The organism is Rhizorhabdus histidinilytica (assembly GCF_900167915.1).
GTDB classification, from domain to species: Bacteria; Pseudomonadota; Alphaproteobacteria; order Sphingomonadales; family Sphingomonadaceae; genus Rhizorhabdus; species Rhizorhabdus histidinilytica.
Genome location: NZ_FUYM01000007.1, coordinates 169,245 through 226,282, shown reverse-complemented (window position 1 = coordinate 226,282; position 57,038 = coordinate 169,245). Strand labels below are relative to the sequence as shown.

The following is a 57,038-nucleotide window of genomic DNA, read 5'->3' as shown; positions in this document are numbered from 1 at the left end:
GCCGCCGATCAGCAGGTGCGGCGCACCGGCCCCGCCGCCGAGCCGCTCGATCGTCATCAGCGCCAGCGCCTCCTCCGATCCGCTCATCCGGCTGCTCATCAACTCGTTGCGGTCGAGCACGATCATGAAATCGTCGCCGCGCCGGAACAGCCGCAGCGGCTCGCCCCCCGGCACCTGGGCCGTTCCGATCAGTTCACGTGCCTTCATCGCATCTGCTCCCGAGTCCCGTCGCCGATAGGGCTTTCGGCCCGCCCTGGCGAGCACGCGGATTGAAGCCTTGGCGAAAAGCGCGCTAACGAATGTCGATGGACGACCTGTTTTCAGATCGCACGATCCGCGACCAGCCCCTCACCCGCACCGATGTGGAGCGGTTGCGGGCGGCATCGCCGCGCCAGCACCTGGCCGACTGCGACCTGGAAGAAGCCGATCTTTCCGGGCTCGACCTGTCGGGCTGGACGTTCGAGCGTTGCACCCTGCGCCGGACCGACCTCTCCGGCGCGAAGCTGGAGGAGACCCGGTGGCTTTCCTGCCGCGGCGCCTTCGCGCAGTTCACCGGCGCCCAGCTCGGTGAGGCGCGCTTCACCGCCAGCGACTTCAACAATTGCGTGTTGCGGCGTGCGGTCCTGACCGCCGCCTCGTTCGAGCGATGCAAGCTGACCGGGGCCGACCTGTCCGATGCACGGACCATCGACATCCGCTTCGAGGAGACGCTGCTGGTCAACGCACGGCTGCCCGGAATCTCCTTTCGCAAGCAGCGGCTGGTCAAGGTCGACCTCAGCCAGGCCGACCTGCGCGAAGGCGATTTCCGCGCGACCCAGTTCGAGGATTGCAGCCTGCGCGACGCGAACATGGCGGGGTCGCGCTTCGACGACGCCGACCTGCGCGGCGCCGACCTGGGCGGCCTGCGGCTGTTCGACGCCACGCTGTTCCGCGGTGCGACCATCTCACGCGAGCAGGCCGGCCAATTGCTCGGCGAACTCGGCCTGAAGGTGCGCTGAGCGACGGCGCGACGCCTCGCTATTTGCTCGGCGCCCGGCCCTCGTCGCCGCCGCCCAGCGCCCGGTAGAGCCCGGTCGCGCTCGACAGCTCCTGCCGCCTGAGCTCGAGCATCGCCTGCTGCGCCGCATATTGGCTGCGCTGCGCGTCGAGCAGTTCGAGCCGGCTGTCGAAGCCGACGCGATAGCGCATGTCGGACAGGCGCGTGCGCCGCTCGGCGGCGTCGACCGCCTTGCGCTGGGCGTCGAGCTGCCGCTTATAGGTGGCACGGCCGGCCAGACCGTCGGCGACCTCGCGGAAGCCGGTCTGGATCGCCTTTTCGTAATTGGCGATCGCGATCGACTTCTGAACCTTGGCGAGCCGCAGCTCGCCGCGCAGGCTGCCGCCGTGGAAGATCGGCTGGCTGATCTGCGGGGTGAAGGACCAGGTGCGGTTGTCGCCCTTGAACAGATTGTCGAACGCCAGGCTGGTGAAGCCGAACAGCCCCGTCAGCGACAGCCGGGGGAAGAAGGCCGCGCGTGCCGCGCCGACATCGGCATTGGCCGCGACCAGCTCGCGCTCGGCCTGGCGGATGTCGGGGCGGTTGGCAATCAGGTCGGACGGCAGCCCCGCCGGAAGCTGGGTCATGATCGGCTGGTCGGCGAGCGGGATCGGCGCCGGCAGGTCCGCCGGGATCGGCGCGCCGACCAGCAGTTGCAGCGCGTTGCCCGCCTGCGCCAGCGCCCGCTGGCCCGCAGCGAGGTCGGCGGCGGCCTGCTGGACCTGCCCCTCCGCCTGCGCCAGTTCGAGCCCGCTGACCTGCTTCGCCTCATGCTGGCGGCGGGTGATGTCGAGCGACATGTTCCAGTCGGCCATCGTCCGTTCGGTCAGCGCCAGCTGCTCGGCGGCGAGACGTTCGGCCAGATAGGCGTCGACCACGGACCCGATCAGCGCGATCCGCGCGGCGCGGCGGCCCTCGTCGCTCGCCAGATAGCGTTCGAACGCCGCCTGGCTCTGCGAACGGAGTCGGCCGAACAGGTCGATCTCGAAGCTGGTGAGCGCGGCGTTGGCGGAATATTGGCCGAACTCGAACCCGCTCGGCATGGCCGTGCCGGTGCCGCCGCCGGTCGCTCCGCCGATCCCCGCCGCCGCCGTGCTCGTCGGGATGCGCTGGCGGGTGTAGGAGCCATTGGCGTCGACCTGGGGCAGCATCGCCCCGCGCGCGACGCGGAACTGGGCGCGCGCCGCCTCGACATTGAGCGTCGAGACGCGCAGGTCGCGGTTGTTCGCCAGCGCGAGGTCGATGAGCGCCTGGAGGCGCGGGTCGCCGAACATCGTTCGCCAGTCGATCGCGGCGGCGCTCGCCGGCTCCGCCGCCGCGGCGTCGGGATAGCTGGCGGCGACGGGCGGCTTCGGGATGTCAAGCCGCGGGTTCATCGAACAGGCGCCGGTCATCAGCAGCGCCAGCATGGCGATCCTGCGCATGCTCATTCCTCCACCGCCGGCTTGCGCTTCTTGTAGCGCTCGACCAGCTTCATCATCACCACGAAGAAGACCGGCACGAAGAAGATCGCGAGCAGCGTCGCGCTGATCATCCCGCCGAACACGCCGGTGCCGATCGCGCGCTGCGTCTCCTTGCTCGCCCCCGTCGCCAGCATCAGCGGCATGACGCCCAGCGTGAAGGCGAGGCTGGTCATGATGATCGGGCGCAGGCGCAGCCGGGCGGCGTGGATCGTCGCCTCGATCGTCGACATCCCCTCGTCGCGCGCCGCCTTGGCGAACTCGACGATCAGGATCGCGTTCTTGGCGCTGAGGCCGATGATCGTGATCAGCCCCACCTTGAAGAACACGTCGTTCGACAGCCCCGCGACCATCACCGCCGCCAGCGCGCCGAGCAGGCCGAGCGGCACCACCATGATCACCGACAGCGGGATCGCCCAGCTCTCGTAGAGCGCCGCGAGCACCAGAAAGACGACGAACATCGACAGGCCGAGCAGCATCAGCGCCTCGTCGCCGGCCTGCTTCTCCTGCAGCGACTGGCCGGTCCATTCGATCGCGAAGCCGGGCGGAAGCTCGGCGGCGAGCCGCTCCATCTCCTTCATCGCCGCGCCGCTCGAATAGCCGGGCGCCGCCGAACCGGCGATGCGCATCGTCGGATAGCCGTTGTAGCGGACGAGCTGGAGCGGGGTGACCTCCCAGCGCGGGTTCACCACCTCGCCCAGCCGCACCGGATCGCCGGCCGTGTTGCGGACATAGAGGTTGAGCACGTCGTCGAGCTTCATCCGCGACGCCGCCTCGGCCTGGACGATCACCTGCTGGAGCCGTCCCCGGTTCGGGAAGTCGTTGATGTAGGTCGAGCCGATCGCGCCGCTCAGCGTCGAGGCGATGTCGCTGAACGAGACGCCCAGCGTCTGCGCCTTGCGACGGTCGATCTCCAGCTTGACGGTGCTGCCGGGCGGCAGGCCTTCGGGATAGACGCCCTGCAGCACCTTGCTCTGCGCGGCGAGACCGAGGAGCTGGCCCTGCGCGGCCGCCAGCGCCGCGTCGCCCTTGCCGGCACGGTCCTGCAGGCGCAGCGAGAAGCCTGACGAATTGCCGAGGCCCTCGATCGACGGCGGCAGCAGGCTCATCACCACGCCTTCGCGGATCGCGGCCGTCGCCTGCTGGGCCGACGCCACCTCGCTCTGCGCGGTCGCGCCGTCGCGGTCCTTCCAGTCCTTGAGCATGGTGAAGACCAGCGCCGCGTTCGCGCCCGAGCCGGAGAAGCCGAAGCCCTGCACCGCGGTCGTGTCGCGCACCGCCGGACGGCTCTTGTTGTGCCGTTCGAGCACCGAGACCGCCTCGCTGGTGCGCGAGATGGTGGCGTCGGCCGGCATCTGGTAGGCGGTGATGTAGAAGCCCTGGTCCTCTTCCGGCAGGAAGGCCGACGGCAGGTTCATGAAACCGACGCCGAGCAGCACCAGCACCACCGCGAACGACGCCATCATCCGCCCGGTACGCTTGAGCAGACGCGCGACCCAGCCCTGATAGCCGCCGGCGAGCGCATCGAACTTGCGGTCGAACCAGCCGAAGAAGCCGCGCTTCTCCTCATGGCCGTGGACCGGCTTCAGGATCGTCGCGCACAGCGCCGGGGTCAGCGACAGCGCGAGGAAAGCCGAGAACAGGATCGACACCGCCATCGAGATGGTGAACTGGCGATAGATCGCGCCGACCGATCCGCTGGCGAAGGCCATCGGGATGAACACCGCGGTCAGCACGAGGGTGATGCCGATGATCGCGCCGGTGATCTCGCGCATCGCCTTGCGGGTGGCGTCGCGGGGCGACAGCCCCTCCTCCGCCATCAGCCGCTCGACATTCTCGACCACCACGATCGCGTCGTCGACGATGATGCCGATCGCCAGCACCATGCCGAACATGGTGAGCACGTTGACCGAGAAGCCCGCCACCAGCATCACCGACAGGGTGCCGAGCAGCGCGATCGGCGCGACGATCGCGGGGACCAGCGTGTAGCGGAACTTCTGCAGGAACAGGAACATGACGAGGAAGACGAGCACCATCGCCTCGGCCAGCGTCTCGACGACCTTCTCGATCGATATCTTCACGAACGGGGCGGTGTCGAACGGCACGCTGTAGGACAGGCCGTCGGGCATCGACTTCGCCAGTTCGTCCATCCGGTCGAGCACGCCCCGCGATGTGGCGACCGCGTTGGCGCCCGGCGCGAGCTGGACGGCGAGGATCGCGGTCGGCCGTCCGTTGGTGCGGGCGCTGGCGGCGAAGCTCTGCGACGCGAGCTCGACCCGGGCGACGTCGCCGAGCAGGACGCTCGATCCGTCGCTGTTGGCGCGCAGCACGATCTGCCGAAACTCCTCGGGCGTCTGGAGCTGGCCGTCGACGGTCAGCGGGATCGTCACGCGCTGCTCGCCGACGGTCGGCTCGGAGCCGATCGCGCCCGGCGCGATCTGGACATTCTGCGCGGCGATCGCGGCGTTCACGTCGCTCATCGTCAGGCTGTAGGAGAGCAGCTTGGCGGGATCGATCCAGACACGCATCGCCCGTTCGGAGGTGAAGAGCTGGACGCGGCCGACGCCGGGCACGCGCTTCAGCTCCTCCGACACGTTGCGCGCCGCATAATCGCCGAGCACGCCCGGATCGACATTCGGATCCTTCGACTCGATCGCGATCATCACCAGGAAGCCCGACGAGGCGGCCTCGACGAAGACACCGGTCTGCCGCACTACCTGCGGCAGGCGCGGCTCGGCGGTCTTGAGCCGGTTCTGCACGTCGACCTGCGCCAGTTCGGGATCGGTGCCCGGCTTGAAGGTCGCGGTGATCTGGGCGACGCCCGAGGTGTCGGTCGAGCTCTCGAAATAGAGCAGGTTCTTCACGCTCGACAGCTCGCGCTCGATCAGGCCGACGACGCTGTCGTTCATCGTCCGCGGCGTGGCGCCCGGATAGGTGGCGGTGATGGTGATGCTGGGCGGCGCGATCGTCGGATAGCGCTCGATCGGCAGCTGCGGGATCGCGATCAGGCCCATCAGGACGATCACGATCGCGATCACCCAGGCGAAGACGGGCCGGTCGATGAAGAAACGAGGCATGGGTCCGGCCTATCTCAGCGCGCCGCGGCCCGACGCCACGGCATCGGCTTGACGACCGCACCGGTCTGGACCCGATCCTGGCCCTCGACCATCACCCGATCGCCGGGCTTCAGCCCCTCGCGGACGACGACCTGCCCGTCCTTCTCGTCGCCGAGCACGACCTTGCGCTCCTGCACCTTGTTCTGCGCGTCGACGATCTTGACCGTGGTGCCGCCGGAGCCGCCATGGGCGACCGCCTGCAGCGGCACCATGATCGCGCTCGGCAGGGCGAGGCGCGGCAGCCGGGCGCGGACGAACATGCCGGGTAGCAACGTCCTGTCGCCGTTCGGCACCTCGACCCGCGCGATCACCTCACCGGTGCCGGGATCGACGCTGATGCCCGAGAAGAGCAGCCGGCCCTTGACCGGGTAGACCCGGCCGGTGCCCGAGACGATCTCGACCGGGGCCCCCTGGTCGGCGGCGCCAGCGCGCGCCGCGTCGCGCAGCGCGTCGAGCCGGGTCGCCGGCTGGCGCACGTCGACATAGACGCGGTCGATCTGCTGAACGGTGGCGAGCGGATTGGCGTCGCCCGCATTGGCGAGCGCGCCTTCGGTCAGCACCGCCTGGTCGATCCGGCCGCTGATCGGCGAACGGATCGTCGCGAAGCCGAGGTCGACCCGTCGCCGATCAAGGTCGGCTCGGGCCTGGGCGAGGTCCGCCGCCGCCTGGCGACGCGCGGCGACCGCATCGTCATAAGCCTGTCCGCTGATAGCGTCGCTCTTGACCAGCGGGGCGAGGCGATCCTCCTGCGCCTTCGCGCGGGCGAGGGTCGCCTCGGCGCGGCGCACGCTGGCCGCTGCGCTGCCCGCATCGGCGCGGAACGGCGCCGGATCGATCTGGAACAGCGGCTGGCCGGCGCGCACCTCGCTGCCCTGCTCGAACAGCCGGCGCTGAACGATCCCGCTCACCTGCGGGCGGATCTCGGCGACACGGAAAGCGACGACCCGGCCGGGCAGCTCGTCGGCGATCGAGACCGCCGCGGGGGCAACCTTCACCACCGACACTTCGGGCGTGGGCGGCGGGCCCTGCGGCTTTTCGCCACAGGCGGCCAGCGCGAGCGCTGCCGCGACGCAAAGCAACGGCGCCCCGCGGCGCCTTACATCGAACATCTTCATCGAACCGGGTCCAGCACAATCTTAGCGATGGGCCTTTGCACCGGCCGCGTCGAATATTTGTGTAGGCAATGTGGAGATAGTGTGGAGGCGCATGGCTTTCGACGGGGCGAATGGATTATCAGGCGTGTCGGGGAGAGAAGCAGAATTGACCAACGCGCTGATCCTTGTGGCCGAGGACGAGCCCGAAATCGCCGAAGTCATCGCCGCCTATCTGGAGCGCGAGGGCTTCCGCACCGTCCGTGCCGCCGACGGGCGCACCGCGCTCGACCTCCATCTCGCGCTCAAGCCCGATCTCGTCATGCTCGACGTGCAGATGCCGCGGGTCAATGGCTGGGAGGTGCTGGCCGAGCTGCGGCGGCGCGGCGATACGCCGGTTATCATGCTCACCGCGCTCGACCAGGATATCGACAAGCTGCAGGCCCTGCGCATCGGCGCCGACGATTATGTGGTCAAGCCGTTCAACGCGGTCGAGGTGGCGGCACGCGCCCGCGCGGTGCTGCGCCGGGCGGGCGGCGGCGGCGGCACCGTGCTGCGGGTGGGGTCGATCGAGGTCGACCTCGATAGCCACCTCGCCAGCGTCATCACCGGCGAGGAGCCCGAACGCCATGCCCTGCCGCTGACCCTCACCGAATTCCGCATCCTCGCCCATATGGCGCGCGCGCCGAAGCGGGCCTTCTCGCGCGGCGAACTGCTCGACGCCTGCCTGCCGGGCGGCGAGGCGCTCGAACGCACCGTCGACACCCATCTCAGCAAGCTGCGGCGCAAGCTGGAGGATGCCGGTGCGACCGGCTTCGTCAACAATGTGCGCGGCGTCGGCTTCCGCCTGGCGGACCTCGGCTGATGGCCGGCATCGGCGGCCTCGGGCGGCAGATCGTCCTCTCGATGGTCGTGGCGACGATCGCATCGGTGCTGCTGACGATCACCGGGCTCTACGTCTTCTATGGCGTCGTCATCCGCATGGCCCCGCACCTGCTGCCGATGACGCAGCACTGGATGCCGTCGCAGATCGAGTGGATGGTGATCCTGGCGCTATGCCTAGCGGCAGCGGGGATCACCGTGATCGCAGCGCTGCGGCTGGCACGGCGGATCGTGGCGCCGCTCGTCTCGGTCGCCCGCAGCGCGCGCCGCATCGCCGACGGCGACCTGGAGGTCCGTGCCGAAGCCGGCGACCGGTCGCTGTCCGAGGCGGCGATGCTGGTCGACGACTTCAACCTGCTCGCCGAACGACTCGAACGCGCGTCGCAGGCGGTGATGCGGTGGAACGCCTCGATCGCGCACGAGCTGCGGACCCCCGTCACCATATTGAGCGGGCGCCTCCAGGGCCTCGCCGACGGGGTGTTCCGGCCCGATCCGCCGCTGCTCCGCTCGCTCGTCGCCCAGGTCGAAGCACTCACCCGACTGATCGAGGACCTGCGCACCGTCAGCCTGTTCGAGGGTGGCCGGCTCGACGTCCGCCTCCAGCCGCTCGACCTGTCCGAGGAGGTGGAGGCGGTGGTCCGGCTGATGCAACCGGGGCTGGAAGCCGCCGGCTTCACGGTCGAGGCGGAGCTGGCGCCATGCCGGTGCGATGTCGACCCCGCCCGCATCCGCCAGGCGATCATGGCGCTGCTGGAAAATGTGAAGCGTCACGCCCATCCCGCCCTGGTGCGGATCCGGCTGAAGCGCAACCGCGATCAGGTTCGCATCGACGTCGTCGACCGCGGACCCGGCCTGACCCCCGACTTCGCACCCTACGCCTTCGAGCCGTTCCGTCGCTACATGGACCATGAGGGGCCGTTGAAGGGCAGCGGCCTCGGCCTCGCCGTGGTGCTGGCGATCGCGCAGGCGCATGGCGGCACGGCGAGCTATGCGACGGTCGACGGCGGCGCCTGCTTCAGCATGATCTTTCCGTGCCGCAGCGGTCCGGCCAAGCGGACGACCCCGCCCCCGCGCAGCCTCTGATGAATGTCTGGCATGATGATCGCCCGCCCCTGATGCTCCTCCGATCGGCGATTTCTCTCCACGCGAAAAAGCGATAAGCCGCGCCTTTCGATGTCTATCGGGAATGAGGATCGTGACGGATCGGACCGACATCGCCCGCCGCCTGCTTCCGCCGATGGCCGCGCTCCACAGCTTCGCGGCGGCGGCGCGCCACGGCCATTTCTCGCGCGCCGGGGCCGAGGTCGGGCTGACCCAGAGCGCCGTGAGCCGGCAGGTCGCACTGCTTGAGGACTGGCTGGGTGTACGGCTGTTCGAGCGAAAGGGGCGCCGGGTCGCGCTGACCGCCGACGGCGCCGCCTATAAGGAGGCGATCGAGCCCGCGCTGCAACGCATCCGCCAGGCGACCGCACAGATGATCGACCGGACCGAACGCGGCGCGATCACCATCGCGACGCTGCCGAGCTTCGGCATGCGTTGGCTGGCGCCGCGGCTGCCCGGGCTGACGACGGGGCAGGCGGACCTGGTCGTCAATTTCGCGGCGCGATCGGATCGGTTCGACATCGCCGCCGCCGGCTATGACGCAGCGATCCATTTCGGCCTGCCCGACTGGCCTGGGGCGAGCCACGACCTGCTGTTCCGCGAACGCGCCCTGCCGGTGGCAGCCCCGGCGCTGCGCGACCGGATCGCGGATGGCGGGCCCGAAGCGCTGCTCACATTGCCCCTGCTCCACCTGACGACCCGCCCCCATGCCTGGCGGCGCTGGTTCGCGGCGGCCGGGGTCGACGCCCCGCCGATCACGCCCGAGCCCAGCTTCGAGCATTTCCTGATGCTCGCGCAGGCCGCTGCCGCGGGCGGCGGGGCCGCACTCGTCCCGACCTTCCTGATCGAGCCCGAGCTGGCATCGGGCGCGCTGGTGCGGCTGTCGGACCGGGCCGTGTCGGGCCGCGAGGCCTATTATCTGGTCTACCCGCCCGAGCGCCTCGCCAACCGCCGCTTCCGCGCCTTCCGCGACTGGCTGCTCGCCGAGGCTGAGCGGGAACGGCGGGAAGGGGACTGAGACGCCCCGTCCCGGTCGGGCGGACCCGGCCGCGCCCTGCTTCGTTGCCTCCCGGGAAGGAGAGAGACCATGGTCCTGACCGCGATCCGTCGCAAGATGCTGTCGCGCCCCCTGTTCGATCTGGCGGCCAGGGCGATGCCGCGCCTGTCGCCGACCGAGAGCGAGGCGATCGACGCCGGCGACGCCTGGCTCGACGCCGCGATCTTCACCGGCGATCCCGACTGGTCGCAACTGCTGGAGGTGCCGCCGGCGGCGCTGAGCGAGGAGGAGCGCGCCTTCCTCGACGGACCGGTCGAGACATTCTGCGCCATGATCGACGACTGGCGGATCGGCTGGGACAGCCGCGACCTGCCGCCCGAGGCCTGGGACTATCTGAAGCGCGAGCGCTTCTTCGGCATGATCATTCCGAAGCGTCATGGTGGCCTTGGCTTCTCCGCTTTTGCGCACAGCGAGGTCGTCCGCAAGATCGCCTCGCGATCGGCCGCCGCGGCGGTCACCGCTATGGTTCCCAATTCGCTGGGCCCTGGCGAGCTGATCCTCGCCTTCGGTACCGAGGCGCAACGCGACCATTGGCTGCCGCGCCTTGCCGATGGCCGCGAAATCCCTTGCTTCGGCCTGACCAGCGCCGATGCAGGATCGGACGCGGCGGCGATGAGGGACGTGGGCGTGGTGTGCCGTGGCCAGTGGGAGGGCCGCGAGGTGCTCGGCATCCGGCTTGACTGGCACAAGCGCTACATCACCCTTGCGCCGGTCGCGACCGTGCTGGGCCTCGCCTTCAAGCTGCGCGATCCCGACCGGCTGCTCGGCGGCGAGGAGGAGATCGGCATCACCGTCGCACTGGTGCCGACCGACCTGCCCGGCGTCACCATCGGTCGCCGCCATCTCCCCTCGATGCAGCCCTTCCAGAACGGGCCGACCAGCGGCGAGGGCGTGTTCGTCCCGCTCGACCATGTCATCGGCGGCGGCGAACGGGTCGGCCAGGGCTGGAAGATGCTGATGAGCGCGCTCGCCGCCGGGCGCGGCATCTCGCTGCCGTCGCTGTCGGCGGCCTCGGCCGCCTTCGCCGCACACACGACCGGCGCCTATGCCCGCATCCGCGTGCAGTTCGGTCTGCCGATCGGCCGGTTCGAAGGTATCCAGCAACGGCTCGCCCGCATCGCCGGCAACGCCTATCTGCTCGACGCCGCGCGGCGGCTGACCTGCGCGGGGCTCGACCAGGGCCATCATCCCGCGGTGATCGCCTCGATCATGAAGCTGCACGCGACGGAGCGGATGCGGATCGTCGTCAACGACGCGATGGACGTCCATGGCGGCAAGGCGATCATCGAGGGGCCGCGCAACTATCTGGCCAGCCTGTACCGCGCGGTGCCGGTCGGCATCACCGTCGAGGGCGCCAACATCCTGACCCGCAGCCTGATGGTGTTCGGCCAGGGCGCGATCCGCGCGCACCCCTATCTGCTCGATGAGATCCGGGCGCTGGGCGACGAGGACCGGTCACGAGGGATCGCCACCTTCGACGACCGGCTGTGGCGCCATGTCGGCCATTTCCTCGCGACCATGCTGCGCGCGGCGGGGCGGAGCTGGACCGGCGGCCTGTTCGCTACTGCACCGCGCGCGGCCGGGCCGGCGCGGCGTTTCTACCGGCAGCTCTCGCGCCATGCGGCGGCCTTCGCACTGACCGCCGACATCGCCTTCCTCACCCTGGGCGGCGAGCTCAAGCGGCGCGAGCTGCTGTCGGCGCGGCTCGGCGACATATTGTCGGAGATCTACCTCGCCGCCGCCACGTTGAAGCGCTGGCACGACGAGGGGCAGCAGGCCGCCGACCGACCGCTGCTGGACTATGCCATGGAGACGGGCTTCGCGACGATCGAGCAGCGCTTCGACGCGATCCTTGCCAACCTGCCCAACGCACTGGCGCGCGGCCTGCTGCGCTTCCTCATCCTGCCGTTCGGCCGCCGCCGGCACGGCCCCTCGGACCGGCTGGTCCGCCAGGTCGCCGATCTGCTGCTCACCCCTTCGGCGACGCGAGACCGCCTGACCGAGGGTCTCTGCCTCGGCACCGAAGAGGAGCCGGTCGGCCAACTCGGCCGCGCCTTCCTGCTGGCGGAGGATGTGCAGCCGATCCGTGACCGGCTGCGCAAGGCCGGGCACGACGACTGGCGCGCCGCGCGCGAACGGGGCCTGATCGACGATATGGAAGCCGCCCGGCTCGAAGCCGCCGACGCGGCGGTCGCTGCGGTGATCGCAGTCGACGACTTCGCACCCGAAGAGCTGACCGGCCATGATGGAGGCCCTCCCCTTGCAAAGGAAGTCGTCCATTCCTATGATTGATATTAGTCGATATTGTTCATGGGAACGATCATGGCCACAGCCCATCCCGACCGCGCCGCCGACCAGGGCCGGGTGCTGTCCGAAGCGATCGCGCGGATCGCAGGCTGCTGGAAGCTGACCAACGAGCAATTGGGCGCGATCCTGGGGCTGTCGCCGGCGACCGCCTCGCGGCTGCGCTCGGGCGGCTTCCGGCTCGACCGGTCGAGCAAGGCGTTCGAACTCGGCCAATATCTGGTCCGCCTGTTCCGCAGCCTCGACGCGCTGATGGGCAGCGACGACCTGGCGTCGATCTCCTGGCTCAGGACCGCGAACCTCGATCTCGACGGCCGACCGATCGACCTGATCCGGACGGTGCGCGGGCTGAGCGACGTGGCGGACTATGTCGACGACTATCGCGCCCAGATCTGATCCGCCGCCGCCGAGTGCCGAGCAGTTCCGCGCCTATGATGCGACGCTGTGGCGGCTGGTCGAGGCGCAGCACCGCATCTCGACCAATCGGCTCGCCGCCAATGCCGAGGACCAGGCGTTGCTCGAGGATCTGGTCGAGACGGTGAAGCCGGTGCTGCCGCCGGCCGCGCGCGGGCTGCATTACCTGCTCGCGACACCGTTCCGCTATGGCCACAAGAAACCGTCACGCTTCCGCCGGGCAGGCGAGCGCCCCGGCATCTTCTACGCCGCCGAGCATGTCGCGACGGCGGTTGCCGAGACCGCCTATTGGCGCCTGCTGTTCTTCTCGCGCTCACCGGGCTTCCGGCCGCCGACCACCGTCGTCGAGCATTCGGCCTTCACCGTGCCGGTGCGGACGCCCCGGCTGCTCGACCTGTCCGCGCCGCCCTATGCGGCATCGGCAGCGGCCTGGACCGATCCCGATGACTATGCCGCCTGCCAGGACTTCGCCCGCGCGGCGCGCGGCATCGCGACCCAGGCGATCCGCTACCTCTCGGTCCGCGACCCCGCCCGCCGTGCCAACGTCGCGCTGCTCGACCCGACCGCCTTCGCCGCGACATCCCCCGCCATCCGCCAGACCTGGCACTTCCGCTACGAGGACGGCCACCTCACCGCCTATGCCGCCTTCCCGTCCGACGAGCGCCACGTCTTCGGTTTCGAGCAGTTCGGACTGCCCACGCCTCCGGACCAGGGCTGAACCTGGACGGGTCGTCCTTCAGGCCGCCCGTTCGCCCATCGCAGCGAAGCCCGCGACGGTCGCGGCGAAGCGTTCGAGCGCCAGGTCCGCCTCGTCCTCGCGCATCAGCAGCGAGGGCAGCATCCGCACGCAATTGTCGCCGCCGCCGGCGACCAGCAGCCTGTGCCGCCGCGCCGCCGCCATGAACTCGCGGTTGTTGACGGCCAGCTTGACGCCGATCAGCATCCCCTTGCCGCGGATGTCGACGACGATCGACGGATGGTCCGCGGCGATCCTCGCCAGCCCTTCGGCCAGCCGACGGCCTATCAGCTGCGCGTTGGCCAGCGTTTCCGGCCGGGATATCTCGTCGAAGGCGGTTTCCGCGACCGCCATGGCGAGCGGGTTGCCGCCGAAGGTCGACCCATGGACCCCGGCCACCATGCCACGTGCAGCCTCGGCCGTCGCGACGCAGGCGCCGACCGGGAAGCCGCAGCCCAGCGCCTTGGCGATCGCCATGATGTCGGGCTCCGTCCCCTCGAACCACTGATGCGCGAAGAGCCTGCCGGTGCGGCCCATCCCGGACTGCACCTCGTCATGGATCAGCAGCACGCCATGGTCGCTGCACAGCCGGCGGAGATCGAGCAGCCATTCGCCAGGCAGCGCCCGTGCGCCGCCTTCTCCCTGCACCGGCTCGACGATCACGGCCGCGGTGGTCGGTCGCGCGATCGCGGCAGCCAGCGCCGCGCGGTCGTCGATGTCGAGCTGGACGTAACCCGGCAGGCGCGGGCCGAAGCCGTCGAGATAGGAGGGATTGCCCGACGCATTGATCGTCGCATAGGTCCGGCCGTGGAACGACCCGGTGAAGCCGATGATGTCGATCCGCTCAGGCGCACCGCCTGCCGCGTGGTAGCGGCGTGCCGTCTTCAGCGCCGCCTCGACCGCCTCCGCACCGCTGTTGGTGAAGAACAACCGCTCGCCGAAGCTGGCTGCGCAGATCCGCTCGGCGAGCCGCTCCTGCCCCGGGATGCGGAAGACGTTGGAGAGGTGCCACAGCTTGCCCGCCTGCTCGGTCAGCGCCGCGACCAGCCGGGGATGGGCGTGGCCGAGCGCGTTGGTCGCGATTCCCGCGACGCAGTCGAGATAGGTTTCGCCCTCGGCCGTATGGAGCCATACACCTTCGCCGCGCACGAAGACCGGCTCGGCGCGATTGTACACGGGCATCAGTTGGTCGGACATGTTTCCTCCTCTGCTGCGGGGCCGAAGGCGACCCGGCCGATGGGCACGGGCGCGAACAGCGACTGGACATGCCCCGCCAGCCGCTGCACGGCGGACGGGGTGAAGCGGCGATAGGCCGCGACGTTGCGGGGGCCGACGCCATGCTCGGCGCTGAAGCTGCCGCCATGGCGCTCGACGACCGTCGCCGACACCTGCATCCGGAGCGCGTCGGCAAGACCCGGCGGGATCGGTCCCGCCTCGTGCGGCCACAGCATGTTGAAGTGGAGCCCGCCGTCGCCGACATGGCCGAAGTCGCAGACGCGCAGGTCCGGATGATCGCGCAGCACCTCGGCCGTCATCGCAGCGCGGAAAGCCGCGACGTCGCCGCGCCGCAGCGCGACGTCGCAACCGATCACACTGCCCGACGCCCGCAACCCTTCCGGGATCGCGTGACGCAGCGCCCAGAGTCCGTCGTGACGGTCGACCGCGACGTCCGCCACCAGAGCGGCGTCGCCCTCCATGAAGGGCGCGATCGCGGTGCCGAGCGCCTCCTCCAGCATCGCGCCGTCGAACGCCGCGCCCGCGGCGAGCTCGACCAGCAGGAAATAGCGATGGCCGGCATCGGCCGCGAAGGGACGGCGCAGCCGCGGCACATGGCGAAGCGCCGCCTCATAGGCAGCCGGTGACATCCCCTCGAACGCGGTCAGCATCATGCCCCAGTCGTGCTCGAACGCGACGAGCAGCCGGTCGATCGCCATCGCGTCGGTCAGCGCCAACAGCGCGGTGACGGCGTGGGCGGGTCGCGGCTGGAGCGTCAGCGTCGCCGCGGTGACGATACCCATGGCGCCGCCGGTGCCGATCGCAAGCTGCTTCAGGTCCATCCCGTCATTCTGCTTCCAGCAGTCGCGCCCCAGCGTCCGCACCTCGCCGTCGGCTCCGCCTGAGACCAGCTCGATCGACAGCAGGTTGCGGCGCACATCGCCATAACGGAGGAAGCGCGCCCCGCCGGTATTGGCGGCGATCATGCCGCCAACGCTCGGGTCGGCGCCCAGATCGATCGGGAAGAACAGGCCATGCTCGGCGGCGGCGGCGTTGAGCTGCGACAGCGTCACCCCGGCGCCGACCCGTGCGGTCCGGTTGACCGGATCGATCGCCAGCGGACTGGTCAAGCGCTCCAGCGAGAGCAGCAGCATCGACCCGCTGTCGTCGGCGGCGCCGCCGGCGACCAGGCCGGTGCGCGCGCCCTGCGGCACGACGCGAACGCCTTCGTCGGCGGCGATCGCCATCACCCGGGCGATCTCGGCCGTACAGCCCGGCCGGACCAGCGCGAGCGCACGGCCGGCGGGACCTCGTCCGTCATGGTCGCGCATCGCCACATCGGCGCGATCGGTGAGCAGATGCGCCGGTCCGACGACGGCCACCAGCCGCGCGATCAGCGCCCCGGTCGTCATGCCGCGCGGGTCATCGCGAAGATGCCGGTCGCGTTGCCGCTGTCGAAGCTCAGGTCGAGCCGGCCGGTCGCCGGATCGACGTCGCGGGCGATGATCTCGTAGAAGGACCCCGGCACCGTCCGTGCGACCATATCGTTCCCATCGCGGAAGGTCCTCACGACGGGATCGGCGCGAAACGCCGTCTGGCGGACGCGGCCGGTCTGCGACACCTCGACCCGCTCCTTGACCGGCAGGCCTGCCGCACGCTGGCGCTCGGCCTCTGCCGCGACGTCGGGCACCCGGCTGGTCGCATGGTTGAAGGCATTGCCCTCGGTCGCGATCCAGGCGGCCTCGTCGGAGCGGTCGAGCAGCAGCGCATAATCGTCCAGCGCGGGGGCGGGATGCTGGCGATCGAAGGCCGAGACGATCACCGGCAGCGCCGCCACCGCCGCGTCGAACGGAACCTCGCCGTCGCGTTCGAACCGGGCGAGCACCGCCTTGGCCGTGGCGTCGAGCGGATCGCGGCTGGCATGGAACACCCGCTGCGCCGCCATTGCGAAGGCGGGATCGAACCGCTCGACGTGCAGCTCGCTGACGAAGAATTGCGGCAAGCCTTCCGGCATGTCGCGATGCGCCCAGGCGCGGCCGGTCATCTTCAGCCGGGGCAGCGGATAGGTGCCGGCGACATGATAGCCGAGCGGGCCGAGGATACGGGCGAAGGCGTCCTGCCCCGCCGGCAGGGCACCGGTGCCGCCCGCCGGGAAGCGCACCGTGCGCAGCGCGCCATGGTCGAAGCGAATCCGCTCGCCCCGCGCACGCTGGTCGGCGACGAAGGCGGCGCCGGTCGGCACCCGGACGAGGATGTCGTCGAACAGGATCGCATTGAGCGCCGCGGCGAAGCAGATGCGCGAGACCCCGCCCCGCGGGGCGCGATGGGCGAGCGCCCCATCGAGATCGATCGCGGCGATGACCGCCGCCGCCCGCGCCCCGAGCATCGAGGCGACCAGGGCCTCACCGATTATCTGATGATCGTCCAGCATGATGTCTCCGCCTGCCTGTTGCAGATAGGAGAGGTTCCGGCTGGCGCAAAAAGGATAAGCCGTATCTGTTGATGATCAGATGGAATGTAGCGGCTATTCCTAGCCCAGATCGCCGCCGGCCACCGGCAGGATGGAGCCGGTGATGTAGCCGGCCTCGTCCGAGGCGAGGAACAGGATCGGGGCGATCTGCTCGTCGAGCGTGCCGTAGCGCTTGAGGAAGGTCGAATCGGTCACCTGGGCGACCGCTTCGGCCATCCAGGCCTGCTCGCGCGCACTGTCCCCCTCCGCATTGCGCGGCACCTGCCGGGGCGGCGCCTCGGTCCCGCCGGGGGCGGTCGCTACGACGCGGATGCCCGACTCCGCATATTCCATGGCGAGGCTCTGGGTCAGACCGTTGATCCCGCCCTTGGCCGCCGAATAGGGCACCCGGCGAATGCCGCGCGTCGCGTTGGAAGAGACGTTGACGATGGTGCCGGACCGCTGCGCCAGCATCACCGGCAGCACCGCATGGCAGCAATAGAGCGTCGGCATCAGCGAGCGCCGGATCTCGGCATCGATCTGGTCGGGCTCGAACTCGGCGAACGGCCGCATCCGGATCGCGCCGCCGACATTGTTGATCAATATGTCGATGCGGCCATAGGTAGCGGTCGCCGCCGACATAGCCTCCTGCGCGCCCGCGGCGGTTTCCAGATCGCACAACGCCGTCGCCGCGATGCCGCCCGCCGCGACGATGCGATCCGCCACCGCCCCGACGATCTCCGACCGGTCGACGAGGAGCACGCTCGCCCCTTCCGCCGCGGCGCGGACGGCGACACCTGCGCCGATACCCTGGCCGGCGCCGGTGACGACCATCACCTTGCCGGCGAACCGCCCTTTGAACATGTTCGGCTCCCGGTCAGAGATGATAGATGTCGACAACCTGATGGATATAGTCGTTCTTGAGGACGATCCTCTTCTTCACGATCCGGATCGCGCCGCCACGCGCGTCGAGCGTGCAGAAGGCGGTGCCGAAGAACTGGCTGGTCTGCTGCAGGCGATGGCTGAGCGTGTGCCAGTTGTAGCGCAGCTCGACCATCCCGTCCCGTTCGGCGAGGATCTCGACATTGTTGATCGCGTGGCTGGTGCGCGCCTCGGGCGTGCTGGCGGAGGAGCGCCCCGTCTTGAGGCGGTAGACGCGGTCCTCCAGCCCCTGCCGGTTGGCATAGTAGATCAGCGATATCTCGGCCTGCGGGTCGCGCGTCAGCTCGTCGTCGTCGGTCCAGGCCGGCATCCAATATTCGACGTCGGGCGCATAGCATTCGAGCCAGGCGTCCCAATCGCGATCGTCGAGCAGCCGGGCTTCCCGATAGAGGAAGGCGCAGACGTCCGCATGCGAGACGACAGCGCGAGCCGGTTCGAGCAGCGCGGTCATTCCGCGGCCTCCAGCAGGGCGGCATCGCTTTCCCGATCGATCCCGGCGAGCATCGCGCGCGCCCAATATTCGTGCTGGCGGACGAACAGGCCCTCGTCCTCGCTGCGCTCGCTCGACAGCAGCGGGTTCATCCCCATCGCACGGGCATTGTCGTCGGGGCCCGCGATCCACCGCGTGGCGCCGCGGCTGAGGTCGTTCCACAGCGCGCCCGCCCCTTCATAGGCCGACTGGCACGAGCGGAACTCCTCGAGGTCGTCGGGCGTGCCCATCCCCGATACGTTGAAGAAATCCTCATATTGCCGGATGCGGGTCGCGCGGAGCTCGGCGCTCTCGCCCTTCGGCGCGAAACAGTAGATCGTCACCTCGGTCCGATGGACGTCGATCGGGCGCACCACCCGGATCTGGGTGGAGAACTGATCCATCAGGAAGACGTTGGGATAGAGGGCGAGGTTGCGGCTCTGGCTGACGATGATCTCGGCCCGATCGGCGCCCAGCCGTTCCTCCAGCGCCTTCCGCTGCGCCCAGACCGGGCGCACCTCCGGGTTGAGCACGCGGGTCCACAGCAGGATATGGCCGTTCTCGAACCCGTAGACGCCGCTCACCGCCTTCGACCAGCCATTGGCATCCACCGCCCGGGTGCCACCCTCCGCACGCCGCGCCATGGTCGAGGCGTAATTGGCGTGGACCGAGCTGACATGGTAGCCGTCGCAGCCATTCTCCATCTGCAGCTTCCAGTTGCCGTCGAACACATAGGTCGAATTGCCGCTGAGGATTTCGAGGCCTTCGGGCGCCTGGTCGACGATCTGGTCTATGATCACCCGCGTCTCGCCCAGATAGTCCTCGAGCGGCGCGACATCCGGGTTCATGCTGCCGAACAGGAAACCGCGATACTCGGCGAAGCGGGCGATGCGGGTCAGGTCGTGCGATCCGTCGCGGTCGAAGCTGCCGGGATAGGCGCCGGTCGCCGCGTCCTTCGCCTTGAGCAGCGATCCGTCGGTGCGGAAGCTCCAGCCGTGGAAGGGGCAGACCAGCAGCGGCTGGTTGCCGCGCCTGCGCCGGCAGAGCTGGGCGCCGCGATGCGAACAGGCGTTGACGAAGGCGTTGATCGCGCCGTCCTTGCCCCGCGTCAGGATGACGGGGACGCGGCCGATCGAGGTGGTGAAATAATCGTTCTTGCCCGCGACCTGGCTCTCATGGGCGAGATAGACCCAGTTGCCCTCGAAGATATGCTTCATTTCGAGGTCGAAGATGTCGGGATCGGTGAAGATGTCGCGCCGGCAGCGGAACGCCCCGCCGACGGGATCGTCGACGACGGCGGTCGCCACACGATCGCGGATGGACATCGTCATGGAAGCTCTCCTCTGCCGTCATCTTGATCCGAAAGGTATTTTCGGGGGAGGCTGCATCACTGCGACGCATTCTCCCGATCCTTTCTGTAGGCCCATGATAGTTGGGCTCGGACAGTGGTTGCAAAGATCAATCCGATCTCACTAAGATACCTTTGAGGTATTTTATGGATCTGCGCCAGCTTCGCTACTTCGTCACCGTCGTTGCCGAACGCAACTTCAACCGCGCCGCCGAACGGCTGCACATCGCCCAGCCGCCGCTTAGCCGTACGATCCGGCAGCTGGAGGAGGAGATCGGCGCCGAGCTGATCGATCGCTCCAGCCGCCCGCTCCGGCTCACCGCGGTGGGCCATCTCGTCCATGAGCAGGCGTTGCAGATGCTCGGCCGGATGGAGGACATGCGCCTGATGGTCCGCTCCGCGGTCGGATCCGAGCGGCGGCGCTTCGCCATGGGGTTCGCCGCCTCGACCATGTATGCGCGCCTTCCCGAGCTGATCCGCGAATTCCGGATCGAGGCGCCCGACGTCGAACTGGTCCTGGTCGAGAGCGTCACCTTCGACCAGATCGCCGCACTCAAGGAAGGGCGGATCGATGTCGGTTTCGGCCGCATCCGCTTCGAGGACCCGTCGCTCCAGCGCACCGTGCTGCGCTACGAGGCACTGATCGTCGCGCTGCCGATGGCGAGCCCGCTGGCACAGGAGGAAGGGCCGATCTCGATCCGCGCGCTGGCCGACCTGCCGCTGATCATCTACCCTCGTCAGCCGCGCCCCAGCTATGCCGACCAGGTGCTCTCGCTGTTCCGCGACCATTCGATCGAGCCGCGCGTCGTGCAGGAGGCGCGCGAGCTGCAGACCGCGATCGGCCTCGTCGCCGCGGAGGAGGGGATCGCGATCGTCCCCGAGACGGTACGCCGGGCGCGCAGCCACGACGTGCGCTATCGCGAGCTGCTCGAAGGGGCGACCTCGCCGATCATCATGAGCCACCGGATCGGCGATTCCTCGCCCGAGCTGCGGACCATGGCGGGCGTGATCGCCAGGAAATATGGCGAATGGGGCTATAAGGTGCCCGACGCGTTGAAACTGTGATCGCCGGTGACGGCTACCGAGGAGGAGACCATCCGTTGAGCGGACAAGACCGGCTCCTGGCGGGCATCGAGCTGGGCGGAACCAAGGCGATCGCGCTCATGGCGCGCGGCCGCAACGTACTCGCCAGCGCGCGCGTCCCGACCACCACGCCGAACGAGACGCTGCGGGCCATCGGCGACCGGATCGAGGCATGGCAGCGCGAGCATGGCCGGGCGGATGCATTGGGCATCGCCAGCTTCGGACCACTCGGGCTCGATCGGTCGCGTCCGGACTATGGCCACATCACCTCCACGCCCAAGCCGGGCTGGCGGCAGGCCGACCTGGTGCGCCATTTCGGCGACCGCTTCGGGCTTCCGATCGGCTTCGACACCGACGTCGCCGGCGCGGCGCTGGCGGAGCATCGCTGGGGCACCGCACGGGGCTGCGACGTCGCGATCTACATGACGGTCGGCACCGGTGTCGGCGGCGGGGTCGTCGTCGACGGCCGGCCGGTCCATGGGCTGGTCCATCCCGAGCTGGGCCATCTGCGCGTCCGCCGCGCGACGGGCGACGACTTCGCCGGGGTCTGCCCCTTCCACGGCGACTGCCTGGAAGGTCTGGTCTCCGGCCCCGCGATCGGCGCGCGCACCGGCAGCGACGGGGCGTCGATCGAGGACGATCACCCGGTGTGGGACCGGGTGACCGCGGAGCTCGCCGAAGCGATGGCGATGCTGCTGCTGACGGTGTCGCCCCGCCGGATCGTGATCGGCGGCGGCGTGCTTCAGCAGCGGGCGCCCCTCTTCGGCCCGTTGCGCAAGCGGACCGCCGCATTGCTCGGCGGCTATATCGCCGGATTGGACGAGGACGCGCTCGCCGCCATGATCGTACCGCCCGAACTGGGCGCGATGGCCGGCCCGCTGGGCGCCATCGCGCTGGCGCAGGATGCCTGCCAAGACAGGAGCGCTGCCGCGACGGCGACATCGCCCAACACCTGCATATAAAGATTTCTTTATATGCAGGTTGACAGATTCGGTCCGATGCTGTCCAATGCATGGTGTCGAGGTTCCCTGCCCCGGCTCCGAAGGGCTGTCGGACGGCGGGGCTAAGACGGGAAGCCGGTGACGCCCGCGAGGGCGAAGTCCGGCGCTGCCCCCGCAACTGTGAGCGGCGAGCGGCGGTTTCATCATGTGTCACTGGCGATCCATGCGATCGCTGGGAAGGCCGGAACCGACGTGACGACCCGCAAGCCAGGAAACCTGCCTCCGACGCGATAACGTTCCTCGGACGGGGGTTCCTCCGGTGGATCGCGCGATGGAAGCCCTGCGGCCACCGGCTCGCCGGGACCGTCCGTTCGTTCGCGCGCTCTTCCGTCGACCTTCGCCCGGCAAAGCAGGTGTCGAGTCGATGTCCAGACCCCAGCCTTATGCCATCGGGCCGCCCGGCCGAATGCGATAGCGCGCCGTGTCGCCCGCTACGGCCTGATGCGGCGCGCTGACCTCCCTCCCCTTCCCCAACCGTCCATCACGGCCGGCGCACGCGCGCGGCCGAAGGAGATTTCTCATGCCCGTCACCGCCGCGAATCTCGGCTTTCCCCGCATCGGCCCGCGCCGCGAGCTCAAGACCGCCGTCGAAGCCTATTGGGCCGGCAAGATCGACCAAACCCAGCTGCTCGACACCGCGAGGAACCTGCGCACCGCGACCTGGGACCGCCAGAAGGCGGCCGGGATCGCGGTGATCCCGAGCAACGACTTCTCGCTCTACGACCAGGTGCTCGATACCAGCGTGATGGTCGGCGCGATCCCCGACATCTATCGCGGCCTCGGCGCGCCGGACTCGCTCGACGTCTATTTCGCCATGGCGCGCGGCACCCGTACCGACGCCGGCGACGCGGGCTGCACCCACGGCCATGGCAAGGGCGGCGACGTGCCGGCCCAGGAAATGACCAAGTGGTTCGACACCAATTATCATTACATGGTGCCCGAGGTGTCGCCGGACCAGGCCTTCGCCCTCGCCACCGCCAAGCCGGTCGATCATTTCGAGGAAGCCAGGGCGCTCGGCCATCACACCCGCCCGGTGATCCTCGGCCCCGTCACCTGGCTGCTGCTGGCGAAGTCGAAGGCCGAGGGCTTCGATCCGCTGTCGCTGCTGCCCCGGCTGCTCCCGGTCTATGCCGAGCTGCTCGGCCGGTTGCGCGCGGCCGGCGCGGACTGGGTGCAGATCGACGAACCGGCGCTGGTGCTCGACCTGAGCGACGCGGCGCGCGCCGCCTATGTCTCGGCCTATGGCGAGCTGGCGAAGGTCGACGGCATCAAGCTGATGCTCGCCACCTATTTCGGCGCGCTGGGCGACAATCTGGAAACCGCGCTCTCGCTGCCGGTCGCCGGCCTGCACGTCGATCTCGTCCGCGCGCCCGAACAGCTCGACGCCGTGCTGGCGGGCGCCCGAGAGGACCTGCTGCTGTCGCTCGGCCTGATCGACGGCCGCAACGTCTGGAAGGCCGACCTGACCGCGCTGCTCGATCGCTACGAACCGATCGTGCAATCGCGGCCGGCCTTCCAGATCGCCCCATCCTGTTCGCTGCTGCACACGCCGATCGACCTGGTGCTGGAGACGAAGCTCGATCCCGCGGTGAAGGATTGGCTCGCCTTCGCCGCACAGAAGCTCGAGGAGCTTTCGGTGCTGAGCCTGGGCCTGTCGAACGGCCGCTACGTCGTCGCGGACGAGCTGCTCGTCAATGCGGATTCGATCCAGGGCCGCCGCGTCTCGCCGCTGACCAACGATCGCAAGGTGCGCGACCGGGTGGCGCGGGTCACCGGCGACTTGGCCCGGCGCAGGACGCCCTTTGCCGACCGGATCAGGGCGCAGCAGGCGCGGCTCAACCTGCCGCTGCTCCCCACCACCACGATCGGCTCCTTCCCGCAGACGGCCGAGATCCGCAAGGCGCGCTCGGCCCACGACAAGGGCGCACTCGACACCGCCAGCTACGAACGCTTCCTGCGCCAGGAGACCGCGCGGGCGATCGCCTGGCAGGAGGAGATCGGCATCGACGTGCTCGTCCATGGCGAGTTTGAACGCAACGACATGGTGCAATATTTCGGCGAGCAGCTCGCCGGCTTCGCCTTCAGCCGCGCCGGCTGGGTGCAGAGCTACGGCTCGCGTTGCGTCCGCCCGCCGATCATCTATGGCGACGTGTCGCGCTCGAAGCCGATGACGGTCGCCTGGTGGCAATATGCCCAGTCGGTGACAGCCAGGCCGATGAAAGGCATGCTGACGGGCCCGGTGACGATCCTCAACTGGTCATTCGTTCGCGACGACCAGAGCCGCGAGGAGACGTGCCGCCAGATCGCGCTGGCGATCCGCGACGAAGTGCTCGACCTCGAAGCGGCCGGGGCCAGGATCATCCAGATCGACGAGGCCGCGCTGCGCGAGGGGCTGCCGCTGCGCCGCGCCGACTGGCGCCATTATCTCGACTGGGCGGTCGAGAGCTTCCGCATCTCCGCCGCCGGCGTCGCCGACGAGACGCAGATCCACACCCATATGTGCTATTCGGAGTTCAACGAGATCATCGAATCGATCGGCGCGATGGACGCCGACGTCATCTCGATCGAGACGTCGCGATCGAAGATGGAGCTGCTCGACGCGTTCGTCGACTATGCCTATCCGAACGAGATCGGGCCAGGCGTCTACGACATCCACAGCCCGCGCATTCCTTCCGCGCAGGAGATGGAAGCCCTGCTGATCAAGGCCGGTGAACGCCTGTCACCCGGCCAGCTCTGGGTCAATCCCGACTGCGGCCTCAAGACCCGCAAATGGGAGGACGTGAAGCCCGCGCTGATCGCCATGGTCGATGCGGCGAAGGCGGCCCGCACCGCCCTCGCCTGACCGGAAGCCGATGGAGCGCGGCTCGATGCCGCGTTCCACCCGATCCCTCGCTCCCCCCACCTCGGCTGCGTGCCTCCCGATAGGGGCCGAAGATCAGGACATGTCCGACCGGGCGCCGGTCAGGCGAAACGCGCGGCCGGCAGGGCGATGTCGATCGATGCCGTCCCGCCGGCATCGTACAGCGCCACCACCTCGCTCAACACAGACAGCGCCAACGTGTCGGGATCGCGCGTCGCGGGGATCAGTCCGATCGGTCCCCGGATCCGTCGCAACATTCCCTCCGTCACGCCCCGCGCGCGCAGGGTATCGAGCCGCGCGGCATGGGCCGCCCGGCTGCCCATCGCGCCGACGTAGAAGGCCTCCTGGCCGACCGCCTGCATCAGCAGCTCGGCCTCCCAATCATGATCGTGGAACAACAGGATGACGGCACTGTGGCGATCCGGAGCGAGGTCCGCCGTCTGGCCGGGCGTCTTGAGCCAATGCGCGGCGAAGCCTTCCTCCGCCATCGCATCGGCTATCGTCCGATCGGGGGTGAGCAGCCGGACGTCCGCTCCATAGGCGCGGGCGAGCCGCGCCAGCGTCTCGACCTCGGCACCATGCCCCAGCACGAACAGGCGCAGGTCGGGCCGGTGCGCGGCGAGGAAGACGTCGCCCCGCCAAGCGCTGGCCGCGGGCGCGCCGGTTTCGAGCATGAGCGCGCCATCGCGCCCGATCGCCAGGGTGACGGGCTCGCGCGCCTCGAGCCGTTCCCCGGCCGCGCGGATGATGGCCGGAGCGGGGCGCGGCACGATCAGCAGGTCGACGCCACCGCCGCAGGGCAGCCTGATGTCGATGAAGGGCGATCCCTCGCCGAAGCGCAGCAGCTCGGCCTGCCCTGCTCCGATGATGCGGATCGCTTCGCCGACCACCGCCGCCTCGACGCATCCGCCCGACAATGAACCGCGAAAGGCACCCGTCTCCCCGACCGCCATGTGCGTGCCGGGCGCACGCGACGATCGGCCGATCACATGGGTGACGGTGACGAGCGCGGTCGCCTCGCCGCGCTCCTCCGCTTCGGCCAGGAAACGGAAGATGGACCGTGCATCCTTCATCGGCGGCTTCGCAGGGGCATGTCGGGATGAACGGCCATTTCGTCGATGTAGTCGTCCGCGAAACCCCGAACAAGGCGACGCCGGCGCGCCACCGATGGAGCGTGCTCCTTAATGGAACCGCCTTCATCTCCGCCGGCCTGGCCTTCTTCTCCTATGACGGCATCGATCGCGCGGCCGGGCGCAGCCGGTGGAGGAAATGGACATGGCCGATCGCAACCGCTTCGTTACGCTCAACCGCCATGTCGCCGGCGGCCCGGTGGAGGAGACGGTCTTCTCGCTTGCCGAAGGAACGCGGCCGGCCCCCGGCGACGGCGAGGTGCTGCTGCGCCCGCTGGCGCTGTCGGTCGATCCCTATCTGCGCGGCCAGATGACGGGAATCGACACCTTCTATCTTCCGCAATTCGCGCTGGGCCAGCCGATCACCTCTCTGGGCGTGGGCCGCGTCGTCGAGTCGCGCCATCCGGGCTTCGCCGCCGGCGACCTCGTCCAGGGCGTGATGCAATGGGCCGACTACAGCCTCTGGTCGGGCAGCGACACGCTGAAGGGGGTCGGCGCGCTTGGGCCGGTCGATCCGGCGATCGACAAGCTGTCCCATGCGCTGGGCGTCTACGGGTTGAACGGCATGACCGCGCTGTTCGGCATGGTGGGCGTGGCCCGCCCCGAACCGGGGGACACCGTCCTGGTCTCCGGCGCGGCCGGCGGGATCGGCGCCGTCGCCGGACAGATCGCCCACATTCTCGGCGCCCGGGTGATCGGACTCGCGGGATCCCAGGCCAAGTGCGACACGCTGGTGCGCGATCTCGGCTTCGACGCCGCGCTGAACTATCGCTCGGCGACGCTGGCCGACGATCTGCGCCAGGCGATGCCGCGCGGGCCCGACATCTATTTCGACAATGTCGGCGGCGCGGTCAGCCAGGCCGTGATGGCGATGATGCGACGCCACACTCGGGTCGTCGAATGCGGCCAAATCTCCACCTATGACGACGAGAATGGCGGCTGGACGGTCGATATCCGTCCGATCCATGCGAACGGCCTGATCTGGGAAAGCTTCACCACCGCCCATTTCGCCGAATTCTACCCCGGCGGGCTGGCCCAGCTCATCCATTGGGTCCGCGCCGGGAAGATCAAGATACTGGAGACCGAGCACCGCGGGCTCGAGGCGGCACCGCGCGCGATGGTCGGGCTGCTGCGGGGAGAGAATATCGGCAAGATGGTCGTGACGCTGGAATAACGATCGCTTTCGCGCAACTATTCATCGCTCATGAACCGACGACGAAAGCTCGATCCGCCCGCTGTTCCTCTTTGTGTTGCCACGCCCCTAAATCCCATATTTTGATATGGGAGAGCGGCGGCGCACGACTGTTAAGCTCCCTCCCAAGGAGAAAATCATAAGCAGGGAGGATATCATGAGGTCGAGGCGACTCTGCATCAAGGCCACCACGTTGAGCGTGGCGGGCATATTGGTCCTGATCGATGCGAACGGCATAGCGATGGCGCAGACGAGGACGGCCGCGCCGCCCGCCGGGACCGCTGTCGACGACAGCGTCCAGACCGGCCTGGCCGACATCGTCGTCACCGCGCAGCGGCGCGCCGAGAACCTCCAGGACGTGCCGATCTCCATCTCGATCGCCTCGTCCGAGCAGATCCAGCAATCGGGCCGCTTCGACACCTCGGCGCTGTCGAGCATCTCACCCAGCGTCACCTTCGTGCAGGGCACCGACGCCAGCGGGTCGAGCTTCAACATCCGCGGCGTCTCGTCGCTGTCGCTGACCGGCGGCATCCAGCCGAGCGTCGGCCTGGTGATCGACGGCGTGTCGATCGCGCGCCAGGGCGAGTTCGTGACCGACCTGTCCGACATCGACCGGATCGAGATATTGTCGGGACCGCAGGGCACGCTGTTCGGCAAGAACTCTACCGCCGGCGTGATCCAGATCATCACCAAGCGGCCCGAGGACAGCTTCTCCGCGAGCGTCGAGGGCACCGCGACCACCGACAGCGAATATGTCGGCCGCGCGATGGTCAACGCGCCGATCGGCGCCGGCGCCGCCGTCCGCCTCAACGGCTATTACCGCAAGCAGAAGGCGCTGATCCCCAATCTCGGCCTCGGCCCCGACGTCTATGGCGAGGAATCCTACGGCTTCTCGGGCAAGCTGTCGGCCGAACTGTCGGACAATGTCCGCGTCCTGCTGTCGTCCGACTATCGCCATCGCGACAGCACCTATGGCGTCAACATCCTGATCCTGCCCAGCTCCGAGCCGCTCGGCAGCGCGCAGCAGGCGATCACGCTGGTGCCGATCCGACCGGGCACCTTCAAGGTCGGCAACGACTCGCGCAACTATGACCGCAACCGCGGCTGGAGCGTGTCGGGCCAACTTGACTGGGACATCAGCGACGCGCTGTCGCTCGTCTCGGTGACGGCCTATCGCGACTTCAAGTACGACTATAATATCGACATCGACGGCTTCAACGTCGGCGTCCAGCGCGGGTCGGGATTCCGGCCGAACCCGACCGGCTATCCTATCGAGAACATCGACCCGATCGACGGCCGCGCGCCGAAGCGGGATTCCTATTTCTCGCAGGAGATCCGGCTGAACTACAAGGCCGACAAGCTCGACCTGGTCGGCGGTGTCTATTACCAGCACCTCAAGAACGACGTCGACAATTCGATCCCGCTGATCCTCGACGGCGCCTTCGCGCTGGGCGATCCTTCGCTCGCCGGAGTCAAATTCTACAGCAATCCGATCGTCGATTCCCGAACCAAGGACGACACCGCGTCGATCTTCGGCGACCTGACCTATCATGTCGCCGACACGCTCTCGCTGATCGGCGGCCTGCGCTTCAATTATGAGAAGATCCGGGTGATCTATCACCGCGACGAGTATTTCAATCCCGTCGTCCCGTTCTTCAACCCGATCACGCTCGAAAATTCGGCGCCGCCGGCCTTCATGGTCGACTATGACCGCAGCGACAAGCTGACCAACCTGTCAGGCCGGGCCGGCATCCGCTGGGAACCGAGCAGCAACGAAACCTTCTACTTCACCTATGCGCGCGGCTATAAGGGGCCGGCGGTCGACGTCTCCTACAGCTCGACCGGCGGCGCGACCGCGATCACCCGGCCGGAGATTGCCAATTCGTTCGAACTTGGCGCCAAGCTCCGCATGTTCGACAACAAGGTGCGGCTCAACCTCGCCGTCTATGCGCAGCGGATCAAGGACATCCAGCAGACCTCGGTCGTGCCCGGCACGGTCAACCAGCGGCTCCAGAATTCCGGCGACCTGCGCAGCCGCGGCGTCGAGGCCAGCCTGGACGTGGCGCTTGCCACCGGCCTGACCTTCAACGGCGGCCTCGCCTATACCGACGCCACCTATCGCGGCGGCATCGTCACCTGTGACCCAGCCATCCAGACGCAATGCGTCGGCGGCCTCCAGGACCTGACCGGCATGCGCGCGATCGGCGCGCCCGAATGGAAGGGCAATGCCGGGCTGATCTACAAGAACGACCTGCCTTCGCTGCCGGTCGGGATGACGGCGCGGATCAACTATGCCTGGGTCGACAAGATCCAGTACACGCTGGGCAACGACCCCGACACGATCGAACCGAGCCACGGCCTGCTCGACGTGTCGCTCGGTATCACCGACGATGACGGGCGGTGGGACCTGATGTTCTTCGTCAAGAACCTGACCAACGACAAATATTACGCCTCGCGCCAGCGGGCCAATTTTTTCATCACGCGGGCATTCGGCACCGTCGCCCGCGACTATAAGCGCTATGGCGGCGTAACCCTGCGCACCCGCTTCTGAGCCGGCCCTTTCCGGATCGGCAGGCCCCGCGTCGCGACCAGGCGGCGCGGGGCCTGCCATTTCCGGTGACATGTCAAATGCCTCGCCGGCACGGCGGAGGCCTTAGAAAAAGATCACCCTGGCCCGGCCGAAGCCGTCGACCACGCTTTCCCAACATCCGCCCGTGGCCGGTACCGTCACCATCTGCGGACACGGGCATCCCGATGAGATGATGTGACCGGGCTCGACCAGCCGGCCCGCCTTGCGCACCTCGGCGACCAGCCAGCGCACCGCCGCGACCGGGCTGCCCATCACCTCGCGCAGCGGCCCCCAGGAGCGGCGCTCTCCGTCCTGCTCGATCGCGATATCAAGCCGGTCGAAGGGCATGTCGCGCGCCGGCCGCCACGGCCCGCCCACCACCAGCCAGCCGCTCATCGCATTGTCGGCCTCGATCTGTGCGGCATCGGGGATGACGAAGCGCTCAGCCTCGCTCGGCCGCCAGCCGGCCCAGCGGGAGTCGGCCACCTCGATCGCCGGCGCGACGCTGCACGCGTCGAGGATCGCCGCGGCGTCGGGATCGGCGCCGATCGGGCGATCGATACGGAACGCGACCTCCGCCTCCAGCAGCGGATCGAACAGCGTCTCACGGGCGATCCGCGCATCGCCCTCGACCACGCGGCCGGCGGGCAGCGCCCCCCAGGTCGAGGTCGACAGCGATACCTTGTAGGCGGCGACCGGCCCTTCGCGATCGAGCATGTCGATACAGGCGTGGCGAACCTGCCGGGCCATGGCGAGATCAAGTCCGGGCGGTCGCGGGATGGCGACGCCGCTGGCCCGCGCCTCGGTCAGCCGACGGGCCAGCTCGGCGGCATGCTTCTCGATGTCGGTCATCCCCTCTCTCCTCCTGGGCCGATCATGCCGGTCCACCGGCTGATAAAGCGATCGCTTCCGTCTGCCTCCCCCGACGCCGCCTGTGATAGGCCGCTGCATCGACAGGAGAGACGGGACGATGGGCGAACTGGCGGGAAAATCGATCGTCGTGACCGGCGCAGGCGCGGGTCTGGGGCAGGCCTATGCGATGGCGATCGCGGCGGCGGGCGCCAATGTCGTCGTCAACGACGTGAACGTCGCCGGCGCCACCGCGGTGGTCGACGCGATCCAGGCGATCGGCGGACGAGCTGTTCTGTCGACCGATCCGGTCGGCACGGCCGAGGCCGCCGAGGCGATGACGGACCTGTGCGTCGACCGGTTCGGCCGCATCGACGGCCTCGTGAACAATGCCGGCATCCACTATGTCAAACCGGTGTGGGAGGAGAGCGCACAGGAGGTCGAGCGGGTCATCCAGGTCAACCTGCTCGGATCGATCCACTGCGCCGCCTCGGCGATCCGCAGGATGCGTGCACAGGGGTCGGGCGTCGTCATCAACATCGGCTCGGGGTCGATGCGCGGCAACCGGCCGGGGATGGGCGCCTATGGCTCGTCGAAGGCGGCTGTCGCGACGCTGACCAGGGTCTGGGCGTCGGAACTGGAGGGTAGCGGCGTCCATGTCTACGGCATCTCGCCCAACGCCCGGACGCCGATGAACCTCGCCTCCGGCGCCGCCTATCTCAAGAAGTCGCTGCCCGAGGACATCGCGCCGCTCGCGGTGTTCCTGCTCGGCGATCGCGCCATGCCGCTCAACGGCCGGATGATCCGCCTCGATGACGGTGCGCTCAGCCTGTGGGCAGGCGGAGACTACGGCCCGGTGCTGGGCAATCGCGCCGGCTGGACCTCGGACAGCCTGGCCGCCGCGCTGCTGCCTGCGGTGGCGACCGACGCCGCCTGACGGCCGGTAGCCCGTCCGATCAATCCACTCCATTGTCGGTCAGTCCCGACCGATCGAGATCGGGCAGGCTCGCGGCGATCATCGCGTCGAGCGTAGGGGTCGGAACCCCGCCTTCGCGCGCCATGCGATGGGCGAGCCTCATGTCCTTCGACGCCATCGCGACCATGCCGGCGCGGCCGGTGGTGTATGTGGCCTCCTGCGTCTTGATCCGACCCCAGTTGATCGATTGCCAGCTCGATCCCACCCCGCCGGTGTTGAGGATCTCCAGGATCCGCTCCTCGCCGATGCCGGCATTGTCGGCGAGGCGCAGCGCTTCCCGCATCAGGATGGTCTGCGACACGCCGAGATAATTGTTGATGATCTTCGCCGCCGCTCCCGACCCCAGCGGCCCGACGTGGAAGACCGACGTCGCCATCGCCTCCAGCACCGGCCGCGCGCGGGCTACCACCGCATCGTCGCCGCCGACCATGAAGGTCAGGGTGCCGGCCCGCGCGGCGACGTTGGCGCCACCCGTCATCGGCGCGTCGAGCACGTCGACGCCCTTCGCCGCCCCCGCCTCGGCGACCTTGCGGACGGTGGCGGGCGGCGCGGTCGGATGCAGGATGATGAGCCCGCCCGCGTCCATGCCGGCCAGGATACCGGCATTCTCATCGCTGCCGAACACCACCTGCTCGATCTGGCTGTCGTCGAACACCGCGATGCAGACGATGTCACATCGCTCGCCGATCTCGGCACAGCTCGTCGCGATCGCCGCTCCTTCGGCCTTCAGTCGGTCGAGCGGCTCCTGCCGCGTGTCGAACACCAGCGGTGCGAAGCCCTTGGTCGCCAGATTATAGGCCATGCCCTCGCCCATGTTGCCGAGGCCGATGAAACCCACGCTCTTGCCGTGCATTGCCGCGCCCTTCCTTCTCTCTCTCTCCGCCGGCCCGACATCGCGACCGCGTCACCTGTCCTAGGGCATCGCCCCGTCCCCGTGCCAGCGGCGCAGGAGGCGGAATCCGGCGCATTCGGGGCGGTGGCTCCGCAATGGCGAGAAACCCGGTGCACCGTCGATCGCGGCTGCGTCTAGGCTGATCGGGATCGATGGAAGGGAGGCAGGAATGGAGATGCGCTTCGACGTCAGCGCGGCGGCCGGGCTCGGCGAACCCTGCCATATCGCCGGCACCCTGTTCCCGCCTGCCGCCGCCCGCGACGGTCCGCTCGCCATCGCGTTGCTGGTGCCGGGCGGCGGCTATACGCGGCGCTATTACGACCTGCACGTCGCCGGGCATGACGGCTATAGCGCCGCGCGCCGCCTCGCCGACCGGGGGATCGCGGCGGTCGCGATCGACAGCCTCGGCACCGGCGGGAGCAGCATTCCGGAGGACGGACGTCGGGTCACGCTCGACGTCCAGGCCGCCACCCTGGCCGAGGTTGCGCACCAGCTGCGGCATGCCGCGCGCGAGGGCGTGCTGATGCCCGGCGTTGCGGCGCGGGAGCCGGTCGTCATCGGTATCGGCCACTCGCTGGGCGGCTGCACGATCACCCTGCAGCAGGGCGATCACGCCGCCTGCGATGCGGTCGCGGTCCTCGGCTTCTCCTGCCGATATATCCGTACCGCCGTCGACCCGAAGACGGGCGAGCGACTCCGCCCGCGCATCCCGGCGGAGCGCGACGGCTATAACCGGTCCGATCCCTCGTCGCACCGCGACCGCTTCTATACCGCCAGCGTGCCGCGCGCGGTGATCGAAGCAGAGGAATCCACGCGCGTGGCGATGCCCGACGGCGTCGCCGAGGTGCTGATCCCCGGCCGCAGCGCACCCGCCGCAGGCCGGATCGAGGTTCCGGTGCTGCTCGGCTTCGGCGAGTTCGACGTCTCGCCCGATCCGCATGCCGAACCCGGCTTCTACCGGTCGAGCCGCGACATCAGCCTGCTGATCCTCCCCGACGCCGCCCATTGCCACAACAGCGCCAGCGGGCGCGCCGGCTTCTGGCACCGGATCGGCGACTGGATCGACATGGTCGCCGCCGGCCACGCCACGGCATAGCGGCCGGACGCTCCTGAAAAGCCGCGCTTTGCTGTCTTTCCAGGGCGCCGGGAAACGCCATCCTGTCGGCTGGAAAAAGCAACGGACGAGAGAGCAGGCAGATGGTGGAAACGGTGACCGCGGACATTCCCACACAGGCGACAGGCAAGGCGGCCTTCCGCATCGCGCCGCTCACCACCCATGTCGGCGCCGAGCTGCTCGACATCGACCTGGCCCAGGACCAGCCGGAAGGAACGTTCGAGGAGATGCGGCGCCTACTCGCCCATTATGGCGTGCTGTTCTTCCGCGACCAGCAACTGACCGTGGAGCAATATGTCGCCCTCGGCCGGCGCTTCGGCACGTTGGAGGGCAATGACACGCTCGAACATGTCGAGGGCGCGCCGCAGGTCGGCCTGCTGATCAAGGAGCGCGACCACGTCACCAGCATCGGCGACATGTGGCACACCGACCACAGCTACATGGCCAGCCCCGCCAAGGCGACGATGCTGCGCGCGATCGAGGTGCCGCCGCATGGCGGGGACACGCTGTTCACCCATATCGGTCACAGCTTCGCGACCCTGCCCGAAGGGCTGAAGGCGACCTTGCGGACGCTCGGCGCGCTCCATTCGCGCACCCACCTGATCAAGGACGGCAAATATGCCGCGCAATATTTCAAGGAGCGGCCGTCGAAGACCGCGACCGACAAGCTGGGCGCCACCGCCGTCCATCCCGTGGTGATCCCGCATCCGGAGACCGGGCAGGAGATGCTGTTCGTCAACCCCGGCTATGTCGTGAAGTTCGACGGCTGGACCGCGAAGCATTCGGCCGGGCTGCTCGCCTCGCTCTACGACCATTGCCTGCAGCCCGATTATCAGTGCCGCTTCCGCTGGCGCGAGGATTCGATCGCCATCTGGGACAATCGCAGCGTCTGGCACTATGCGGTCAACGACTATCACGGCCATCGCCGGGTGATGCAGCGGCTGGTGATCTCGTAAGTCTGCCGCCCGTCACCCCGGTCTCGGCCGGGACGAGGGGCAGGAAAGGATCGGATCAAACCTTTTCGAGGATATGCACCGCGCAAGCGCTGCCCAGGCCGACGACATGGGTCATGCCGATCCGCGCGCCTTCGACCTGGCGCGCGCCGGCCTCGCCACGCAGATGGGTGACGATCTCGTAGATGTTGGCGATGCCGGTGGCGCCGAGCGGATGGCCCTTGGATAGCAGTCCGCCCGACATGTTGACCGGCACCTTGCCGCCCAACGTCGTCGCGCCGCTGTCGAGGAAGCGCCCACCCTCGCCCTCGCCGCACAGGCCGAGATTCTCATAGTGACAGATCTCGGCAGTGGCGAAGCAGTCGTGCAACTCGACGAGGTCGACGTCCTGCGGACCGACGCTGGCCATCTCATAGGCGGTCCGGGCAGCCAGGCGGGTCACCGTGTTGACGTCGGCCTGGACAAGGTTGCGCTCGCTGAACGGATCGCTGGCCAGTCCCGATCCCCGCACCCGCACTGCGCGGCCGGTCAGCCCAAGCTCACGCGCCTTGCGCGCAGAGCACAGCACCGCGGCGGCTGATCCGTCGACGTTGACCGAGCACATCAGCTTGGTGATCGGATAGGCCATCATCTCCGACCCCATCACCTCCTCCAGCGGTGTCTCCTTCTGGTACATCGCCTTGGGATTGAGGGTCGAATGATGATGGTTCTTCACCGACACGCGGGCGAACTGCTCGAAGGTGGTGCCATAGGCGCGGCTATGCTCCATGCCCATCTGGGCGAACACCGCCGGCATGGTGTTCGATCCGGCCAGCCCCTCCGACGGGATCGGCGTTCCGCCGCTGTTCTTGGGCACCAGCATGCCCTTGCCCATCTTCTCCGATCCGACCGCCAGGACGATGTCGTAGAGGCCCGCCTTGATCGCGATCCATGCCTCGCGGAAGGCCGTCGCGCCGGTCGCGCAGGCATTGGTGACGTTGACGACGGGCACGCCGGTCTGGCCGATCAGCTGCAGCGTGCGCTGGCCGACCATCGTCTCGGTGCAGTTGCCGCTATAGACCGCCTGCACGTCCCTGATCGACAGGCCGCAATCGTCGAGCGCCATCAGCGCCGCCTTCGCCGCCAGCCTGGGCGGGGTCGCATCCTCGAACCGCCCGAAGCGGATCATGTCGGTGCCGATCACATAGACGTCTTCGCTCATGTCGCCGCCTCCTCAGTTCGCGGGCACGAAGAAGTGGGAGACATAGCCCTCTCCTCCGGCCACCGCAGTGTCCGCCTCGCGGAAGACCATCTTCACCGGCATCCCGAAGCGGATCGCCTCCGGCGATGGGTCGACGTCGAGCAGGTTGCCCTTCACCGTGCCGCCGCCGTCGAGATCGACCACCGCCGATATGAAAGGCACCGTGACCCCTGGCAGGCTGCGGTAGACGATCGTGTAGTTATACAGGACTCCCTTTTCAGAAAGATGAATTTCCGTCAGTTTTCCACGAGCCGTGCAGCGGGGACAATTCTCGAAACGGCCGAGGTGGGTCTGGCCGCAGGCATCGCAACGGCTGCCGATCAGATAGGGCGTGCCGTCGTCCGCTTGTCCCAGATAGGGCATCACCGGTTTGAGGGCCTGAATTTCCGCGGACATCTCGATGCAACCTCGCTTTCGTCGTCACTGGACGGCGCACTGTTCATCCCGGTGGGTCGCGCGCCGGACCGTTCGCCGCCAGCCTTTTCACCACCGCGCGGGCAAGGCAAGAGATGGTGACGCGACAAGGCATACGCAAAGGGCCCGGTTGGGGAAGTTTGCCGGGCAGCACCGAATGACCGTCAGTTGACAAGGTCGCGCCGACGCGAGCATTAGACGAATATGAATCTGCGCTGGATCATGTTGTTCGCGACGATCGCCGAGGAGAAGTCCTTCACGCGAGCGGCCACCCGGCTGAACATCGCGCAGCCCTGGCTCTCAGCCCAGATCCGCAAGCTCGAATATCAGCTCGGCGTCCAGCTCCTCGTGCGGCAGAGTGCCGGCGTGACGGTGACGCCCGAGGGCGAGGCGCTGCTCCCCTACGCGCGCCAGCTGTCCGAGGCGGCCAACATGTTCCGCCACATGGCGCGGACGATGGGCGACGCGCACAGCAAGACGGTGCGGATCGGCAGCCACATGCCGATGATCGACATCGCCTCGCTGCGGCCGGTCAACCGCGACTTCGCGCGGCGGCACAAGAATTTCAGCCTGAACGCCGAAGTTGGCGGCACCCCCGGCCTGCTGAACCGGCTGCACGCGGCGGAGTTCGACTTCGTCGTCGCGCTCTCCCCGCTCCCCGAGGAACGGAAGGACGAACTCGACACGCTGAAGCTGGGCGAGACCCGCTTCTGCCTGCTGTCGAGCGCCGCCGCCCCGATCGAGGACGAGGGCAAGCTCGCCGGCCGCGCGATCGGCGTGCCTCCGGCCGATTGGCATCCCGATCTGCTCGCCCGGCTCGTCGTCCGCCTGCGCGACGCCGGCGCCACCACCCGCGAGGTGCCCGAGTTCGACCGGCGCGCGCTCGAGCATCTCGTCACCGCGCACCAGATGGCGGTGGTCACGGCGATCGACGAGGATGATCGCGCCAGTATCGATCCCGGCATCGTCCTGACCGAACTTAACGGGATCGCCGCCGATCATCTGCTGTGCCGGGTCGCGGGCCGCGAGCTCGGCCGCGCGTCCGACCATTATTGGACGCTGGCGCAAACCCGCTCGCAGGAATTGATGCAGAGCGTACCCTAAACGGTTTCAATCCGGCTTAGCCGCGCCTGCCCCGGCGGCATAACCCAGCATGGCGTCCCCCTTTCCCGGACGTGCAGAATGTTGGGCTTTCATGAACCTGGATTTCACTGCCGAGGACAAGATCTTCCGCGAGGAAGCGCGCGACTGGCTGCAGGCCAACGTCTTCAAGGAAAGGCGTCCCCATGGTGGTGAGGCGATGCGCGCCTACGACCTGGCCTGGCAGAAATGCCAATATGACGCCGGCTGGGCGGGCGTGTCATGGCCCAAGGAATATGGCGGCATGGGTCTCGACCTCACCCGACAGCTCATCTGGTACGAGGAATATGCCCGCGCCCATGCGCCGGACAACCATCTGTGCTTCGTCGGGCTGAACCATGGCGGCCCCACCCTCATCGCGCGCGGCGACGAAGCGCAGAAGCGGACCCATTTGCGGCCCATCCTCGCCGGCGAGAAGATCTGGTGCCAGGGCTTCTCCGAACCCAATGCCGGCTCCGACCTCGGTGCGCTCAGGACCCGGGCGGTGATCGACGGCGATGAGCTGGTGATCACCGGCTCCAAGATCTGGACCAGCCACGGCCATCTGTCGGACATGCAGGAACTGCTCGTCCGCACCGATCCCGATGCCCCCAAGCACAAGGGCATCAGCTGGGTGATCTTCGACATGAAGACGCCGGGACTGGAGCTGCGGCCGATCGAGATCATGACCGCGCCCAACCACACCCATTTCGTGCAATGCTTCTACGACGAAGCACGGGTGCCGCTGGCCAATGTCGTCGGCGGCCTCAACAACGGCTGGTCGGTCGCCATGTCGACCCTCGGCTTCGAGCGCGGCACCGCGCAGATCAAGGACCAGATCCGCTACGCCTTCCTCGTCGAGCAGATGATCGAGCGCGCCCGCGCACGCTATGGCAGCGAATATATCACCCATGACGAACTGGGCTCGCGCCTCGCCCAGCTCCGCGCCGACATGGCCGCCGCGCGCGCCATGACCTACATGGTCGTCAGCCGCGCCCAGCACGACATCGGCGGCTCGCTCGCCTCGCTGATGCGGGCGATGGTCGGTGACGTCCAGCAGCGCGTCCGGCGGCTCGCCTTCGACATCATCGGCGCCGACGCGCTCGAAAATCCCGAGGATGACGACTGGGTCTATTTCTATCTGCGCTCCTACGCGCAGACGATCGCCGCGGGCACCTCGCAAATCCAGCGCAACATCATCGGCGAGCGCGTGCTCGGCCTGCCCCGCTGATCAGGGAGAACTGACGGGTGGACCTGCTTCCTTCGGACGATCAGACCCAGATCGTCGACACCATCAAGAGCTTCCTGGCCGGCGAGGCGCCGGTCGACCGGCTGCGCGAGCATGGCGCGATCGGCAATCCCGACGCGGCGCTGTGGCCCAAGCTGGGCGAGCTCGGCTTCCTCGGTCTCGGCCTCGCCGAGGAGCTCGGTGGCATCGGCCTGTCGGCGAGCGAGGAGATGCTCGTCTTCCGTGAGTTCGGCTACCACCTCGTCTCGATCGGCATCTTCGGCATCGTGCTGGGTGCACGCGTCGCGGCGGTCGCCGGCGACGACGCGCTGCGTGACGAGCTGCTGACCGGCGCGCGGCGCGTCGGCATCGCCAATCCGCGCGGCGCGGCCGCCGGACCGGGGCCGGACGCGCAGGACTATCACCTGTTCGAGGCGGCAGACGCGTCGCTGGTCCTGCTGGTTGACGAACAGGGCGCCGGGCTGCTCGCTCGCGAGGATTTCGTCGACATCGAGTCGGTCCATTCAACCGACTCTGTGCTGACCCTCGAGCGCGCCCGCCTCGCCGCGGATAAACCTCGGTTATGGGTGGCTCGCTCGGCCGACAATATCCACAGCCGCGCGCTGATGCTGCTCGGCGCCTATGCGGTCGGCCTGGGCGAAGGCGCGCGCGACATGGCGGTCGACTATGCCAAGATCCGCGAGCAATTCGGCAAGCCGATCGGCGCCTTCCAGGCGATCAAGCATATCTGCGCCGACATGGCGATGCGATCGGAAGCCGCGCTGTGCCAGGCGTCCTTCGCCTCGCTGGTGATGGCGGACGGCCTGCCCGACACCGATTTCCACGCCGTCGCCAGCAAGATCGTCGCGACCGAGGTCGCGATGAAGAACGCCGCCGCCAACATCCAGGTGCATGGCGCCTTCGGCTTCACCTCGGAAGCCAATGCCCATCATTATCTCAAGCGGGCTCATGTCGCCGACCTGCTCTGGGGCTCGCTGCGGGAACAGCGCGAGCGCATCCTCACCTTCCCCACCCCGGCATGATCGGTCGTCCGATGAGCTTCTCGACCATCCTCCTCGACGTCGCCGGCGGAGCCTATAGGCTGACGCTCAACCGGCCCGACCGGCTCAACGCCTTCACCGCGCGGATGCACGAGGAGGTGCGCGAGGCGCTGACCCGGATCGAGGGCGATCCGGCCGCGCGCGTCCTGCTGATCACCGGTGCGGGCCGGGGTTTCTGCGCCGGACAGGATCTCGCCGAGCGCGACGTCTCGGCAGGGCCGCTCGACCTCAGCCAGGGGCCAGAGCATGATTATAATCCGCTGGCGCGCCGCCTGGTCGCGCTGCCGGTACCGGTGGTCTGCGCCGTCAACGGCGTCGCGGCGGGTGCCGGGGTCAACATCGCGGCGGCCTGCGACATCGTCATCGCCCGCAAGTCGGCGAAGTTCGCCCAGGCCTTCTCGGCGATCGGGCTCGTCCCCGATACTGGCGGCACGTGGCATTTGCCCCGGCTGATGGGCCAGGCACGCGCGCTGGGCTTCACCCTGCTCAACGAGACGCTGTCGGCCGAGCAGGCCGAGGCGATGGGCCTGATCTGGCGCGCGATCGACGACGATGCGTTCGAAGCGGAGGTGGAGGCGATCGTCGCCAGGCTGGCGGCGGCCCCGACCTTCGGCCTCGCCTCGGCGAAGAAGGCGCTGCGTGCCGCCTGGACGTCGACCCTCGACGAGGCGCTCGACCGCGAGCGCGACATGCAGCGCGACTGTGGCCTTTCGCCTGATTATAAGGAGGGGGTGACCGCCTTCAAGGACAAGCGCAAGCCCGGCTTCACCGGAGCCCGCCCATGACGGGCCGCATCAGCACCCGCTTCACCGAGGCGTTCGGCGTCGAGCATCCGATCATCCAGGGCGGCATGCAATGGGTCGGTCGCGCCGAGCTGACCGCCGCCGTCGCCAATGCCGGTGCGCTCGGCTTCCTGACCGCGCTGACCCAGCCGACGCCGGATGACCTGCGGCGCGAGATCGAGCGCTGCCGGTCGATGACCGACAGGCCGTTCGGCGTCAACCTGACGATCCTCCCCGCGATCAATCCGCCACCCTATGCCGAATATCGCCAGGCGATCATCGAAGGCGGGGTGAAGATCGTCGAGACCGCCGGCTACAAGCCCCAGGAGCATGTCGACGAGTTCAAGGCTCACGGGATCAAGGTGATCCACAAATGCACCGCCGTCCGCCATGCGCTGTCGGCCGAGCGGATGGGGGTCGACGCGATCTCGATCGACGGCTTCGAATGCGCGGGACATCCGGGCGAGGACGACATTCCCGGGCTGGTGCTGATCCCGGCGGCGGCCGACAAGGTGAAGATCCCGATGATCGCCAGCGGCGGCTTCGGCGATGCACGCGGGCTGGTCGCGGCGCTCGCGCTCGGGGCCGACGGCATCAACATGGGCACCCGCTTCTGCGCCACCGTCGAGGCGCCGATCCATCGCGCCTTCAAGGAGGCGCTGGTCGCCGGCGACGAACGCGCGACCAACCTGATCTTCCGCACCTATCGCAACACCGCTCGGGTCGCGAAGAACGCGATCAGCGACCGGGTCATCGCGATCGAGGCGGAGGGCAAGCCGTTCGAGGAGGTCGCCGCGCTGGTGAAGGGCGCCAAGGGCCGCGAGGGGCTGGAGAGCGGCGACACCGACCATGGCATCTGGACGGCCGGCATGGTGCAGGGGATCATCCGCGACGTGCCCACGGTCCGCGAGCTGGTCGAACGGATCGTCGGCGAGGCCGTCGAGATCATCGGCGGCCGCCTCGCCGGGGCGGTCGCGCGCGAGGAGGAGAGGATATGACGGTCAGGATCAAGGTGAATGTCGCGGGCTGCGTGGGCCATGCCCGCTGCGCCGCCGTCGCGCCCGAGGTCTATGAGCTGGACGAGAACGGCTTCAACGTCACCGCCGAGAAGGAAGTGCCCGAAGCGCTGCGCGCCCAGGCGGTGCGCGGCATGCGCGCCTGCCCGGAACGGATCATCTCGATCGAACAGGAAGAAGACTGAGCCGGGAGCCCGTCGCTTGACCAGTCCGCCCCCCCGGCCGCTGCCCGCGATCGATGCCGACAACGCGGCCTTCTGGACCGGTGGCCGGAATGGTGAGCTGCTGATCCATCGCTGCGCGCGGTGCCGCACTTATGTGCATCCGCCGACCAGCTTCTGCCCCGCCTGCGAAAGCCGCGAGGTCGGGCCGGAGCCGGTGTCGGGCAAGGGCGTGATCCTGTCGCTGACCGTCAACCACCGCGCCTGGTTTCCCGGCCTGCCGGTTCCCTATGTCGTCGCGATGGTCGGCATCGACGAGCAGCCCGACGTCCACCTGATCACCAACATCGTCGATTGCGATCCGCTGTCGGTCCGGATCGGCGACCGGGTGAAGGTCCGCTTCGAGCAGGCCGAGGACCTGTGGGTGCCGCTGTTCGTCCCCGACCAAGGGAAGGATTGACGATGCGCTGGCCTGAGAAGAGCATCGCGATCACCGGCATTGGTCAGTCGCGGATCAGCCGCGACGCGGGCGTCTCCGCGCTGTCGCTGACGATCGACGCCGCGGTCGAGGCGATCCGCGACGCCGGCCTGACCCGCGCCGACATCGACGGCATCGCCACCTGGCCGGGCGCCATTCCCGACGGATCGGGCTTTGCCCCCGTCGGCATCCCCGCCTTGCAGGATGCGCTGCGCCTGAAGGTCGAATGGTATTCGAGCACGCGGGAAACCTCGGGCCAGTTCGGCGCGATCTTCAACGCGATCGGCGCGATCCATGCGGGGCTGTGCCGCCATGTCCTGGTGTTCCGCACCATGTACCAGGCGACCGCGCGCAAGCAGGGACTGGTCAACGCCAGCTATCAGCCGGGGCAGCGCACCCATGCCCATATGGGCTGGCACGCGCCGTACCATGCCTATGTCGCCGCGACGCAGCAGGCGCTTTATTTCGCGCGCTACGTCCATGAATCGGGCATCCGGCCCGAACAGGTGGCGCAGATCGCGATCAACGGGCGGCGCAACGCCGCGCTCAACCCGGCAGCGGTCTATCGCACGCCGATCACGCTTGACGACTATATGGCGTCGCCAATCCTGTCCACGCCGCTGCGCCTGTTCGACTGCGACGTGCCGATCGACGGATCGACCGCGATCATCCTGTCGCATCGGGACGCCGCCGCCGACCTGCCCAACCCGCCGCTCAGGATCGAAGCGATCGGCACCAACATGCACTATCGCAACAGCTGGGCGCAGCTCGACGCGCTCGCCACCCAGGCCCAGCCCGAGGTGGCCGCGATGATGTGGAACCGCACCGACCTGCGCCCCGCCGACGTCGACGTGGCTGAACTCTATGATGGCTTCAGCTTCCATACGATCAACTGGCTGGAGAATTTCGGCTTCTGCAAGCGCTTCGAGGCGGGGGACTTCATCGAAGGCGGCAGCCGCATCGCGCTCGACGGCGAATTGCCGATCAACACCAATGGCGGAGCGCTCTCGGCCGGGCGGATGCACGCCTATGGCCAGGTCCACGAAGCCTGCGTCCAGCTCTGGTGCCGGGGCGGTGCACGGCAGGTGAAGGGACGGGCGAACGGGGGACCGCGCGTCGCCGCGCTATCGACCGCGGGAGGGCCGCTCGCCGGATGCTTCCTGCTCGTCAGGGATTGAGACGCGATGAACTTCGACTTTTCGGAAGACCAGGAGCATCTGCGCAACGAGGCGCGCCGCTTCCTCGAGGCGCGCTGCGGCATCGGCGTTGTGCGCGGCGTGCTCGACGACGGGGCACGGTCGCACGACGCGGACCTGTGGGCGGCGCTGGTCGAGCAGGGCTGGACCGCGCTCACCTTGCCCGAGGAGCATGGCGGCCTCGGCATGGGCCGGACCGACCTGTGCGTCCTCGCCGAGGAGCTGGGCCGCGTGCTCGCCCCGGTTCCCTTCGCCTCCACCGTCTACCTCCTCGCCGAGGCGCTGATGATGGCGGGCACGGCCGCGCAGCGCGAGCGACTGAAGGACATCGCCGCCGGCCGCTGCATCGGCTGCATCGCCATCGCCGAGGGCCCCGGCGAGCCATCCCCCGCCCGCCTCGCCGCCGAGGTTCGCGGCGGGCGGCTGCATGGCGTCAAGCTGCCCGTCGTCGACGGCAACGCCGCGACGCTGGCGCTGGTCCTTGCCCGCAACGGCGGCCAGGTGCGGCTCCATCTCGCAGATCTCACCGATCCTTCAGTGACGCGGGCACCGGTCGACACGCTCGATCCCGCCCGCGACCTGGCCCGGATCGCCTTCGACGGCACCCCCTGCGAGCCGATCGGCGACGAAGGCCTGGTCGATCGACTGCTCGACCGTGCCGCCGTGCTGATCGCCTTCGAACAGATCGGCGGGGCCGACCGCTGCCTGGAAACATCGGTCGAGTTCGCGAAGATGCGCTACGCCTTCGGCCGGCCGATTGGCAGCCAACAGGCGATCAAGCACAAGCTGGCCGACATGTACGTCAACAACCAGATCGCCCGATCGAACGCCTATTATGGCGCCTGGGCGCTGGAAAGCGGCAGCGACGAGCTGCCGTCGGCCGCCGCCGCCGCCCGCGTCGCCGCCTGCCACGCTTATTGGTACGCGGCGCGCGAGGGCATCCAGACCCATGGCGGCATCGGCTTCACCTGGGAGGCCGACCAGCACCTCCATTATCGCCGCGCGCTCCAGCTCGACATGACGATCGGATCGCCGCGGGCCTGGCGTGACCGGCTGTTCTCCGCACTCGAAGCCCAGGCCGACGAGGAGCTCTAGGATGGATTTCAGCGACACTCCCGAAGAAGCCGCCTACCGCGCCCGCGCCGCCGCCTTCCTCGATGCCCACGCCGCCGACCTGCCACGTCCGACCGGCGGGGAGATGGACCGGCTGGCGGTCGCGCGCCGCTGGCAGGCGATCAAGGCCGATCATGGCTATGCCTGCATCACCTGGCCGAGGGAATGGGGCGGCGCCGGCGGCACCGCGATGGAACAGGTGATCTTCCGGCAGGAGGAGGCCAGGCGCGGCGTACCCATCGCCTTCTTCGGCATCGGCCTGGGCCTGTGCCTGCCCACCGTCATCAGATATGCGCCCGCCGAGCAGCGCGAGCGCTTCGTCGGCCCGGCGATCCGGGGCGAGCAGGTGTGGTGCCAGCTCTTCTCCGAGCCGGCGGCGGGCTCCGACCTGGCGGGTGTGCGCACCCGCGCGGTCCGCGACGGCGACGACTGGATCCTCAACGGCCAGAAGCTGTGGACCAGCGGCGCGCATTATTCCGACTACGGCCTGTTGATCGCGCGCACCGACCCCGACCTGCCCAAGCACAAGGGGCTGACGATGTTCTGGGTCGACCTGAAGGCGCCCGGTATCGAGATACGCCCGATCCACCAGATGTCGGGCGGCGTCGAGTTCAACGAGGTGTTCTTCAACGACGTCCGGATCAGCGATGCGCAGCGGCTGGGAGAGGTCGGCGAGGGCTGGAAGGTCGCGATCTTCGCACTGATGAACGAGCGGGTGGAAGGCGGCAAGGATCGCGGCCTGCCCGCCGCCCGGATCATCGCCATCGCCCGTGCGACCCCGGCAGGTGACGCCACGCTTGCCGACGACGGTGCCTTCCGCGCCGCCTTCGCCGACGGCTATGTCCGCATGCGCGGCGTCTCGCTGACCCGCTACCGCACCCTCACCGCCATGTCGCGGGGCCAGACGCCGGGGCCCGAGGCCTCGATCGGCAAGCTGGTGATGGCAAGCGAGCTGCAGGAACTGTCACGTCGGCTGATCGAGGCGCAGGGGGCCTATGGCCTGATCGACGACGAGGCGCTGTCGATGGCCGATGGCACCGTCCACCACGACCTGCTGCACGCGCCCGGCATCCGCATCGCCGGCGGCACCGACGAGATATTGCGAAACATCATCGCCGAACGCGTGCTGGGCCTTCCCGCCGAACCGCGCGTCGACAAGGACATCCCCTTCTCACAGGCGCCAAAGGGGATTTGAGGCGACGCCCTTCAGCCGCCCTAGACGCGCGGCACGTCGACCCAGGCGCGGCTGTCGATCGCGCGTCGCGCGGCGTCGAGGATCGCCTCGACATGGAAGGCGTCCTCGAAGCTCGGCAGCGCCGCGCCGCCCTCGCGGATCGCGCGGATCATGTCCTTCATCGCACCGGCGATGTCGTGCGACTGGTTGCGTGCCGGCGGCGTCGCGAAATCGATACCCGGCGGTGCGGTCAGCGCCTCGGGGATCTCGACCGGCTCCAGTCGCCCCCCGCCCGATCCGCGCCGCAGCGTCACGCTCGGCCCGCAGGCGAAGCCGGTCGGGTCATCGGTCGCGAGCGTACCCGTCTCCCCGGTGATCTCCATCAGCCAGCCGGTCTTGGCGGGCGAGGACCAGCTCAGCATCAGCGTGCCCATCGTGCCGCGCGCGAAGCGCAGCAGCAGTTGCGCGGTGTCCTCGACCTCGGGCCGCAGCACCTCGCCATCGTCGAAACGCCATTCCTTCCGGGCGATCATCGCCTGCGCCGCGACCGCCTCGACCGGCCCGAGCAGCCAGGTGAGCAGATGCAGCGAATGGGTGCCGAGGTTGCGCAGCGCCGAGGCGCCATGCTTGCGCGTGCCAAACCATTTCCAGCCAGCCCCGCCCGCCGACGGCGTCGCGAAATGGCTGATCGCCAGCCGCGCGGTCACCGCCACCGGACGGCCGATCTCACCCGCCTGGATCAGCGCATGGGCATGACGATGCGCCGGCTGCCACGGAAAGACCGAGTCGAGCGCGCCGACCACGCCGGCTGCCCGCACGGCGTCGCGCATCGTGCGGGCGCGATCGAGATCGGGGGCGAAATTGGCGCTGGCATAGACATGCTTGCCGGCGGCGAGCGCGGCCAGCACCATCGGCGCGCGCAGGTCGGGCCGGGTGCCGACGTCGATGATATCGAGATCGGGATCGGCGCACATCGCGATCGCGTCCCAATAGGGCCTGGCGACGCCATAGGTGGCGGCCGCCGCCTCCGCCGTCTCGCGGCGCGAGGTGCAGACGGCGACGACCTCGGCCTCGCCGGTCGCGTGCCAGGCCGGCAGATGCGCGGTCATGCCCCAATTGGCGCTGACCACGCCGACGCGCAATTTCCTGGACAGGATGGCCTCCTTCCCTCCGCGGCGATCTCAGCCGCGGCCGACCAACGGCATCTTCGTCGCAATGACCGTCATGAACTGGACGTTGGAAGCGAGCGGCAGCCCGGCCATGAAGACGACCGCCTCGGCGACCGAGGACAGCGGCATCACCGGCTCGGGCACCACCCGGCCATCCGCTTGTGCCATGCCCTGCATCAGGTTCAGCGCCACCCCGGTCTCGGCATTGCCGATGTCGATCTGCCCGCAGGCGATGTCATGGGCGCGGCCGTCGAGCGACAATTGCTTCGTCAGCCCGGTGATCGCATGCTTGCTGGCCGTATAGGGTGCGCCCCAGGGGCGCGGCGCATGCGCCGACACCGATCCGTTGTTGATGATGCGCCCGCCCATCGGCGACTGCGCCTTCATCACCCGGAAGGCTTCGCGTGCGCAGAGGAAGCTGCCAGTGACGTTGACCGCAAGGACGCGGTTCCAGTGGCGCAGCTCGACATCCTCGAATGGCGCCTTGGGTGAGGCCGTGCCGGCGTTGTTGAACAGCAGGTCGAGCCGGCCGAAACGGTCGACCGCCGCGGCGAAGGCGGCCGCGACCTCGGCCTCCTCGACGACGTTGGCGGGGTGGACCAGCGCCTCGCCGCCGCCCGTGACGATCTCACCGGCCACTTCCTCGAGCGGCTCTCGTTTGCGGCCGACCAGCGCAAGCCGGAAGCCCGCCCTGGCGAGCGCCAGCGCGCAAGCTCGGCCGATGCCGCTACCGGCCCCGGTGACGAGCGCGACCTTGTCCGTCATCGCTCAACTCCTCAGCACGGTCTTGCCGTTCTTCAGCACCGTCACGTTTCGCTCGGGGACCGCCGCTTCGAACGAGACGACGTGGCCGTCCCGCCACAGCGAGATGCGCAGCGTGTCGCCGGGAAAGACCGGTGAGGAGAAGCGCGCCTGGTGGCTGGCGATCCGGACGGGATCGAAATCGCAATAGGCCTCCAGCACCGCGCGGCAGGTGAAGCCATAGGTGCACAGGCCGTGCAGGATCGGCATGTGGAAGCCCGCCGCCTTCGCCCGCTCGGGTTCGACATGGAGCGGGTTGCGGTCGCCACAGAGCCGGTAGATCATCGCCTGGTTCGGCGCGACCCGATAGTCTAGCACCTTGTCGGGCGCGCGATCGGGGACGGAGTGGGGAGCGGGCTGCGCCGCCTTCGATCCGCCGGTGCCGCCGTCGCCGCGCGCGAAGATGGTGCGGTTGAGCGTGACGATCGGCTGGCCGTCCGCCTCGTCGCGGATCACCGTCTGGCGCACGATCACGGCGCCCTTGCCCTCGCCCTTGTCATAGACTTCGGCGACGCCGCTGTCGGCGACGATCGTCGCGGCGGTCGGCATCGGCCGATGGAAGATCGTCTGCTCCTCGCCATGCAGGACGAGCCTGTAGTCGACGCCGAGCTTGTCGGTGCTTACTCCGGCACCCCAGGCGACGACGGTAGCGAGCGTCGGCACCGCACGCAGCTCCTTCTCGAAGACGAAGCGCAGCTCGTCCTCGTCGAGCGGATCGCTGCCCAGCCCGACCCCCAGCGCGTAGAGCATCGTGTCGCGGTCGGTGTAGGTGAAGCGCTTGCCGGTCTCTTGGAGCGAGAGGATCGCAGGATAGTCGATCGGCATCGGCTCAGCCCTCCCGCTTCCCGGAAGGGCCGTAGGCAGTTACCCATTTGGCGTCGCGATCGGGGAACAGCACCTTGCCGTCGGCGACGGCGCGAGCCAGCTCCTCGGCGGTGAAGTCGTCGCTCGGCTCATAGCCGTCATGCACTTCGAACCGCACCTCGCCGACCCAGCCGCCGCCGGCCAGCAGCGTCTTGCCGGTCTGGTCGCCCGACAGGTGGCTGACCATGTAGAGCAAGGTCGGCGCCACCCGGTCGATCTGGAAGCGGCGCTGATATTCCTCGGGCATGTGCGCGGTCAGTGCGGTCGCCGCGGCCGGGCCGATGTTCCACAGGCGGATGCCGTATTTCCGGCCTTCGATCGCCAGCGAATTGGTGAAGCCGATGACCCCGCACTTGGCCGCGCCATAGTTGGACTGGCCGAAATTGCCGCGGATGCCGGCGGTCGAGGTGGTGTTGACGATCACCCCGCCGCCATTGTCCTTCATCCAGCCGAAGATGGGCCGGGTCGCGCTGTAGAGGCCCTTCAGGTGGACGTGCATCACCGCGTCCCACTGCGCCTCCTCCATCTTGACCAGCGACGCATCGCGCAGGATGCCGGCGTTGTTGACGAGGATGTCGACCCGGCCGAACGCCTCCAGCGCGGAAGAGAGCAGGCTGGCGCCGCCCTCAAGCGCACCGACATCGGCGACATTGGCGACGGCGCGGCCGCCCTGGCCGACGATCTCGGCAACCGCGTCCTCGGCCGCCTCCCGCGCGAAATCGTTGACGACCACGGCCGCACCTTCGCGTGCGAGCGCCCGAACATAGGCGCGGCCGATGCCCGCGCCCGCGCCCGTGACCACGGCCACCTTCCCATCCAGCAAAGCCATCCGAACTCCCTTTCTCGTCCCCTGCTGATGGAGCATCGCGGCGACCGAGTCGTATCCGCGATGCGCGCGGTCGTGGGGCAGGAATCCTTAAGCCGGGCGCGACCAGACGAGCGGCAGCGCCTCCATGCCGATGACCCCGCCGCCGAGCGTCTTGAAGGTGGTGCCGGGCTTCACGGTGAACGGGGGCACGCGCTTCAGCCACTCCTCGATCGCGATCTGGATCTCGCGGCGTGCGAGGTGCGAGCCCAGGCAGCGGTGCGGACCGAAGGAGAAGGTGTTGTGCCGGTTCGGGCTGCGCGTGAGGTCGACGACCTCGGGATTGGCGAACTCGGTCGGGTCGCTGGTCGACAGCAGCGTCGACCCGGTGACCATGTCGCCCTTCTTGATCCGGACGCCGGCAAGTTCGGTGTCCTCGGTCGCGATCCGCGCAGTGGTGACCACCGGGAAGGCGCGGAACAGCTCCTCGACCGCATCGGGGATCATCGACGGGTCGGCGCGCAGCCGTGCCTGGTCGTCGGGATTCTCGGCGAGGTAGCGGAACTGGTAGGCGAGCGAGCTCACCACCGTGTCGAGCCCGCCGATGAACAGCAGGAAAACGGTGCCCATCACCTCCTCGTCGGTGAAGGGGCGATCGCCGACCTTCATCGCCATCACCTGGCTGACCAGCTCGCCTTCGCGCGGATCGACGCGGCGCAATGCGATCTGCTCGACCAGGAAGGCCTTCACCTCGCCCATCGCCTTGCCGCGGTTGATACGGTCATGGATGATCGTGTCCGCCCATTTGCGAAAGCGCGAGAGATCGTCACCCGAGAGTCCCATCAGCTCCAGGAAGATGCGGACCGGGAACTGCTCGCCGAAGTCGCGGATGAACTCGCATTCGTCGCGATCCTTGAGCTTCTCGATCAGGTCGACCGTCAACTCGCGCAGGCGCGGTTCTAGCTGCTTGATCCGCGCCGGCGAGAAGAGCGGGTTGAGCGGGGTGCGGAACAGGCCATGCTCGGGCGGATCGACCTCGAGCGGGATGAGCCGCCAGGTCTCGCCCATCGCATGGCTGCGCGGCTGGGCGGAACTGAACAGGTCGGCCCGCTGCAGCATCTGACGGATGTCCTCCGCCTTGGTCAGCACCCAGGTGCCGACCGGCTTCTCCGAACGGTCCTGATGGCTGAGCGGCGAATAGAAGACCCGCGGGCCCTTGTGCAGCTCGGCGACCTGCGCGTGGGGACAGGGGCCGAGGCCGGTGCGGAAGTCCCAGAAATGCACCAGCTCGGGCGGCACATGGTCGGGAACCGACCCCTTCTCATGGGTCATGGGCTCGCTCATCGTCTGTCCTCTCCTACCAGCTCGCGTGGCTTCGACCGACTCGATCGGCCACATCAGGATCGGCCGCCCGACGCGGCCAGGGTCTACACCCCTTTTCATCGCTGAATACTCGCCAGTTTTCAAGTGCCCCCGCCACGAAGGAGCGGAGCGTCCGCACAAACCCTTCGCCGATCGCGTAAAAACGCCAAAAAATGCCGGATTTATTGCGATGCAACGAAGTACGGACGGCTATTGGAATTTTCCATATTCAGGATCGATCCGACAGAATTGGGATGTGGCATGGCGGTCACCGGAAGCCGATAGTTGACTTACCATCAGTTTTCATACAACCTCCGCTCCTATCGAAACGACGACGCAGACGCGCGGATCGCGGCAGGGAGAGATGATGGCCGAGGCGGACCCCATCACGGGCAAGATCACCGACGAGGATATCGAACGCGCCCGCCGCCAGATCGGCGTGCCGAAATTCGCCTATAACAAGCCTTACAACGCCATCGCCTCGTCCGACGGGATGAGCCATTTCGCCTTCGCCTGCGGCGACGCCAATCCGCTCTACCATGATCGCGCTTATGGGGCGGGCACCCGCTGGCGCGACCAGATCGCCCCGCCGCTGTTCCTCCATGCGACCGGCACGAACCTGACGCCGAAGCCCGACGCCGAGACCAAGGCACTGTTCAAGGGCCTGTTCCGGGGAGTCGGCAAATATTATACCGGCGTCGACTGGACCTGGTGGCGGCCGATCTATCCCGACGAGCGCGTGTTCGTGGAGCGCAGCACGTCGAACATCCAGGTCAAGGAAAGCTCCGCCTTCAGCGGCGGCCGCACCGTCACCGAAACCTATCGCGACCTTTATGTCGACCGCGCCGGCACGCCGGTCGGCCGGCGCGAGGAACATTATCTGTCGGCCGAGCGCGAGGGCACCAAGAAGGCGGGCCGCTACGCCGCGATCCAGCGTCAGAGCTACACGCCCGACGACATCGCCAGGATCGACGAGGTCTATGCGGCCGAGGTCCGGCGCGGCGCGAGCCCGCGCTTTTGGGAGGACGTCGAGGTCGGCGAGGAACTGGTGCCGGTGGCCAAGGGGCCGCTCACCATGGTCGACATCATCGCCTTCCACATGGGCATGGGCCTGTCGTCGAGCGGCATCGGCCCGCTCGGCCTCGGCTATGCCCAGCGGCGCAAGATGCCGGCCTTCTACGTGCCCGACGCCTATGGCGTGCCGGACGTCGTCCAGCGGGTTCACTGGGACCATGAGCGTGCCCAGGCGCTCGGCCTGCCGACCTCCTACGATTATGGCCAGATGCGGACGAGCTGGCTGATCCACCTCGTCACCAACTGGATGGGCGACGACGCCTGGCTGTGGAAGCTGTCGTGCCAGTCTCGCGCGTTCAACTTCATGGGCGACACCACCATCTGCACGGGCAAGGTGGTGGCCAAGCGGATCGACGGCGCCAATGCGGTCGTCGACCTGGAGCTGGCCTCGACCAACCAGCGGGGCGAGAACACCGCGCCGGGCACCGCCTCGGTGATCCTGCCGAGCCGCGCGCATGGCCCGGTCGTCCTCCCCGCACCCGAAGCCGACACGCTGCTGCGCGGGGCCGCCATCCTGCAGTCCGCGGCGGACCGGACAAAGCGATGAACCACCACCCGACTTCGTGGAGCAGATAATCCAGCGAGAGGATTTCCCATGGCCAGGATAGCGAAAACCGCCCCCGTCGGCGCCAACGACGAAAACGACCTCGGCGCCCTGCACGCCCGCAGGATCGCCGCCGTCGACGACGACAATCGCAGCATCGATGTCGAATTCCTGCTGTTCTTCAACGCCGTCTCGGAAAATCTGAGCTTCACCAAGGCGGCCAAGGCGCTGTCGATCGACCAGTCCTGGCTGTCGCACAAGATCCGCCAGTTCGAGGCGCTGCTGGGCTTCAACCTGTTCATCCGCAACACCCGCCATGTCGAGCTGACGGCGGCCGGCCGCGCGCTGCTCGATCCGGTTCGCCGGCTTGCCAACGTCGTCGACCAGGCGCGCGACGCAGCCAATGCCCTGCGCGATTCGATGAGCGGCGTGCTGCGCGTCGGCGCGCTGCCGTTCAGCTTTCCGGATCCCCAGCGGACCCGCCTGATCGACCGGTTCATCGCGACGCACGAGGGCATCCAGCTCAACGTCACCAGCGGCCCGACCCCAGCGCTGCTCGACCATCTCCGCGCCGGCCGGATCGATCTCGCCTTCGTCTCCGCACCGTTCGAGGAGGCGGGACTGGACAGGCTGCTGCTGCGCGAGAACCGCTTTTCGATGATGGTCCCCCGCACCCACGATCTGGCCCGGGCCGGGGTGATCGGCACCGAGGACGTCAAGGGCGTCCGCGTGATCCTGCCGGCACAGCAGTTCAGCCCGGCGGCATTCGAGCTTTATTACGAGCCGCTGGTCAACGCCGGCGCCGTGCCGGTGCCGATCCCGGAGTTCCAGAGCGCGCCCTCCTATGCGCGGAGCTGGGAACTGCCGGTGGTCTGCACCCAGTTCGCGGCCGAGCGCTACGACACCCAGGACTTCGTGGTCCGCCCGATCAACTTCATCCCGCCCTGCCGCAAATATCTGGTGCGGCTGGCCGATCATCGCACTCCGCCCCAGAACCTGATGTGGGACCTGGCGCTGGCCTCGCTCGAAACCAAGGCGGCGGCGGTGGCCTGACGGCCGCCGACGCCACCCGAAAGGACATATCGAATGGACCTCGGCATGCGCGGCAACGCCTATGCGGTTGTCGGCGGATCCCGGGGCATGGGCTGGGAAACCGTCCGCCGGATCGCCGCGGAAGGCGGCGACGTCGCGGTCATCAGCCGGACGCCGCAGGCGGTCGCCGACGCCTGCGCGGCGCTGGCCGCCGAGCATGGCGTGCGGATCGAGGGCATCCCTGGCGACGCATCGGCACCCGGCGCTGTGGAGGCAGCGCTCGATGCGGCGGCCAGCCGGCTTGGTGAGCTGCGGGGTCTGGCAGTGACCAACCACTGGATGGGGCCGAGCCGCAGCTTCGCCGAATTGCCCGAGGCCGAATGGGCCGACTATTTCCAGCACAGCCTGATGGCCGCGGTCCGCGCCTGCCGTGCCGTGCTGCCGCACATGACAAAGGCCGGCGGCGGCGCGATCGTGCTGACCACCGCCTATTCCTCGCGCGGGCCCAAACCCTATCTGCCCGGCTATGCGTCGTTCAAGGCGGCGCTCAACACGCTCACCAAGACCCTCGCCAAAGCCTATGGGCCGCAAGGCGTGCGCGTGAACGCGGTCGCGCCGGGCGCGATCCGGACGGGCCGCTACGACGCGCGCATGGCGGCACTGAAGGCCGCCGAGCCCGCCATCGATCGCGCCGAGGCCGAACGGCGCATGCTGCGGGACATGGAGATGAAGGTCGCGCTCGAACGGATCGGCGACCCGGGCGAGGTCGCCGACATGATCGCCTTCCTGCTGTCGGAGCGCGCCGGCTACGCCACCGGCCTGATCGCCAATGTGGACGGCGGCACCGACTTCTGACGCCATCGAAGAACATCGAAAGAGGTTTCCCTTGCGCAAGGCCGCCATCGTCTCCCCGCTCCGCACGCCGATCGGCCGCTTCCTCGGCAGCCTCGCTCCGTTGCCGGCCGAGAAGCTCGCCGCGCACGTCATCACCGCGTTGGTCGATCGCACCGGGATCGATCCCGCCCGGATCGACGACGTCGTCTTCGCGCAGAGCTACGCCAACAGCGAGGCACCCTGCATCGGCCGCTGGGCGGCGCTGGCCGCCGGCCTGCCGATCGAGGTACCGGGCATGCAGCTCGACCGCCGCTGCGGCGGCGGCCTCCAGGCGGTCGCCATGGCGGCGATGATGGTCGAGACCGGCACCCGCGACATCGTCCTGGTGGGCGGCGTCGAGAGCATGAGCAACATCGAATATTATACCACGGCGATGCGCGGCGGGGCGCGGGCCGGCACCGTCCAGTTCTACGACCGGCTCGACCGGGGCCGCGAGCGCTCGCAGCCGGTCGAGCGCTTCGGCGTGATCTCCGGCATGATCGAGACAGCCGAGAATCTCGCAAAGGATTACGCCATCGGCCGCGAGGCGCAGGACGCCTTCGCCGCCCGGAGCCAGCAGCGCGCGGCGGCCGCCTGGACGGCCGGCAAGTTCGATGCCGAGATCGTGCCCGTGCCTGTGCCGCAGAAGAAGGGCGATCCGCTGATGTTCGCGCGCGACGAGGGCATTCGCGGCGACACCACAGCCGAGAGCCTGGGGAGCCTGCGCCCGATCCTCAAGGGCGGCACGGTGACCGCCGGCAATTCAAGCCAGCAGAACGATGCCGCCGCCGCCTGTCTGGTCGTCGCCGAGGACAGGCTGGCCGAGCTGGGCCTTGAACCGATCGCTTATTGGGGCGGCTGGGCCGCGCATGGCTGCGACCCCGCCCGGATGGGGATCGGGCCGGTCGGCGCGGTCGAGAAGCTGTTCGCCCGCCTGGGTCTCGGCTGGAAGGACATCGACCTGGTCGAGATCAACGAGGCCTTCGCCGCACAGGTCCTGGCCGTGTTCGAAGGTTGGGGCATCGAGAAGGACGAATGGGCCGACCGGGTGAACGTCAATGGATCGGGCATCTCGCTCGGCCATCCGATCGGGGCAACCGGCGTCCGCATCATGACCTCGATGCTGCACGAGTTGCAGCGGCGTGGCGGCCGACGCGCGCTGGAGACGATGTGCATCGGCGGCGGCCAGGGCATCGCCGCGATCTTCGAGCGGCCCTGACGGGGTCGACCGGGATTAGGCGACGGCCTCCCAAATATCGCCACCTCGAATATGGCCTCGCCTCCTTCGTCGCGATAGTCTTCAGGAATGCGCCCTCCGCCACGGCGGCGGGCAAGAAAACGGGAAGGTTTGAGAGACGGATGGTGAAGGTCAGGTTCAGCAAGACCGGCAAGGATGACCGGATCGTCGAGGCATCCGAAGGCGACACGCTGATGCAGACGGCGCTGTCCAACGGCATCGACGAGATTCTGGCCGACTGCGGCGGTGCGCTGTCCTGTGCGACCTGCCATGTCCATGTCGCACCCGACTGGATGGACCGGGTCGGCCCGCCGGGCGACGAGGAGGCCGCGATGCTCGAAATGGCGGTCGACCCTGACGGGACCAGCCGCCTGTCCTGCCAGATCGTCATGCGCGCCGACCTCGACGGGCTGGAGATCACGCTGCCCAAGTCGCAGCTCTGACGAACGGCGGGAAGCGATATCATGAATGGAACGAACATGCTCGCGGGCAAGACGGTCGCGGTGACGGGCGCGGGCCGCGGCATCGGCCGCGCGCTGGCGATCGAATGCGGGCGGCAGGGGGCCGCGGTCGTCGTCAACGACTTCGGCGGATCGCTGTCCGGCGAGGGATCGGACCAGGGCCCCGCGGCCGAGGTCGCCGCCGAGATAATGGCGGCGGGCGGCCGGGCGATCGCCAACACCGCCAGCGTCGCCGACGAGGCGGGCGCCGCCAGCATCGTCGACGATGCGATACGGGCGTTCGGGCGGATCGACGCCGTCGTCAACAATGCCGGCGTCTCGCGCGACGGCATGTTCCACAAGATGAGCCTGGCCGACTGGCGCGCGGTGATCGACGTCCACCTCAACGGCAGCTTCCTGCTGTCGCGCGCCACCGCGCCGCATTTCCGCGAGCAGGGTGGCGGCGCCTTCGTCCACATGACCTCGACATCGGGCCTGATCGGCAATGTCGGCCAGTCCAATTATTCGGCGGCGAAGATGGCGATCGTCGGCTTGTCCAACTCGATCGCGCTCGACATGCGGCGCTTCGGCGTGCGTTCCAACTGCGTCGCGCCCTTCGCCTGGAGCCGGATGACCGAGAGCATCCCCGCCGAAACCGACGCGGCCAGGGAACGGGTCGAGCGGCTCAAGACGATGACGCCCGACAAGGTGGCGCCGCTCGTCGCCTTCCTCTGCTCGGATGCCGCCGCCGACGTCAACGGCCAGGTCTTCTGCGTGCGCAAGAACGAGATATTCCTCTTCTCGCCGTCGCGTCCCGTCCGCTCGGTCCACCGCGCCGAGGGCTGGACGCCCGAGACGATCGCCTCCGATTTCCTGCCGGCGGTGAAGCCCAGCCTCCATCCGCTCCAGGTATCGGCCGACGTCTTCGCCTGGGACCCCATTTGATCGAACTGGCCGGCGGACGCGCCCTCGTCACCGGGGGTGCCGGGACGCTGGGCAAGGCGCTCGCGCGGGTGCTGCTCGATCGGGGGATGACCGTCCTGCTCGCCGATCGCGACGAGAGCCGGCTGCGCGACGCGGTCGTGCGGCTTGGCCGCCCCGAGGGTCTCGACTGGCGGATACTCGACGTCGCCGATCCACGAAGCTGGGCGGCGCTGAGCGAAGCGATCGACGCCGATGCCGCGCCGATCCGGCTGCTCGTCAACAATGCCTGCCCGCCCTCGGCCCGCCGTCCGCTGATCGAGATCGCGCCGGCCGAATGGCAATCGCTGATCGCCGCCGGGCTGACCGGCCCCTTCCTCGGCGTCCGCACCTTCGCGCCGCGCATGGCCGCGAAAGGGGGTGGCCACATCCTCAACATCGCCTCGATGGCCGCGCTCGGTCCCTTGCCCGACCATGGCGACTATGCCGCCGCCAAGGCCGGCCTGCTCAGCCTCAGCGAGACGCTGGCGATCGAGCTGGCCGGCAGCGGCGTCGGCGTGTCGGTCGCCTGTCCCGGCGCCATCGGCCATCCGCTGGGCCATGTCGCGGCCGCCGCCGATCCGCCCTCGGTCCCCGGCCGGATGGACCCGGTCGCGGGGATGGGCTTCGTGATCGACGCGATGCTGGCGGGCCAT

General features: G+C 68.6%; 51 protein-coding genes, 1 pseudogene and 1 riboswitch (2 of these 53 cut by a window edge). Of the genes and pseudogenes, 32 read left to right on the top strand and 20 right to left on the bottom strand.

Translation table 11 applies throughout. The features are described 5' to 3' along the window. A protein-coding gene (locus tag B5X82_RS16635; protein WP_079649299.1) for a spermine/spermidine synthase domain-containing protein crosses the window boundary here: on the bottom strand, nt 1-207 show its beginning. The gene continues 468 nt to the left of window position 1, outside the view; 207 of the gene's 675 nt are visible here — the first part of the coding sequence; its start codon is at nt 205-207; its stop codon lies off the left edge, out of view. 92 nt (nt 208-299) lie between these two features. Between B5X82_RS16635 and B5X82_RS16630 the strand changes: the two genes are divergently transcribed. Then, nucleotides 300-998, top strand: a complete 699-nt coding sequence (locus tag B5X82_RS16630; RefSeq protein WP_079649298.1) for a pentapeptide repeat-containing protein — start codon at nt 300-302, stop codon at nt 996-998. A gap of 19 nt (nt 999-1,017) precedes the next feature. On the opposite strand, the gene B5X82_RS16625 is transcribed toward B5X82_RS16630, so the two are convergent. The 3 genes from B5X82_RS16625 to B5X82_RS16615 are packed head-to-tail and all read right to left on the bottom strand — an operon-like array spanning nt 1,018 to nt 6,727. Next, a complete protein-coding gene (locus tag B5X82_RS16625) occupies nt 1,018-2,460 on the bottom strand; it encodes an efflux transporter outer membrane subunit (protein ID WP_079649297.1) in 1,443 nt (480 codons plus the stop codon). A 2-nt stretch (nt 2,461-2,462) separates the two neighbouring features. Next, nucleotides 2,463-5,573 carry a multidrug efflux RND transporter permease subunit gene (locus B5X82_RS16620; protein ID WP_079649296.1) on the bottom strand — a complete coding sequence of 1,037 codons (3,111 nt, stop codon included), beginning with the start codon at nt 5,571-5,573 and terminating at the stop codon, nt 2,463-2,465. A gap of 14 nt (nt 5,574-5,587) precedes the next feature. After that, nucleotides 5,588-6,727, bottom strand: a complete 1,140-nt coding sequence (locus B5X82_RS16615; RefSeq protein WP_079649295.1) for an efflux RND transporter periplasmic adaptor subunit — start codon at nt 6,725-6,727, stop codon at nt 5,588-5,590. 145 nt (nt 6,728-6,872) lie between these two features. Here B5X82_RS16615 and B5X82_RS16610 point away from each other — a divergent pair, with 145 nt between their 5' ends. From B5X82_RS16610 to B5X82_RS16585, 6 genes are all read left to right on the top strand, one after another. Beyond that, on the top strand, nt 6,873-7,568 hold the full coding sequence (locus B5X82_RS16610; protein WP_223811221.1) for a response regulator transcription factor: 696 nt from the start codon (nt 6,873-6,875) through the stop codon (nt 7,566-7,568). After that, nucleotides 7,568-8,668, top strand: coding sequence for an ATP-binding protein (locus B5X82_RS16605; RefSeq protein ID WP_079649293.1), 1,101 nt, complete (start codon nt 7,568-7,570; stop codon nt 8,666-8,668). Before B5X82_RS16610 ends, B5X82_RS16605 begins: the two co-directional genes overlap by 1 nt. Before the next feature lie 112 nt (nt 8,669-8,780). Continuing rightward, entirely contained in the window at nt 8,781-9,704 is a 924-nt protein-coding gene (locus tag B5X82_RS16600) for a LysR substrate-binding domain-containing protein (protein WP_079649375.1), read from the top strand. A 69-nt stretch (nt 9,705-9,773) separates the two neighbouring features. Beyond that, nucleotides 9,774-12,035: an acyl-CoA dehydrogenase gene (locus tag B5X82_RS16595; protein WP_079649292.1), complete on the top strand. Its 2,262-nt coding sequence runs from the start codon at nt 9,774-9,776 to the stop codon at nt 12,033-12,035. A 30-nt stretch (nt 12,036-12,065) separates the two neighbouring features. Continuing rightward, nucleotides 12,066-12,443: an MbcA/ParS/Xre antitoxin family protein gene (locus tag B5X82_RS16590; protein WP_079649374.1), complete on the top strand. Its 378-nt coding sequence runs from the start codon at nt 12,066-12,068 to the stop codon at nt 12,441-12,443. Next, nucleotides 12,415-13,179, top strand: coding sequence for an RES family NAD+ phosphorylase (locus tag B5X82_RS16585; protein ID WP_079649291.1), 765 nt, complete (start codon nt 12,415-12,417; stop codon nt 13,177-13,179). Before B5X82_RS16590 ends, B5X82_RS16585 begins: the two co-directional genes overlap by 29 nt. A gap of 18 nt (nt 13,180-13,197) precedes the next feature. Here B5X82_RS16585 and B5X82_RS16580 read toward each other — a convergent pair whose 3' ends face one another. The 6 genes from B5X82_RS16580 to B5X82_RS16555 all read right to left on the bottom strand — a co-directional run bounded on the left by B5X82_RS16580 (nt 13,198) and on the right by B5X82_RS16555 (nt 19,603). Continuing rightward, nucleotides 13,198-14,394, bottom strand: a complete 1,197-nt coding sequence (locus tag B5X82_RS16580; RefSeq protein ID WP_079649290.1) for an aspartate aminotransferase family protein — start codon at nt 14,392-14,394, stop codon at nt 13,198-13,200. Further along, nucleotides 14,379-15,824, bottom strand: coding sequence for an FAD-binding oxidoreductase (locus B5X82_RS16575; protein WP_079649289.1), 1,446 nt, complete (start codon nt 15,822-15,824; stop codon nt 14,379-14,381). Before B5X82_RS16575 ends, B5X82_RS16580 begins: the two co-directional genes overlap by 16 nt. Further along, the gene (locus B5X82_RS16570) at nt 15,821-16,843 is read right to left on the bottom strand and encodes a 2-oxoadipate dioxygenase/decarboxylase family protein (protein ID WP_079649288.1); all 1,023 of its coding nucleotides are present in this window, start codon (nt 16,841-16,843) and stop codon (nt 15,821-15,823) included. Before B5X82_RS16570 ends, B5X82_RS16575 begins: the two co-directional genes overlap by 4 nt. 99 nt (nt 16,844-16,942) lie before the next feature. Next, complete coding sequence (gene benD / locus B5X82_RS16565; RefSeq protein ID WP_079649287.1) at nt 16,943-17,725, bottom strand: benzoate diol dehydrogenase BenD; 783 nt, start codon at nt 17,723-17,725, stop codon at nt 16,943-16,945. A gap of 13 nt (nt 17,726-17,738) precedes the next feature. Continuing rightward, entirely contained in the window at nt 17,739-18,254 is a 516-nt protein-coding gene (gene benB / locus B5X82_RS16560) for a benzoate 1,2-dioxygenase small subunit (RefSeq protein ID WP_079649286.1), read from the bottom strand. Next, nucleotides 18,251-19,603: a Rieske 2Fe-2S domain-containing protein gene (locus B5X82_RS16555; RefSeq protein ID WP_079649285.1), complete on the bottom strand. Its 1,353-nt coding sequence runs from the start codon at nt 19,601-19,603 to the stop codon at nt 18,251-18,253. The genes benB and B5X82_RS16555 overlap by 4 nt, the downstream gene beginning before the upstream one ends. A 164-nt stretch (nt 19,604-19,767) precedes the next feature. On the opposite strand from B5X82_RS16555, the gene B5X82_RS16550 reads away from it, so the two are divergent. The 3 genes from B5X82_RS16550 to metE all read left to right on the top strand — a co-directional run bounded on the left by B5X82_RS16550 (nt 19,768) and on the right by metE (nt 24,546). Further along, nucleotides 19,768-20,685 (top strand): LysR family transcriptional regulator, encoded by a 918-nt coding sequence (locus B5X82_RS16550; protein ID WP_079649284.1) that lies wholly within the window; start codon nt 19,768-19,770, stop codon nt 20,683-20,685. A 35-nt stretch (nt 20,686-20,720) separates the two neighbouring features. Next, nucleotides 20,721-21,665: an ROK family protein gene (locus B5X82_RS16545; RefSeq protein WP_079649283.1), complete on the top strand. Its 945-nt coding sequence runs from the start codon at nt 20,721-20,723 to the stop codon at nt 21,663-21,665. Between the two features lie 42 nt (nt 21,666-21,707). Then, nucleotides 21,708-21,943, top strand: a riboswitch (cobalamin riboswitch). A gap of 281 nt (nt 21,944-22,224) precedes the next feature. Next, a complete protein-coding gene (gene metE, locus B5X82_RS16540; protein WP_079649282.1) occupies nt 22,225-24,546 on the top strand; it encodes a 5-methyltetrahydropteroyltriglutamate--homocysteine S-methyltransferase in 2,322 nt (773 codons plus the stop codon). Nucleotides 24,547-24,665: 119 nt separating this feature from the next. On the opposite strand, the gene B5X82_RS16535 is transcribed toward metE, so the two are convergent. Further along, complete coding sequence (locus B5X82_RS16535) at nt 24,666-25,637, bottom strand: XdhC family protein (protein ID WP_079649281.1); 972 nt, start codon at nt 25,635-25,637, stop codon at nt 24,666-24,668. 202 nt (nt 25,638-25,839) lie between these two features. Between B5X82_RS16535 and B5X82_RS16530 the strand changes: the two genes are divergently transcribed. Both B5X82_RS16530 and B5X82_RS16525 read left to right on the top strand, forming a co-directional pair. Next, nucleotides 25,840-26,868, top strand: a complete 1,029-nt coding sequence (locus B5X82_RS16530) for an MDR family NADP-dependent oxidoreductase (protein ID WP_176152601.1) — start codon at nt 25,840-25,842, stop codon at nt 26,866-26,868. Between the two features lie 175 nt (nt 26,869-27,043). Further along, nucleotides 27,044-29,437 carry a TonB-dependent receptor gene (locus tag B5X82_RS16525; RefSeq protein WP_176152600.1) on the top strand — a complete coding sequence of 798 codons (2,394 nt, stop codon included), beginning with the start codon at nt 27,044-27,046 and terminating at the stop codon, nt 29,435-29,437. 102 nt (nt 29,438-29,539) lie between these two features. On the opposite strand, the gene B5X82_RS16520 is transcribed toward B5X82_RS16525, so the two are convergent. Further along, nucleotides 29,540-30,307, bottom strand: coding sequence for a 2-keto-4-pentenoate hydratase (locus B5X82_RS16520; protein ID WP_079649278.1), 768 nt, complete (start codon nt 30,305-30,307; stop codon nt 29,540-29,542). A 118-nt stretch (nt 30,308-30,425) separates the two neighbouring features. Between B5X82_RS16520 and B5X82_RS16515 the strand changes: the two genes are divergently transcribed. Further along, nucleotides 30,426-31,241: an SDR family NAD(P)-dependent oxidoreductase gene (locus B5X82_RS16515; RefSeq protein ID WP_079649277.1), complete on the top strand. Its 816-nt coding sequence runs from the start codon at nt 30,426-30,428 to the stop codon at nt 31,239-31,241. 19 nt (nt 31,242-31,260) lie between these two features. Here the strand turns inward: B5X82_RS16515 and B5X82_RS27345 are convergent. After that, nucleotides 31,261-32,148, bottom strand: a pseudogene (locus tag B5X82_RS27345) (NAD(P)-dependent oxidoreductase); the annotation flags it as partial. A gap of 193 nt (nt 32,149-32,341) precedes the next feature. On the opposite strand from B5X82_RS27345, the gene B5X82_RS16505 reads away from it, so the two are divergent. Together B5X82_RS16505 and B5X82_RS16500 are read left to right on the top strand one after the other, a co-directional pair. Continuing rightward, entirely contained in the window at nt 32,342-33,268 is a 927-nt protein-coding gene (locus B5X82_RS16505; protein ID WP_079649275.1) for an alpha/beta hydrolase, read from the top strand. 101 nt (nt 33,269-33,369) lie between these two features. Beyond that, nucleotides 33,370-34,242, top strand: coding sequence for a TauD/TfdA dioxygenase family protein (locus B5X82_RS16500; RefSeq protein ID WP_079649274.1), 873 nt, complete (start codon nt 33,370-33,372; stop codon nt 34,240-34,242). Nucleotides 34,243-34,297: 55 nt separating this feature from the next. On the opposite strand, the gene B5X82_RS16495 is transcribed toward B5X82_RS16500, so the two are convergent. Then, on the bottom strand, nt 34,298-35,440 hold the full coding sequence (locus tag B5X82_RS16495) for a thiolase family protein (protein WP_079649273.1): 1,143 nt from the start codon (nt 35,438-35,440) through the stop codon (nt 34,298-34,300). A 12-nt stretch (nt 35,441-35,452) separates the two neighbouring features. Continuing rightward, nucleotides 35,453-35,875, bottom strand: a complete 423-nt coding sequence (locus tag B5X82_RS16490) for a Zn-ribbon domain-containing OB-fold protein (RefSeq protein WP_079649272.1) — start codon at nt 35,873-35,875, stop codon at nt 35,453-35,455. 222 nt (nt 35,876-36,097) lie between these two features. On the opposite strand from B5X82_RS16490, the gene B5X82_RS16485 reads away from it, so the two are divergent. The 10 genes from B5X82_RS16485 (at nt 36,098) to B5X82_RS16440 (ending at nt 45,242) form a co-directional block, all read left to right on the top strand. Beyond that, nucleotides 36,098-36,997 (top strand): LysR family transcriptional regulator, encoded by a 900-nt coding sequence (locus B5X82_RS16485; protein WP_079649271.1) that lies wholly within the window; start codon nt 36,098-36,100, stop codon nt 36,995-36,997. Between the two features lie 91 nt (nt 36,998-37,088). Then, nucleotides 37,089-38,243, top strand: a complete 1,155-nt coding sequence (locus B5X82_RS16480) for an acyl-CoA dehydrogenase family protein (RefSeq protein ID WP_079649270.1) — start codon at nt 37,089-37,091, stop codon at nt 38,241-38,243. A gap of 17 nt (nt 38,244-38,260) precedes the next feature. Continuing rightward, nucleotides 38,261-39,283 carry an acyl-CoA dehydrogenase family protein gene (locus B5X82_RS16475; protein WP_079649269.1) on the top strand — a complete coding sequence of 341 codons (1,023 nt, stop codon included), beginning with the start codon at nt 38,261-38,263 and terminating at the stop codon, nt 39,281-39,283. Between the two features lie 11 nt (nt 39,284-39,294). Next, on the top strand, nt 39,295-40,086 hold the full coding sequence (gene paaG, locus B5X82_RS16470) for a 2-(1,2-epoxy-1,2-dihydrophenyl)acetyl-CoA isomerase PaaG (RefSeq protein ID WP_079649373.1): 792 nt from the start codon (nt 39,295-39,297) through the stop codon (nt 40,084-40,086). Continuing rightward, a complete protein-coding gene (locus B5X82_RS16465) occupies nt 40,083-41,081 on the top strand; it encodes an NAD(P)H-dependent flavin oxidoreductase (RefSeq protein ID WP_079649268.1) in 999 nt (332 codons plus the stop codon). The genes paaG and B5X82_RS16465 overlap by 4 nt, the downstream gene beginning before the upstream one ends. Continuing rightward, nucleotides 41,078-41,284, top strand: a complete 207-nt coding sequence (locus B5X82_RS27085; protein ID WP_079649267.1) for a ferredoxin — start codon at nt 41,078-41,080, stop codon at nt 41,282-41,284. Before B5X82_RS16465 ends, B5X82_RS27085 begins: the two co-directional genes overlap by 4 nt. 16 nt (nt 41,285-41,300) lie before the next feature. Then, the gene (locus B5X82_RS16455) at nt 41,301-41,720 is read left to right on the top strand and encodes a Zn-ribbon domain-containing OB-fold protein (protein WP_079649266.1); all 420 of its coding nucleotides are present in this window, start codon (nt 41,301-41,303) and stop codon (nt 41,718-41,720) included. Between the two features lie 2 nt (nt 41,721-41,722). Then, a complete protein-coding gene (locus B5X82_RS16450) occupies nt 41,723-42,916 on the top strand; it encodes a thiolase family protein (RefSeq protein WP_079649265.1) in 1,194 nt (397 codons plus the stop codon). Nucleotides 42,917-42,922: 6 nt separating this feature from the next. Further along, a complete protein-coding gene (locus tag B5X82_RS16445) occupies nt 42,923-44,029 on the top strand; it encodes an acyl-CoA dehydrogenase family protein (RefSeq protein WP_079649264.1) in 1,107 nt (368 codons plus the stop codon). A gap of 1 nt (nt 44,030) precedes the next feature. Beyond that, nucleotides 44,031-45,242 (top strand): acyl-CoA dehydrogenase family protein, encoded by a 1,212-nt coding sequence (locus tag B5X82_RS16440; protein WP_079649263.1) that lies wholly within the window; start codon nt 44,031-44,033, stop codon nt 45,240-45,242. A gap of 20 nt (nt 45,243-45,262) precedes the next feature. Here B5X82_RS16440 and B5X82_RS16435 read toward each other — a convergent pair whose 3' ends face one another. From B5X82_RS16435 to B5X82_RS16415, 5 genes are all read right to left on the bottom strand, one after another. Further along, on the bottom strand, nt 45,263-46,351 hold the full coding sequence (locus tag B5X82_RS16435; protein WP_139385121.1) for a Gfo/Idh/MocA family protein: 1,089 nt from the start codon (nt 46,349-46,351) through the stop codon (nt 45,263-45,265). 51 nt (nt 46,352-46,402) lie between these two features. Further along, nucleotides 46,403-47,155 carry an SDR family oxidoreductase gene (locus B5X82_RS16430; RefSeq protein WP_079649261.1) on the bottom strand — a complete coding sequence of 251 codons (753 nt, stop codon included), beginning with the start codon at nt 47,153-47,155 and terminating at the stop codon, nt 46,403-46,405. Between the two features lie 3 nt (nt 47,156-47,158). Next, complete coding sequence (locus tag B5X82_RS16425) at nt 47,159-48,016, bottom strand: MaoC/PaaZ C-terminal domain-containing protein (protein ID WP_079649260.1); 858 nt, start codon at nt 48,014-48,016, stop codon at nt 47,159-47,161. A 4-nt stretch (nt 48,017-48,020) separates the two neighbouring features. Beyond that, complete coding sequence (locus B5X82_RS16420) at nt 48,021-48,884, bottom strand: SDR family NAD(P)-dependent oxidoreductase (RefSeq protein ID WP_079649259.1); 864 nt, start codon at nt 48,882-48,884, stop codon at nt 48,021-48,023. An 87-nt stretch (nt 48,885-48,971) separates the two neighbouring features. Further along, nucleotides 48,972-50,204: a cytochrome P450 gene (locus B5X82_RS16415; protein ID WP_176152599.1), complete on the bottom strand. Its 1,233-nt coding sequence runs from the start codon at nt 50,202-50,204 to the stop codon at nt 48,972-48,974. 385 nt (nt 50,205-50,589) lie between these two features. Here B5X82_RS16415 and B5X82_RS16410 point away from each other — a divergent pair, with 385 nt between their 5' ends. From B5X82_RS16410 to B5X82_RS16380, 7 genes are all read left to right on the top strand, one after another. Beyond that, nucleotides 50,590-51,843 carry an FAS1-like dehydratase domain-containing protein gene (locus B5X82_RS16410; RefSeq protein ID WP_079649257.1) on the top strand — a complete coding sequence of 418 codons (1,254 nt, stop codon included), beginning with the start codon at nt 50,590-50,592 and terminating at the stop codon, nt 51,841-51,843. 48 nt (nt 51,844-51,891) lie between these two features. After that, on the top strand, nt 51,892-52,893 hold the full coding sequence (locus B5X82_RS16405) for a LysR family transcriptional regulator (RefSeq protein WP_079649256.1): 1,002 nt from the start codon (nt 51,892-51,894) through the stop codon (nt 52,891-52,893). A gap of 33 nt (nt 52,894-52,926) precedes the next feature. After that, on the top strand, nt 52,927-53,727 hold the full coding sequence (locus B5X82_RS16400) for an SDR family NAD(P)-dependent oxidoreductase (RefSeq protein ID WP_079649255.1): 801 nt from the start codon (nt 52,927-52,929) through the stop codon (nt 53,725-53,727). A gap of 31 nt (nt 53,728-53,758) precedes the next feature. After that, complete coding sequence (locus B5X82_RS16395) at nt 53,759-54,964, top strand: acetyl-CoA C-acetyltransferase (RefSeq protein ID WP_079649254.1); 1,206 nt, start codon at nt 53,759-53,761, stop codon at nt 54,962-54,964. A gap of 140 nt (nt 54,965-55,104) precedes the next feature. Then, entirely contained in the window at nt 55,105-55,425 is a 321-nt protein-coding gene (locus B5X82_RS16390) for a 2Fe-2S iron-sulfur cluster-binding protein (RefSeq protein WP_079649253.1), read from the top strand. Between the two features lie 21 nt (nt 55,426-55,446). Then, on the top strand, nt 55,447-56,367 hold the full coding sequence (locus B5X82_RS16385) for an SDR family oxidoreductase (RefSeq protein ID WP_235862711.1): 921 nt from the start codon (nt 55,447-55,449) through the stop codon (nt 56,365-56,367). Then, on the top strand, nt 56,364-57,038 hold the 5' portion of the coding sequence (locus B5X82_RS16380; protein WP_176152598.1) for an SDR family NAD(P)-dependent oxidoreductase. The gene runs 114 nt beyond the window's last position; only the first 675 of its 789 coding nucleotides appear in the window; it begins with the start codon at nt 56,364-56,366; its stop codon lies beyond the right edge, outside the window. Before B5X82_RS16385 ends, B5X82_RS16380 begins: the two co-directional genes overlap by 4 nt.

Bases quoted from the DNA above. Each gene is read 5' to 3' on its own strand.
- B5X82_RS16385 (WP_235862711.1), top strand. From the start codon at position 55,447: ATGAATGGAACGAACATGCTCGCGGGCAAGACGGTCGCGGTGACGGGC.
- B5X82_RS16530 (WP_176152601.1), top strand. From the start codon at position 25,840: ATGGCCGATCGCAACCGCTTCGTTACGCTCAACCGCCATGTCGCCGGC.
- B5X82_RS16525 (WP_176152600.1), top strand. From the start codon at position 27,044: ATGAGGTCGAGGCGACTCTGCATCAAGGCCACCACGTTGAGCGTGGCG.
- B5X82_RS16585 (WP_079649291.1), top strand. From the start codon at position 12,415: ATGTCGACGACTATCGCGCCCAGATCTGATCCGCCGCCGCCGAGTGCC.
- B5X82_RS16490 (WP_079649272.1), bottom strand. From the start codon at position 35,875: ATGTCCGCGGAAATTCAGGCCCTCAAACCGGTGATGCCCTATCTGGGA.
- B5X82_RS16450 (WP_079649265.1), top strand. From the start codon at position 41,723: ATGCGCTGGCCTGAGAAGAGCATCGCGATCACCGGCATTGGTCAGTCG.
- B5X82_RS16515 (WP_079649277.1), top strand. From the start codon at position 30,426: ATGGGCGAACTGGCGGGAAAATCGATCGTCGTGACCGGCGCAGGCGCG.
- B5X82_RS16625 (WP_079649297.1), bottom strand. From the start codon at position 2,460: ATGCGCAGGATCGCCATGCTGGCGCTGCTGATGACCGGCGCCTGTTCG.
- B5X82_RS16595 (WP_079649292.1), top strand. From the start codon at position 9,774: ATGGTCCTGACCGCGATCCGTCGCAAGATGCTGTCGCGCCCCCTGTTC.
- B5X82_RS16630 (WP_079649298.1), top strand. From the start codon at position 300: ATGTCGATGGACGACCTGTTTTCAGATCGCACGATCCGCGACCAGCCC.
- B5X82_RS16420 (WP_079649259.1), bottom strand. From the start codon at position 48,884: ATGGCTTTGCTGGATGGGAAGGTGGCCGTGGTCACGGGCGCGGGCGCG.
- B5X82_RS16405 (WP_079649256.1), top strand. From the start codon at position 51,892: ATGGCCAGGATAGCGAAAACCGCCCCCGTCGGCGCCAACGACGAAAAC.
- B5X82_RS16415 (WP_176152599.1), bottom strand. From the start codon at position 50,204: ATGAGCGAGCCCATGACCCATGAGAAGGGGTCGGTTCCCGACCATGTG.
- B5X82_RS16615 (WP_079649295.1), bottom strand. From the start codon at position 6,727: ATGAAGATGTTCGATGTAAGGCGCCGCGGGGCGCCGTTGCTTTGCGTC.
- B5X82_RS16570 (WP_079649288.1), bottom strand. From the start codon at position 16,843: ATGCTGGACGATCATCAGATAATCGGTGAGGCCCTGGTCGCCTCGATG.
- B5X82_RS16410 (WP_079649257.1), top strand. From the start codon at position 50,590: ATGGCCGAGGCGGACCCCATCACGGGCAAGATCACCGACGAGGATATC.
- B5X82_RS16555 (WP_079649285.1), bottom strand. From the start codon at position 19,603: ATGACGATGTCCATCCGCGATCGTGTGGCGACCGCCGTCGTCGACGAT.
- B5X82_RS16550 (WP_079649284.1), top strand. From the start codon at position 19,768: ATGGATCTGCGCCAGCTTCGCTACTTCGTCACCGTCGTTGCCGAACGC.
- benB (WP_079649286.1), bottom strand. From the start codon at position 18,254: ATGACCGCGCTGCTCGAACCGGCTCGCGCTGTCGTCTCGCATGCGGAC.
- B5X82_RS16465 (WP_079649268.1), top strand. From the start codon at position 40,083: ATGACGGGCCGCATCAGCACCCGCTTCACCGAGGCGTTCGGCGTCGAG.
- B5X82_RS16590 (WP_079649374.1), top strand. From the start codon at position 12,066: ATGGCCACAGCCCATCCCGACCGCGCCGCCGACCAGGGCCGGGTGCTG.
- B5X82_RS16480 (WP_079649270.1), top strand. From the start codon at position 37,089: ATGAACCTGGATTTCACTGCCGAGGACAAGATCTTCCGCGAGGAAGCG.
- B5X82_RS16495 (WP_079649273.1), bottom strand. From the start codon at position 35,440: ATGAGCGAAGACGTCTATGTGATCGGCACCGACATGATCCGCTTCGGG.
- paaG (WP_079649373.1), top strand. From the start codon at position 39,295: ATGAGCTTCTCGACCATCCTCCTCGACGTCGCCGGCGGAGCCTATAGG.
- B5X82_RS16500 (WP_079649274.1), top strand. From the start codon at position 33,370: ATGGTGGAAACGGTGACCGCGGACATTCCCACACAGGCGACAGGCAAG.
- B5X82_RS16605 (WP_079649293.1), top strand. From the start codon at position 7,568: ATGGCCGGCATCGGCGGCCTCGGGCGGCAGATCGTCCTCTCGATGGTC.
- B5X82_RS16430 (WP_079649261.1), bottom strand. From the start codon at position 47,155: ATGACGGACAAGGTCGCGCTCGTCACCGGGGCCGGTAGCGGCATCGGC.
- B5X82_RS16390 (WP_079649253.1), top strand. From the start codon at position 55,105: ATGGTGAAGGTCAGGTTCAGCAAGACCGGCAAGGATGACCGGATCGTC.
- B5X82_RS16580 (WP_079649290.1), bottom strand. From the start codon at position 14,394: ATGTCCGACCAACTGATGCCCGTGTACAATCGCGCCGAGCCGGTCTTC.
- metE (WP_079649282.1), top strand. From the start codon at position 22,225: ATGCCCGTCACCGCCGCGAATCTCGGCTTTCCCCGCATCGGCCCGCGC.
- B5X82_RS16535 (WP_079649281.1), bottom strand. From the start codon at position 25,637: ATGAAGGATGCACGGTCCATCTTCCGTTTCCTGGCCGAAGCGGAGGAG.
- B5X82_RS16445 (WP_079649264.1), top strand. From the start codon at position 42,923: ATGAACTTCGACTTTTCGGAAGACCAGGAGCATCTGCGCAACGAGGCG.
- B5X82_RS16575 (WP_079649289.1), bottom strand. From the start codon at position 15,824: ATGACGACCGGGGCGCTGATCGCGCGGCTGGTGGCCGTCGTCGGACCG.
- B5X82_RS16485 (WP_079649271.1), top strand. From the start codon at position 36,098: ATGAATCTGCGCTGGATCATGTTGTTCGCGACGATCGCCGAGGAGAAG.
- B5X82_RS16425 (WP_079649260.1), bottom strand. From the start codon at position 48,016: ATGCCGATCGACTATCCTGCGATCCTCTCGCTCCAAGAGACCGGCAAG.
- B5X82_RS16620 (WP_079649296.1), bottom strand. From the start codon at position 5,573: ATGCCTCGTTTCTTCATCGACCGGCCCGTCTTCGCCTGGGTGATCGCG.
- B5X82_RS16505 (WP_079649275.1), top strand. From the start codon at position 32,342: ATGGAGATGCGCTTCGACGTCAGCGCGGCGGCCGGGCTCGGCGAACCC.
- benD (WP_079649287.1), bottom strand. From the start codon at position 17,725: ATGTTCAAAGGGCGGTTCGCCGGCAAGGTGATGGTCGTCACCGGCGCC.
- B5X82_RS16400 (WP_079649255.1), top strand. From the start codon at position 52,927: ATGGACCTCGGCATGCGCGGCAACGCCTATGCGGTTGTCGGCGGATCC.
- B5X82_RS27085 (WP_079649267.1), top strand. From the start codon at position 41,078: ATGACGGTCAGGATCAAGGTGAATGTCGCGGGCTGCGTGGGCCATGCC.
- B5X82_RS16440 (WP_079649263.1), top strand. From the start codon at position 44,031: ATGGATTTCAGCGACACTCCCGAAGAAGCCGCCTACCGCGCCCGCGCC.
- B5X82_RS16520 (WP_079649278.1), bottom strand. From the start codon at position 30,307: ATGACCGACATCGAGAAGCATGCCGCCGAGCTGGCCCGTCGGCTGACC.